Source organism: Saccharopolyspora sp. NPDC050642, assembly GCF_040654735.1.
GTDB classification, from domain to species: domain Bacteria; phylum Actinomycetota; class Actinomycetes; order Mycobacteriales; family Pseudonocardiaceae; genus Saccharopolyspora; species Saccharopolyspora elongata.
This window is the reverse complement of sequence record NZ_JBFAIN010000010.1, coordinates 210939-262752: the sequence shown is the minus strand read 5'-3', so window position 1 is coordinate 262752 and position 51814 is coordinate 210939. Positions and strand designations below refer to the sequence as shown.

Annotated in this window: 51 protein-coding genes and 1 pseudogene; 45 read left to right on the top strand and 7 right to left on the bottom strand. The window is 69.9% G+C overall.

What is annotated here, in order from left to right:
• The first annotated feature begins 172 nt into the window (after nt 1–172).
• The 5 genes from AB0H93_RS18785 to AB0H93_RS18765 all read left to right on the top strand — a co-directional run bounded on the left by AB0H93_RS18785 (nt 173) and on the right by AB0H93_RS18765 (nt 5894).
• A complete protein-coding gene (locus tag AB0H93_RS18785; protein ID WP_358573982.1) occupies nt 173–1324 on the top strand; it encodes an acetyl-CoA C-acetyltransferase in 1152 nt (383 codons plus the stop codon).
• A gap of 514 nt (nt 1325–1838) precedes the next feature.
• Nucleotides 1839–2732, top strand: coding sequence for an SDR family oxidoreductase (locus AB0H93_RS18780; RefSeq protein WP_132487892.1), 894 nt, complete (start codon nt 1839–1841; stop codon nt 2730–2732).
• Nucleotides 2733–2734: 2 nt separating this feature from the next.
• Complete coding sequence (locus AB0H93_RS18775) at nt 2735–3892, top strand: acyl-CoA dehydrogenase family protein (protein ID WP_358573979.1); 1158 nt, start codon at nt 2735–2737, stop codon at nt 3890–3892.
• Nucleotides 3893–3905: 13 nt separating this feature from the next.
• Nucleotides 3906–5006, top strand: coding sequence for an acyl-CoA dehydrogenase family protein (locus tag AB0H93_RS18770; RefSeq protein WP_358573976.1), 1101 nt, complete (start codon nt 3906–3908; stop codon nt 5004–5006).
• Between the two features lie 75 nt (nt 5007–5081).
• On the top strand, nt 5082–5894 hold the full coding sequence (locus tag AB0H93_RS18765; protein WP_358573973.1) for a fumarylacetoacetate hydrolase family protein: 813 nt from the start codon (nt 5082–5084) through the stop codon (nt 5892–5894).
• Nucleotides 5895–5962: 68 nt separating this feature from the next.
• Here the strand turns inward: AB0H93_RS18765 and AB0H93_RS18760 are convergent, their stop codons facing one another.
• The 3 genes from AB0H93_RS18760 to AB0H93_RS18750 all read right to left on the bottom strand — a co-directional run bounded on the left by AB0H93_RS18760 (nt 5963) and on the right by AB0H93_RS18750 (nt 9146).
• Nucleotides 5963–6547 (bottom strand): TetR/AcrR family transcriptional regulator, encoded by a 585-nt coding sequence (locus AB0H93_RS18760; protein ID WP_358573970.1) that lies wholly within the window; start codon nt 6545–6547, stop codon nt 5963–5965.
• A gap of 345 nt (nt 6548–6892) precedes the next feature.
• The gene (locus AB0H93_RS18755; protein WP_358573967.1) at nt 6893–7768 is read right to left on the bottom strand and encodes an IclR family transcriptional regulator; all 876 of its coding nucleotides are present in this window, start codon (nt 7766–7768) and stop codon (nt 6893–6895) included.
• Between the two features lie 145 nt (nt 7769–7913).
• Nucleotides 7914–9146 (bottom strand): DegT/DnrJ/EryC1/StrS family aminotransferase, encoded by a 1233-nt coding sequence (locus AB0H93_RS18750; RefSeq protein ID WP_358573964.1) that lies wholly within the window; start codon nt 9144–9146, stop codon nt 7914–7916.
• Between the two features lie 416 nt (nt 9147–9562).
• Between AB0H93_RS18750 and AB0H93_RS18745 the strand changes: the two genes are divergently transcribed.
• Both AB0H93_RS18745 and AB0H93_RS18740 read left to right on the top strand, forming a co-directional pair.
• Nucleotides 9563–10420: an SDR family NAD(P)-dependent oxidoreductase gene (locus tag AB0H93_RS18745; RefSeq protein ID WP_358573961.1), complete on the top strand. Its 858-nt coding sequence runs from the start codon at nt 9563–9565 to the stop codon at nt 10418–10420.
• A gap of 107 nt (nt 10421–10527) precedes the next feature.
• Complete coding sequence (locus AB0H93_RS18740) at nt 10528–12243, top strand: 3-ketosteroid-delta-1-dehydrogenase (RefSeq protein ID WP_358573958.1); 1716 nt, start codon at nt 10528–10530, stop codon at nt 12241–12243.
• A 94-nt stretch (nt 12244–12337) separates the two neighbouring features.
• On the opposite strand, the gene AB0H93_RS18735 is transcribed toward AB0H93_RS18740, so the two are convergent.
• Nucleotides 12338–13192, bottom strand: coding sequence for a glucose 1-dehydrogenase (locus AB0H93_RS18735; protein WP_358573955.1), 855 nt, complete (start codon nt 13190–13192; stop codon nt 12338–12340).
• Between the two features lie 513 nt (nt 13193–13705).
• Between AB0H93_RS18735 and AB0H93_RS18730 the strand changes: the two genes are divergently transcribed.
• The 4 genes from AB0H93_RS18730 to AB0H93_RS18715 all read left to right on the top strand — a co-directional run bounded on the left by AB0H93_RS18730 (nt 13706) and on the right by AB0H93_RS18715 (nt 18441).
• A complete protein-coding gene (locus tag AB0H93_RS18730; RefSeq protein WP_358573952.1) occupies nt 13706–15256 on the top strand; it encodes an FAD-binding protein in 1551 nt (516 codons plus the stop codon).
• 381 nt (nt 15257–15637) lie between these two features.
• Nucleotides 15638–16165: a nuclear transport factor 2 family protein gene (locus AB0H93_RS18725; protein WP_358573950.1), complete on the top strand. Its 528-nt coding sequence runs from the start codon at nt 15638–15640 to the stop codon at nt 16163–16165.
• 183 nt (nt 16166–16348) lie between these two features.
• Nucleotides 16349–17659 carry an MFS transporter gene (locus tag AB0H93_RS18720; protein WP_358573948.1) on the top strand — a complete coding sequence of 437 codons (1311 nt, stop codon included), beginning with the start codon at nt 16349–16351 and terminating at the stop codon, nt 17657–17659.
• A gap of 5 nt (nt 17660–17664) precedes the next feature.
• On the top strand, nt 17665–18441 hold the full coding sequence (locus AB0H93_RS18715) for an SDR family oxidoreductase (protein ID WP_358573946.1): 777 nt from the start codon (nt 17665–17667) through the stop codon (nt 18439–18441).
• A gap of 215 nt (nt 18442–18656) precedes the next feature.
• Here the strand turns inward: AB0H93_RS18715 and AB0H93_RS18710 are convergent, their stop codons facing one another.
• Nucleotides 18657–19457 carry a mycofactocin-coupled SDR family oxidoreductase gene (locus AB0H93_RS18710; RefSeq protein WP_358573944.1) on the bottom strand — a complete coding sequence of 267 codons (801 nt, stop codon included), beginning with the start codon at nt 19455–19457 and terminating at the stop codon, nt 18657–18659.
• A gap of 302 nt (nt 19458–19759) precedes the next feature.
• Here AB0H93_RS18710 and AB0H93_RS18705 point away from each other — a divergent pair, with 302 nt between their 5' ends.
• The 3 genes from AB0H93_RS18705 (at nt 19760) to AB0H93_RS18695 (ending at nt 21658) form a co-directional block, all read left to right on the top strand.
• Nucleotides 19760–20926, top strand: a complete 1167-nt coding sequence (locus AB0H93_RS18705) for a Rieske 2Fe-2S domain-containing protein (RefSeq protein WP_358573941.1) — start codon at nt 19760–19762, stop codon at nt 20924–20926.
• A gap of 12 nt (nt 20927–20938) precedes the next feature.
• Nucleotides 20939–21178 carry a hypothetical protein gene (locus AB0H93_RS18700; RefSeq protein WP_358573939.1) on the top strand — a complete coding sequence of 80 codons (240 nt, stop codon included), beginning with the start codon at nt 20939–20941 and terminating at the stop codon, nt 21176–21178.
• A 105-nt stretch (nt 21179–21283) separates the two neighbouring features.
• Entirely contained in the window at nt 21284–21658 is a 375-nt protein-coding gene (locus AB0H93_RS18695; RefSeq protein ID WP_358573937.1) for an SgcJ/EcaC family oxidoreductase, read from the top strand.
• A 37-nt stretch (nt 21659–21695) separates the two neighbouring features.
• On the opposite strand, the gene AB0H93_RS18690 is transcribed toward AB0H93_RS18695, so the two are convergent.
• On the bottom strand, nt 21696–22175 hold the full coding sequence (locus AB0H93_RS18690; RefSeq protein ID WP_358573934.1) for a MaoC family dehydratase: 480 nt from the start codon (nt 22173–22175) through the stop codon (nt 21696–21698).
• Between the two features lie 243 nt (nt 22176–22418).
• Here AB0H93_RS18690 and AB0H93_RS18685 point away from each other — a divergent pair, with 243 nt between their 5' ends.
• The 20 genes from AB0H93_RS18685 (at nt 22419) to hypB (ending at nt 37204) form a co-directional block, all read left to right on the top strand.
• The gene (locus tag AB0H93_RS18685) at nt 22419–23603 is read left to right on the top strand and encodes a hydroxylase (RefSeq protein WP_132487860.1); all 1185 of its coding nucleotides are present in this window, start codon (nt 22419–22421) and stop codon (nt 23601–23603) included.
• Nucleotides 23604–23655: 52 nt separating this feature from the next.
• Nucleotides 23656–24546, top strand: a complete 891-nt coding sequence (locus tag AB0H93_RS18680; RefSeq protein WP_358573930.1) for a VOC family protein — start codon at nt 23656–23658, stop codon at nt 24544–24546.
• A gap of 436 nt (nt 24547–24982) precedes the next feature.
• Nucleotides 24983–26080 (top strand): hypothetical protein, encoded by a 1098-nt coding sequence (locus tag AB0H93_RS18675; protein ID WP_358573927.1) that lies wholly within the window; start codon nt 24983–24985, stop codon nt 26078–26080.
• Nucleotides 26080–26268, top strand: a complete 189-nt coding sequence (locus AB0H93_RS18670; protein ID WP_358573924.1) for a hypothetical protein — start codon at nt 26080–26082, stop codon at nt 26266–26268. Before AB0H93_RS18675 ends, AB0H93_RS18670 begins: the two co-directional genes overlap by 1 nt.
• A 35-nt stretch (nt 26269–26303) precedes the next feature.
• Nucleotides 26304–27353 (top strand): hydrogenase expression protein HypE, encoded by a 1050-nt coding sequence (locus AB0H93_RS18665; protein ID WP_358574002.1) that lies wholly within the window; start codon nt 26304–26306, stop codon nt 27351–27353.
• 35 nt (nt 27354–27388) lie between these two features.
• A complete protein-coding gene (locus tag AB0H93_RS18660) occupies nt 27389–29191 on the top strand; it encodes a nickel-dependent hydrogenase large subunit (RefSeq protein ID WP_358573921.1) in 1803 nt (600 codons plus the stop codon).
• Nucleotides 29184–29732: a NifU family protein gene (locus AB0H93_RS18655; RefSeq protein WP_358573918.1), complete on the top strand. Its 549-nt coding sequence runs from the start codon at nt 29184–29186 to the stop codon at nt 29730–29732. The genes AB0H93_RS18660 and AB0H93_RS18655 overlap by 8 nt, the downstream gene beginning before the upstream one ends.
• 11 nt (nt 29733–29743) lie before the next feature.
• On the top strand, nt 29744–30328 hold the full coding sequence (locus AB0H93_RS18650) for a DUF5947 family protein (protein WP_358573915.1): 585 nt from the start codon (nt 29744–29746) through the stop codon (nt 30326–30328).
• Nucleotides 30321–30527, top strand: coding sequence for a hypothetical protein (locus AB0H93_RS18645; protein WP_358573912.1), 207 nt, complete (start codon nt 30321–30323; stop codon nt 30525–30527). The genes AB0H93_RS18650 and AB0H93_RS18645 overlap by 8 nt, the downstream gene beginning before the upstream one ends.
• Before the next feature lie 17 nt (nt 30528–30544).
• Nucleotides 30545–30700: a hypothetical protein gene (locus AB0H93_RS18640; protein ID WP_358573909.1), complete on the top strand. Its 156-nt coding sequence runs from the start codon at nt 30545–30547 to the stop codon at nt 30698–30700.
• A gap of 28 nt (nt 30701–30728) precedes the next feature.
• Nucleotides 30729–31277: a hydrogenase maturation protease gene (locus AB0H93_RS18635; RefSeq protein ID WP_358573906.1), complete on the top strand. Its 549-nt coding sequence runs from the start codon at nt 30729–30731 to the stop codon at nt 31275–31277.
• Nucleotides 31274–32017 (top strand): hypothetical protein, encoded by a 744-nt coding sequence (locus AB0H93_RS18630; protein WP_358573903.1) that lies wholly within the window; start codon nt 31274–31276, stop codon nt 32015–32017. The genes AB0H93_RS18635 and AB0H93_RS18630 overlap by 4 nt, the downstream gene beginning before the upstream one ends.
• Before the next feature lie 148 nt (nt 32018–32165).
• Nucleotides 32166–32786, top strand: coding sequence for an SIS domain-containing protein (locus tag AB0H93_RS18625; RefSeq protein ID WP_358573900.1), 621 nt, complete (start codon nt 32166–32168; stop codon nt 32784–32786).
• Nucleotides 32783–33004 (top strand): hydrogenase assembly protein HupF, encoded by a 222-nt coding sequence (locus AB0H93_RS18620; RefSeq protein ID WP_358573897.1) that lies wholly within the window; start codon nt 32783–32785, stop codon nt 33002–33004. Before AB0H93_RS18625 ends, AB0H93_RS18620 begins: the two co-directional genes overlap by 4 nt.
• 6 nt (nt 33005–33010) lie before the next feature.
• Nucleotides 33011–33703, top strand: a complete 693-nt coding sequence (locus tag AB0H93_RS18615; RefSeq protein WP_358573894.1) for an SIS domain-containing protein — start codon at nt 33011–33013, stop codon at nt 33701–33703.
• Complete coding sequence (gene hypC / locus AB0H93_RS18610; RefSeq protein WP_358573892.1) at nt 33681–33950, top strand: HypC/HybG/HupF family hydrogenase formation chaperone; 270 nt, start codon at nt 33681–33683, stop codon at nt 33948–33950. The genes AB0H93_RS18615 and hypC overlap by 23 nt, the downstream gene beginning before the upstream one ends.
• 12 nt (nt 33951–33962) lie before the next feature.
• The gene (gene hypD, locus AB0H93_RS18605) at nt 33963–35090 is read left to right on the top strand and encodes a hydrogenase formation protein HypD (RefSeq protein ID WP_358573890.1); all 1128 of its coding nucleotides are present in this window, start codon (nt 33963–33965) and stop codon (nt 35088–35090) included.
• Nucleotides 35087–36190, top strand: a complete 1104-nt coding sequence (gene hypE, locus AB0H93_RS18600) for a hydrogenase expression/formation protein HypE (protein WP_358573888.1) — start codon at nt 35087–35089, stop codon at nt 36188–36190. Before hypD ends, hypE begins: the two co-directional genes overlap by 4 nt.
• Nucleotides 36191–36193: 3 nt before the next feature.
• On the top strand, nt 36194–36523 hold the full coding sequence (locus AB0H93_RS18595) for a hydrogenase maturation nickel metallochaperone HypA (protein WP_358573886.1): 330 nt from the start codon (nt 36194–36196) through the stop codon (nt 36521–36523).
• Nucleotides 36524–37204: a hydrogenase nickel incorporation protein HypB gene (hypB, locus tag AB0H93_RS18590; RefSeq protein ID WP_358573884.1), complete on the top strand. Its 681-nt coding sequence runs from the start codon at nt 36524–36526 to the stop codon at nt 37202–37204.
• A gap of 227 nt (nt 37205–37431) precedes the next feature.
• On the opposite strand, the gene hypF is transcribed toward hypB, so the two are convergent.
• Entirely contained in the window at nt 37432–39699 is a 2268-nt protein-coding gene (hypF, locus tag AB0H93_RS18585) for a carbamoyltransferase HypF (RefSeq protein ID WP_358573881.1), read from the bottom strand.
• 329 nt (nt 39700–40028) lie between these two features.
• Between hypF and AB0H93_RS18580 the strand changes: the two genes are divergently transcribed.
• The 11 genes and pseudogenes from AB0H93_RS18580 to AB0H93_RS18530 form a co-directional block, all read left to right on the top strand.
• The gene (locus tag AB0H93_RS18580) at nt 40029–40958 is read left to right on the top strand and encodes a LysR substrate-binding domain-containing protein (RefSeq protein WP_358573879.1); all 930 of its coding nucleotides are present in this window, start codon (nt 40029–40031) and stop codon (nt 40956–40958) included.
• A gap of 293 nt (nt 40959–41251) precedes the next feature.
• A complete protein-coding gene (locus AB0H93_RS18575; RefSeq protein WP_358573876.1) occupies nt 41252–42097 on the top strand; it encodes a fumarylacetoacetate hydrolase family protein in 846 nt (281 codons plus the stop codon).
• 52 nt (nt 42098–42149) lie between these two features.
• Nucleotides 42150–43076, top strand: coding sequence for a VOC family protein (locus AB0H93_RS18570; RefSeq protein ID WP_358573873.1), 927 nt, complete (start codon nt 42150–42152; stop codon nt 43074–43076).
• Nucleotides 43077–43363: 287 nt separating this feature from the next.
• Entirely contained in the window at nt 43364–44671 is a 1308-nt protein-coding gene (locus AB0H93_RS18565) for an MFS transporter (protein WP_358573871.1), read from the top strand.
• 3 nt (nt 44672–44674) lie between these two features.
• The gene (locus AB0H93_RS18560) at nt 44675–46189 is read left to right on the top strand and encodes an FAD-dependent oxidoreductase (protein WP_358573868.1); all 1515 of its coding nucleotides are present in this window, start codon (nt 44675–44677) and stop codon (nt 46187–46189) included.
• Nucleotides 46186–47523: an amidohydrolase family protein gene (locus tag AB0H93_RS18555; RefSeq protein WP_358573866.1), complete on the top strand. Its 1338-nt coding sequence runs from the start codon at nt 46186–46188 to the stop codon at nt 47521–47523. The genes AB0H93_RS18560 and AB0H93_RS18555 overlap by 4 nt, the downstream gene beginning before the upstream one ends.
• A gap of 61 nt (nt 47524–47584) precedes the next feature.
• Nucleotides 47585–48454 (top strand): alpha/beta hydrolase, encoded by an 870-nt coding sequence (locus AB0H93_RS18550; protein WP_358573864.1) that lies wholly within the window; start codon nt 47585–47587, stop codon nt 48452–48454.
• Nucleotides 48451–49029: a carboxymuconolactone decarboxylase family protein gene (locus tag AB0H93_RS18545; RefSeq protein WP_358573862.1), complete on the top strand. Its 579-nt coding sequence runs from the start codon at nt 48451–48453 to the stop codon at nt 49027–49029. The genes AB0H93_RS18550 and AB0H93_RS18545 overlap by 4 nt, the downstream gene beginning before the upstream one ends.
• Nucleotides 49019–49189, top strand: coding sequence for a hypothetical protein (locus AB0H93_RS18540; RefSeq protein ID WP_358573860.1), 171 nt, complete (start codon nt 49019–49021; stop codon nt 49187–49189). Before AB0H93_RS18545 ends, AB0H93_RS18540 begins: the two co-directional genes overlap by 11 nt.
• A 413-nt stretch (nt 49190–49602) precedes the next feature.
• On the top strand, nt 49603–51498 hold the full coding sequence (locus AB0H93_RS18535) for an Hsp70 family protein (protein ID WP_358573858.1): 1896 nt from the start codon (nt 49603–49605) through the stop codon (nt 51496–51498).
• Between the two features lie 44 nt (nt 51499–51542).
• Nucleotides 51543–51814, top strand: a pseudogene (locus AB0H93_RS18530) (hypothetical protein); the annotation flags it as partial.

Here is a 51814-nt window from a genome sequence, read left to right as displayed (position 1 = left end):
GGTCGACGATCCATCTACCAGGAGCTTCACCATTTCACCCGCAACGACACACCCCACCAGCCCTGACCCGCAAAGATCAGGATGAAAAAGGCTCATTGAAATCGAACCTTCGATTTCAATGGAAATTGCGCATCCGCAGGCGCCGAGACGCACCGAAATAGAGGAGAACTCCGTGACCGAGGCCTACATCGTCGACGCCGTCCGCACTCCCGTCGGGCGGCGCGGGGGCGCGCTCGCCGGGATGCACTCGGCGGACCTCGGCGCGCACGCCATCCGCGCGCTCGTGGATCGCACCGGGGTGGATCCCGGCGCGGTCGACGACGTCATCTTCGGTTGCTGCGACACGATCGGTTCCCAAGCCGGGGACGTCGCGCGGACCGCGTGGCTGGTGGCCGGCCTGCCCGACCACGTGCCGGGCGTGACCGTCGACCGGCAGTGCGGGTCGAGTCAGCAGGCCGTCCACTTCGCGGCGCAGGGCGTGCTCTCCGGCACCGCCGACCTCATCGTGGCGGGTGGGGTGCAGAACATGTCCGCCATCCCGATCTCGGCCGCGATGATCGTCGGCCAGCAGTACGGCTTCAGCACGCCCTTCGCCGAGTCGCCCGGCTGGCTCAAGCGCTACGGCGACCAGGAGGTGTCGCAGTTCCGCTCGGCCGAGATGATCGCCGAGCACTGGAAGATCTCGCGGGCCGACATGGAGGCCTACGCCTACGAGAGCCACCAGCGGGCCATCGCCGCGATCGACGGGGGCCGGTTCGCCGCGGAGATCGCACCGGTCAACGACTTCGACACCGACGAGGGGCCCCGGCGCGACACCAGCCTGGAGAAGATGGCGGGCCTGCAGCCCGTCGCGGGCGGTGAGCGGATCACGGCGGCCGTCGCGTCGCAGATCAGCGACGCCTCGGCCGCGGTCCTGATCGCCTCGCCGCGCGCGGTCGAAGAGCACGGCCTGACCCCGCGTGCGCGCATCCACCACATCTCGGTGCGCGGCGCCGACCCGGTCTGGATGCTGACCGGCCCCATCCCGGCGACCAGGCACGCGCTGGAGCGGACCGGGATGGCGATCGACGACTTCGACCTGTTCGAGGTCAACGAGGCGTTCGCGTCCGTCGTGCTGGCGTGGGCGAAGGAGACCGGCGCGGACCTGGCCAGGACGAACGTCAACGGCGGTGGGATCGCGCTCGGCCATCCGATCGGGGCGACGGGCGCCCGGTTGATGACGACCATGCTGCACGAGCTGGAGCGCCGCGGCGGGCGGTTCGCGTTGCAGACGATGTGCGAGGGCGGCGGCCAAGCCAACGTCACGATCATCGAACGCCTGTAGAGCCTGTTAGAGGGCTCGTTCTCCGCATCGGCGCATGTCTCCGGTGGGGATCGCCTGAGCCGCGGGCCCCGCTCTCGGCGGCCCGCGGCCTTGGGCTACCCGTGCTCGCTGGTTCGGCGACCGATGGCCTGTCCTCCGCAATTTCAATGGAAATTGTGGACCATCGGTGTGTCGCACCCCTGACACGCCGAAGGATGTGGGCAACTTCGGGTTCCTGTGGACAACTTCCGCAATTTCAATGGAAATCAGAGCTCTGATTTCCATTGAAATTGCGGACCACCCCGGTGGGGGTGCCGCGGTTGGTGGTTCGAACGTGGACTCCTGGTCGAAGCGGTAGCCCGCCGTCGATGCGGCCCGGATCGATCCCGTTGGGTATCTACCCCGGTCGCGCGGCATCGTGTTGCGTGGGGCGGTGGCGGGCGGTTGCGTGGGCCGTGGCGGGCCGGGGCTGCGCCGGGAGTGTGCGATAACCAAGCGCTTGCTTGTTATCGGGATCGTGTGGTTATCTGGGCGCATGACGGAGCACGACGGGCCGACGGCCGGCATCTGCGCGGGACGGGTCGCCATCATCACCGGTGCCGGGCAGGGCCTCGGCCGGGCGCACGCCCTCGAATTCGCGCGCCACGGCGCCAAGGTCGTCCTCAACGACATGTCCCCGTCCGTCGAGGACGTCGCCGCGGAGGTGCGGGCCGCGGGAGGCGAGGCGGTCGCGGTCGTGGCCGACATCGCCGACTGGGCGGCCGCCGAGGGCGTGATCGACCTCGCCGTGAGCACGTTCGGCAGGCTCGACACCCTCGTCAACAACGCGGGCATCAACCGGGACCGGATGCTGGTCAACATGAGCGAGTCCGAGTGGGACCAGGTCATGACCGTCAACCTCAAGGGGCATTTCGCCCCGCTGCGCCACGCGGTCGCGTGGTGGCGGGACCAGGCCAAGGCGGGCAACCGGATCGCCGCCCGGGTGGTCAACACGTCGTCCGGGGCCGGGCTGATGGGCAGCGTCGGCCAGGGGAACTACGGCGCGAGCAAGGCAGGCATCGCCGCGCTGACCCAGGTCGCCGCGGTCGAGTTCGCCCGCTACGGCGTGGTCGTCAACGCCATCGCCCCGTCGGCGCGGACCCCGATGACGGAGGCGGTCTTCGCGGAGAAGATGGCCAAGCCCGCCGACGGCTTCGACGCGATGGATCCGGCGAACGTTTCCAGCCTCGTGGTGTGGTTGGGCAGCGACGAGGCCACCACGACCGGCCGCGTCTTCGAGATCGAAGGCGGCGAGGTCTCCCTCGCCGACGGGTGGCGGCACGGCCCGCCCGCGGTGAAGGACGGCCGGTGGGAGCCGCGGGAGCTGACGGCGGTCATCGCCGACCTGGTCGCGAAGGCCGAACCGCCGACACCCGTGTACGGGGCCTGACGATGACCACCGGTGATGAGGAATTCCGCGCCGAGGTGCGCGGTTGGCTGGCCGAAGAGCTGACCGGCGAGTTCGCCGACGTCGTCGGCCTCGGCGGTTCGGGCCGGGAGGACGAGGCGCTCGACCGCAGGCTGGCGTGGGAACGCCGGCTCGGTTCGGGCGGCTGGATCGGCCTCGGCTGGCCCGTCGAGCACGGCGGCCGCGGTGCCTCCCTGGCGCAGCAGGTGATCTTCCACGAGGAGTACGCGAGGGCAGGCGGGCCGGGGCGCTTGCTGCACATGAGCGAGCAGCTCGTCGGCCCGACGATCCTCGCGTTCGGCTCCGACGAGCAGAAGCGCCGCTTCCTGCCCGGAATCCTGTCGGGGGAGGCGCTCTGGTGCCAGGGCTACTCCGAGCCGGGCGCGGGATCCGACCTCGCAGGCGTCCGCACGCGCGCGGTGCGCGAGGGGGACGAGTACGTCCTGAACGGGCAGAAGGTGTGGACCTCGCTCGCGCACGTCGCCGACTGGTGCTTCGTGCTCGCGCGCACCGACCCGGGGTCGAGCCGGCACGCGGGCCTGTCCTACCTGCTGGTCCCGATGGACCAGCCCGGCGTCGAGGTCCGGCCGATCCAGCAGATCACCGGCACCAGCGAGTTCAACGAGGTGTTCTTCGACGATGCCCGGACGCCGGTGGCCAACCGGGTCGGCGACGAGGGCGACGGCTGGCGGGTCGCGATGGGCACGCTCGGCTTCGAGCGCGGTGTCGCCACGCTCGGCCAGCAGATCGGCTTCCAGCGCGAGCTCGACCACGTCGTCGAGCTCGCCAGGGCGGGCGGCGCGCTGGCCGATCCGGAGCTGCGCCAGCGCATCGTGCAGTCGTGGATCGACCTGCGGGTGATGCGCTACACCGCGGTGTCGACGTTGCGGTCGGCCGGCAGTTCGGTGTCCGGGTTCGAGGCGTCGCTGTCCAAGCTGCAGTGGGCAACGTGGCACCGGGACCTCGGGGAGCTGGCCGTCGATGTCGTCGGGTCGGCGGCGCTCACCGTCGACGAGCCCTACGACCTCTCGCCCGAGCAGACGTCATTCCTGTTCAGCCGGTCGGACACGATCTACGGCGGCTCGAACGAGATCCAGCGCAACATCATCGCCGAGCGCGTTCTCGGGCTGCCTCGCGGATGAAACGGAGTACCCGGTGAGCGAGAACGAAGACCTGCGCGACGAGATGCGGAAGGCGGTCGCCGACTTCCTCCGCGCCGAGTCGGACCGGCGGGCGGCGATGGACGGCGACGATGGCTACGACCGGGCGCTCTTCAGGCGCGGCGTAGCGGACCTGGGGCTCGGCGGGCTCCCAGTGCCGGAGCGGTTCGGCGGGCTGGGGCTCGGGTTCGCCGAGGCCGCTGTGGTGATCGAGGAATTCGGGCGCGCCGTCGTGCCCTCACCGGTGCCGGACACGCTGATCGCCGGGACACTGCTGGGCGAGTCGGCCGATGCGGGATCGCTCGGTGAGCCCGGCGTGGCCTTGCTCGAGAGACTCGCCGAGGAGCCGGTCGCGATCGCCGTGGCCGGCCTCACCGAGACCCCCGGTCGCGGGCCGGTCGTGGCGGCCGGCGGACAGCTGTCGGGCGTGGTCGGTGCGGTCCCGCACGGGGCGGCGGCGGACGTGTTGCTGGTGATCAGCGGCGAAGGGGACGACGCCGCTGTCCATCTCGTGTCCCCGGAGCAGCCGGGCGTGACTCGCACGCCGCGCCGGGCGTTGGACCACACGCGCCGGCTCGCGGACGTCGAATTCGCCGGTGCTCGCGCGGATCGCCTGTCGCCCGAGGGCGATGGCGGAGCCCTGGCACGCCGGCTGGTCGCTCTCGCCCGGATAGCGTTGGCCGCCGAGTCCGCCGCCGCGGCGCAGGCGTGCCTCGACGAGACCGTGGGCTACCTCAAGGTGCGGGAGCAGTTCGGGCGGGCGATCGGCTCGTTCCAGGCTCTCAAGCACCGGTGTGCCGATCTCGCGGTCGCGGTCCACGGCGCCGTCGCCACCGCGCAGTACGCGGTGCGGTTCGCCGCCACCGGCGAGGCGACCGACGAGCTGGGCGACGACCTGGCGACCGTCGCCGCGGTGGCGAAGGTGGTCGGCGCGGACACCCTGATGCGGGTGGCCGCGGACTGCCTGCAACTGCACGGCGGCGTCGGGTTCACCTTCGAGCACGATCTGCACCTGTACTTCAAGCGGGGCAAGGCGAATCAACTGCTCGCCGGGTCCGGCCCGGCACTGCGTCGGCAGCTGGCCGCACGTCTGTGAACGGGATCCCGGACAGCGGGACCGGCGCTGGGCCTGCGCGGCGAATCGCGCAAACGTAGCGGTGTGCTTGCATCGATGGCCAATTCCGGGAATTCCAACGATCTTTCGATCGCCGATGCGGTCGACCGCCTCAGCAGGGCCGAACGGACGGGAATCCCCGCCGAGCCGGTTCGGGACGTTCTCGGCGACACGGACATCGCTCTCGCCTACGCGGTGCAGCAGGAGCTCGCGCGGCGGCGTGAAGCCAGGGGAGCGGTGGCGGTGGGCAGGAAGATCGGGCTGACCTCGCCCGCCGTCCAGCGGCAGATGGGCGTCGAACAGCCCGACTTCGGAGTGCTCTTCGCCGACATGGACGTCTCGGGCCGGGCCGTGATCCCGTTCCACCGGCTGCTGCAGCCGAGGGTCGAGGCGGAGATCGCCTTCGTGCTGAAGGCGGACCTGGCCGACGGCGAGCTCGACGAGGCGCAGGTCCGCGCCGCGGTCGACTACGCCGTGCCAGCGCTGGAGATCGTCGACAGTCGGATCGCCGGCTGGGACATCGCGATCACCGACACGATCGCGGACAACGCCTCCAGCGGGCTGTTCGTGCTGGCCGACCACCGGCTCGCGCTCGACGAGTTCGAGCCGAGGGAGGCGGCCATGCGGCTGTACGCCGACGACGAGCTGGTCTCGGAGGGTGACGGGGCCGCGTGCCTCGGTGATCCGCTCGCCGCGCTCGCCTGGCTGGCGCGGACGGCGTTGTCCTTCGGCGATCCGCTGCGTGCCGGGCAGATCGTGCTCTCGGGAGCGCTGGGCCCGCTGGTCCCGGTCGCACCGGGCATGCGGTTCCGCGCCGTCATCGAGCCGCTCGGCGAGGTCACCACGACGTTCTCCGCGAAAGGAGCATGACGGCGCACGGGCTTCCTCGTTGCGGAAACCCGTTGCGGTTCCAGCCGCAGATGTTCCGCCGGGACCGGCTACGCCAGGTATCGCGCGAGGAGCAGCCGGGCCGCCCGCCGCATGTCGGCCTCGGCCTGCTTGATCGTCGTCTTGCGGCTGAGGCTGGAGATGAGCACTCCCCACCAGCTGAACACGAGCAGGCGGACGGTGCTCCGGTCTTCCTCGCTGGGGGAGGACTTCCCGAGGGTGCGGAGGATGGCGTGGGAGAGCGCCGAGTCGTTGTCCGGATACCCGCTCGGGTCCGTGGTGTAGCTGGCGGCGGTGCTCTGGACCATCGCCGCGCACAGCAGGGGCCGGCGGAGCAGCTCGCGGCTGAGCGCCACCAGGACCTCGCCGATGTCGGTCACGACGTCTTCGCCGCCGATCGGCCACAGCTGTTCGACGAACTTGCCGAGCTGCGCCTCGAACACCGCGGTGAACAGGTGCGTCTTGGACGGGAAGTAGCGGTAGACCGTCCCGATCGCGACACCGGCGTCCTTGGCGACCTCGTGCATCTGCACGCGGTCGAAGTCGGCCGTGGCACCGAGTTCCGCGGCGGCGTCGAGGATGCGATCGCGGCGCGCGACCTGGCCTTTCGACACCGGCGATGCGGGAGGCCGCACATCGGCGATTCTGGCCACTGTTCCCCCTGTTCTGGCCGCACGTCCGGATGCTCCGGTTTCTCAGGATAGAGGCGCGTGTTCGCGCGCCGGACGTCGGATCTGGTGGCTAGAGGCTGTTTTGAGTGTTGTGGTGTGAGGTGTGGTACCGCGGGGTTTTGTCTTTGAAGCGGCGCAGCCGCTTAGCCCACCCTCGCAGCTTGCACCGCCGCGGGTTCTCAGGTGTCTTCTCGCGAGGACAGCCCCGACGTGGTGAATTGGCATTCATGAGTCGGGGATCCCACAGCGAGAAGGCGCCTGAGAACCCGCTACCCGCACCGCCACGCAGAGCAAGTTCGGAAACAGGTTCTAGAGCCAGTCGCCGCCGTCGCCGACGGTGAGGAAGCGGGTCATCGCCTCGCTCGACCACGTCTGCTGGGGAGCCGCCAGGTCCGACCGCGGCAGGACGGGGCCTGCGAAGAACTCGTTCGACACGGCGTGCGCAGCCTGCATGAGGAGGGGCGCGACCCGTTCCATGGGCGTTTGCACGTCGCCCACCACGGAGATCGCCGCCGCGGGACCTTCCTGGCCGCGCAGCGCGATGCCGACGCAGCTGACGTGGGCGAAGCACTCGCCGCGTTCGAAGGCCAGCCCGCGCCGGCGCCGGATGCGATCCAGTTCCTGGTGCAGGATGCCCAGATCGCCGATGCTGCGCGGGGTCCGGCGGACCGCGTCGGCGTACTCGGCGTCGATCCGTTCCGGGGGCAGCCAGGCGAGCATCGCCTTGCCCAGCGCCGTGCAGTGCGCCGGGGCCCGGCCGCCGACGCGCGAGGGCACGTCGACCGCGGACCGCCCGCCCACCTTGTCGAGGTAGTACACCTCGGTGCCGGAGAGGACCGCCAAGTGCACGACCAGCTTGGTGCGGATCGCCAGGTCGTGGAGAACCGGTGCCGCCGCGCTGCGCAGGGCGTTCTGCCCGATCTCGCGGCCACCGAGCCCGAGCGCTCGTTTGCCGAGCCGGTATCCGGACGTCGTGTGGTCGAGCCAGCGCAACCGGACCAGCTGGTCGAGGATGCGGTGGGCCGTCGAGCGGGGCAGACGGGTCCGCCGGGTCACCTCCTCCAGGTTCCGACGGGTGTGCGGGTGCTCGAACAGGTCCAGGATCAGCGTCATCCGCTCCACCATGGACGGCGGTACCGGCTCCTCGACTGCCGACTCGGCATTCATCCTCAACGTTGAGGTCATGCCACACCTCCCGCGACCGGCAAAATGGAATTGATTCTAAAACAAGCTAGCAGCGACTCGGGCCGGCGAAAAGTGCCTGAACGATGACTGCGGCGGCCATCCCGCCCGAATGATCCCGTTGTCCGGGCGGGATGGCCGCCCGCTGTCAGCGCGCGGCTCGGGTCTCGGCCGGCGCGTGCCGCGATGCGAAGGCGTGGATGCTGGCGACGACGTGGTCCAGCTCCTCCTGGGTCGTGCCGTGGCTCATGCCCAGGGACATGCCCCGCTCGAAGACCTCGTCGGCGACCGGCAACCCGTCGCGCGGCTGCCGGAACTCGACTCCCCGCATCATCGGGTGCCGGGTGACGTTGCCGCTCCAGACCGTTCGGGTGTCGATGCCCGCGGCCTCCAGGGACTCCTGCAGGTCGCTGCGGGTGAACCCGGCGTCGGGCTTGACGAGGACCGGGTAGCACAGCCACGCGGTGTGGAAGTCCGCCAGCTGGCGGGGGAGGGAGAACAGGGTCGGGTAGCTGCCGAAGGCGGCGCTGAAGGCCTCGAAGATCTCGGCGCGGCGGGCGAAGTTGCGGTCCAGCTTCGCCAGCTGCTGCAGGCCGAAGGCCGCGCCCAGCTCGGAGGGCTCGAAGTTCCACGGCAGGACGTCGAAGATGAAGTCGTTGTCGTAGGCGACGCCGTCGAGGTCTTCGCGGAACACCCGCCCGCTGCCCGCCGAACCGAACAGGTGCGGCTCGGAACGACGGCCCCAGCGCCGCAGCATGAGTCCCCGGTCGCGCAGCCGTTCGTCGTCGAGCGTGACCATCCCGCCGTTGCCGGCGCAGGTGATGATGTGCGCCATCGCGAAGCTGGTGACCGTGATGTCGCTGCGCAGGCCGGTGGGCGTGCCCCGCAGCGTGGTGCCGATGGCGTCGCAGGAATCCTCGATCACCTTGAGGTCGTGCCGGTCGGCGATCTCGCGGATGGCGTCCCAGTCCGGGGCGTTGCCCGCGAGGTTCGGGATCAGCAGCGCCCTGGTCTTCTCGCTGATCATCTCCTCGATCTTGCTCACGTCGACGTTGTAGGTGTCCGGTTCGACGTCGACGAAGACCGGCACGAGGCCGGCGCGCACGAGAGGGGAGACGTCGGTGGAGAAGGTGAGCGGCGAGGTGATCACCTCCGCTCCCGCGGGCAGGCCGAGGAGCTCGACGGCGAGGTAGATCGCCGAGGAGCCCGAGTTGCACATCAGCCCGAGCCGCTTGCCGTACAGCTCGGCGACCCGGCGCTCCATCTCGGCGACGTTCTTGCCGATCTTCAGTGCGAGCGGGCCGCCGTGCAGCACCTCCAGCACGGCGTTGATCTCCGCCTCGTCGTGCACGCTCCGCGCGTAGGTAACACGTGTGACCATGGGAAACCTCCGGTTGTCGTGATGGGCGGCGGGGACGCGCGGATCGCCGGACATCGGCCGCGACCCCGTCGGCACCGCTCGGCGCCGGTGGCCGTGGCGACCGCCCGGGATCGCCGCGAACTCCTCGGTCGCGGCGGGCGGAGCGCAGGGGTCCCACCAAGCGCTTGATTGGGATGTCCCGCTCAACAGGACCACATACTGGTGTGGAACCGCCCGGTTGTCTACCGTCGCGAGGGGCCGGTGTCGAAGTTCTGCGGAGGAATCGGATGTCCTGTCGCCGACCGCGATCGCGGCCGCGGCGGCCCGCGTCCATCGTGGACGGAGTCGCGGCCGGTGCTGTTCCAGCGGCGACCGCATCCGGTGGTGCCGTGGACTTCCGGGGACGCGACCCGAACGATGCCGTAGGAGGGAATTCCGTGCCCACTCAGCAGGAGGTGTTCGGCGGGGGTCTCGCCGTGGTGACCGGTGCCGGTTCCGGGCTCGGCGCCGGATTGGCCCGGCACCTCGCCGGGAACCTCGGCATGACGGTGATCGCGGCGGACGTCGACGAGCCGGCCGTGCGCGGCATCGCCGACGAGGAGCACGGCAGTGGTGGCCGCGTGGTCGCGCACGTCGTCGACGTCCGGGATCCCGACGCGATGATGCGGCTCGCCCGCCAGGTGCGCGACGAGTTCGGCCCGGTCCGGCTGCTGATCAACAACGCCGGGGTCGAGCAGGTCGGCTACCTGTGGGACGTCCCGCCGGAGAGCTGGCGGCGGGTCGTGGACATCAACATCAGCGGGGTCTTCCACGGGATCCGGGCATTCCTGCCCGCCATGATCGAAGACGAGCGGCGCAGCCACGTGCTCACGATCGCGTCGGTCGGTGCCGTCACGACGTTGCCCCTGCAAGCCCCGTACATCATGAGCAAGCACGCCGTGCTGGGCATGGTCGAGTGCCTGCACCAGGAGATCGCCCAGGTCGGCGCCGACGTCTCCGTCGCGGCCGTGCTGCCGGGGCCGGTGGCGTCCAACATCTTCAGCGCCGCGGGCGGCGTCGAATCCGGTGACATCGCGGCCGCGGAGGAACACCGGCAGGCCATGATGGCCATGCTCGAGGAGGCCATCGGCGCCGACGAAGCGGCGGCGACGATCATGGAGCAGGCGGCGCAAGGCGAGTTCTACATCGTCACCCACCCCGAGACCGTGCACGCGGCCATGGCGGCGCGTGCCGGCCGGCTCACGCACCGTTGCGCCCCTGAGCCCCACCGGAGCCGGTTCGGCCGGCGCGATTGATCGGTGGATCGAGCGCATCCCGTTGAGCGGGAGCTGCTCTTCACCGCCGGTGCGCAGCGGTGGTGGGCTGCGGCATCGCAGTACCGCACCAGAACGAGGAGACTCCGATGCCCACGAGCACACCGCCCGCTCCCGCGCCCGCTCACGACACGATCGTTGACCTCGTCGTGGCCGGCTCCGGCACCGGGATGGCCGCGGCGCTCGCGGCGCGAGAACTGGGGCTCGACGTGCTCATCGTCGAGAAGACGGACTACGTCGGCGGGTCGACGGCCCTGTCCGGCGGTGCGTTCTGGATCCCGGCGAGCTCCCTGCTGGCGGCGGAGGGGGCGGTCGACTCGCCCGAGCGTGCCGAGCTCTACCTGCGCTCCGTCGTCGACGGCAGCTCGCCGGACCAGCGGTGGGAGAGCTTCCTGCGCCACGGCGACGAGACCGTCCGGATGCTGCAGCGGACCACGCCGATGCGCTTCATGTGGAGCAAGGGCTACTCCGACTACCACCCGGAACTGCCCGGTGGCACCGCGGCCGGCCGCAGCTGCGAGTGCAAGCCGTTCGACCTCGCGGTCCTGGGCGCCGAGCGGGCCAGGCTGCGCCCCACGGGCCTGAAGTCCCCGGTGCCCATGCCGATCACCGGTTTCGACTACAAGTGGATGAACCTCATGACCCGGGTTCCGCGACGCGCGGTTCCGCGCGTGGTGCGGCGGGTTTCCCAGGGCATCGGCGGAAAGCTGCTCGGCCGGGAGTACGTCGCGGGCGGTCAGGCGCTCGCGGCCGGCTTGTACGCAGGTGTCCTGCGAGCCGGGATTCGGGTGTGGACCCGGACCTCGGTGCAGCGGTTGACCACGGAGGGCGACCGGGTGACCGGCGTGGTGCTGGAGCAGGACGGGCGCGAAGTGACGGTGCGGGCACGGCGCGGTGTCGTGCTCGCGGCCGGCGGTTTCGACCACAACATCGCGCTGCGCCACGAGTTCCAGTCGGAGGCGCTCGAAGCCGGCTGGAGCCTGGGGAACGAGGGGAACACCGGAGACGCCATCCGGATCGGGCGGGAGGCGGGAGCCGACGTCGGCCTGATGGACCAGGCGTGGTGGTTCCCGGCCGTCGCGCCGCTGCCCGGGGCGGCGCCCCTGGTCCTGCTCGCCGAGCGGTCGCTGCCGGGGTCGCTCATCGTCGATCGGCACGGCCGCCGGTTCGTCAACGAGGCGACCGACTACATGAGCTTCGGCCAGCGGGTCCTGGAGCGGGAGCGGGCCGGCGACGCCGTCGGATCCATGTGGATGGTGTTCGACCAGCGCTACCGCAACAGCTACGTGTACGCGGCCGGGCTGTTCCCGCGGATGCCGCTGCCGGAGAGCTGGTACGCCGCCGGCATCGCGCACCGGGCGGACGACCCCGCCGATCTGGCCCGCCGGACCGGGCTGCCGGTCGAGGGCCTCGTCGCGTCCCTGCGCCGGTTCAACGAACTCGCGGCCGCCGGCGTCGACGAGGACTTCGGCCGCGGCGCCAGCGCCTACGACCGCTACTACGGCGATCCGACCGTCGCGCCGAACCCGAACCTGCGCCCCCTGCAGGGACAGCTGTACGCGGTGCGGATCGTCCTCGGCGACCTCGGCACCTGCGGAGGGCTGCGAGCGGACGGGCACGGGCGGGTGCTGCGGTCGGACCGTTCCCCGATCGACGGGCTCTACGCGATCGGCAACACCGCGGCGAACGCGTTCGGCACCACGTATCCGGGAGCCGGGGCGACCATCGGTCAGGGGCTCGTCTACGGCACCGTGGTGGCGCGCCACGCTGCAGGCAAAGAGGCCCCGGCTTCTTCTCCCAGCTGACGTCAGCCTCGGGTCCGGGGCGGCGCGGTTCTTGCCGCCCCGGACCAGGTCTCACTTCCGGACGTGCAAGGGAAGCGATCGATATCGACGAGTCCTAGGAGCGGGTTCTGCCGGGGCGGCACGTCACCTGCCGCCCGGGCGGGCGGGTCTGCGCCGTCGACCGGTGCAGCACTCCGTCCGGCGCGCCGGGCAGCGTCGGGTAGTACGTTCCGGCCGACCAGCCGCCGTCGACCGCGATCTCCGCACCGGACAGGTAGCTCGCCGCGTCGCTGGCCGCGAACAGCGTCACCTGGGCGATCTCGTCCGGCTCGCCGATGCGCTGCAACGGCACGTCGACGTAGTGCTGTTGCAGCGCATCGCCGGACTCGCCGGCGAGATTTCCCATCGCGGTGTTCATCCCGCCGGGATGGATGGTGCACACGCGGATTCCGGACGGTCCCAGCTCGTACGCCAGCGACCGGGACAACCCGCGCACCGCCCACTTGCTGGCCGAATACGCGGCCAGGCCGTTGACGCCGCGGAGCCCGTCCACCGACGAGGTGTTGACGATCACGCCCCGTCCCGCCGCCTTCATCGCCGGAACCACGGCCTTGACGCCGAGCAGGACGCCGAGCACGTTGATGTCGAGCACCTGCTGGGCGTCCACGACCGACAGTTCTTCGATCTCCGCCCAATGCAGGATTCCCGCGTTGTTGACGAGGATGTCGATGCCGCCGAACCGGTCGGCGGACGCGGCGACCAACGCGCGCCAGTCCGCCTCGTCCCGGACGTCGATCTGGTGGAACATCGCGCGCGAACCGATCTCGTCCGCGACCTGCTTCCCCGCGTCGACGAGCACGTCACCGAGCACCACGGCCGCACCTTCGGCGGCGAACAGCCGCGCGGTGGCGGCTCCCAAGCCCTGCGCGGCGCCGGTGATGATGGCCACCTTGCCATCGAGTCGTCCCATCGGATTCCCTCTCAATGAGGTTTTTCCAACCTCGTTTTGCGTGGCGGTGCGGGTGGCGGAACCTCAGCGCCCGCCTGGACTCCGGGTGCCCAACCTTATGTATGCCAATACACGGCGGCTGGGCCGTCCTCGCCAGGCGAGCGCTGAGAACCCGCGGCGGTGCAAGCTGCGTAGGTGGGTTATGCGCCTGCGGCGCATGCGACACCTCCATCGACGTGCGGCTTTGCGGCCCGCGGCTGCGGGCCGACCAGATGAAGAAAGCTCAGCGGCGGAATGGCCCGAATTGGGCGGGATCGCCGGTTCCTGCGCCACCCGAAAGCACCAGGCTTCCAGCCTTGCCCGCCGAATGCCCGCAGGCCTCCCGCTCATCGGGAATCCGCACCGCACCGGGCCCGCGGCGGGCTCCGGACGCTCCCGCCCGAGCGCTTGCTCAGCTGGCTGAGCGGGAAATGTCCGTCTTGGTCAGTGGGATCGAATCGGCACGGCGGAGCCGCCCGGGAGCATCGTCATCCCATGGCGACGGACGAGACTGCGAACCGCTGGGACGACGAGTGCGACGTGCTGGTGATCGGATCCGGTGGCGGAGCGCTGACCGGTGCCTACACCGCGGCCCGGGAAGGGCTCTCGGTGATCGTGGCCGAGGCGACCGACAAGTTCGGCGGCACCACGGCGTATTCCGGCGGCGGCCTGTGGTTCCCGGGCAACGCGGTGCTCCGGCGGGCCGGTGACCAGGACACCCTGGCGGACGCCAAGACCTACTTCCGCGCCGTGGTGGGGGATCGCACGCCCCGGGAGCTGCAGGACGCGTTCCTGGACAACGGCGGACGGCTGGTCGACTACCTGGAAGCCGACGACGACTTCGAGTTCCTGGTCTACCCGTGGCCGGACTACTTCGGGTCCGCCCCGAAGGCGAGTGCGACCGGCCGGCACATCATGCCGACGCCGCTGGAGCCCGCGCGGCTCGGCGCGTTGCGGGACTCCCTCCGGCCGCCGCTGGACGTCGACCGGGCGGGCAATCCGCCGGCCGACCTGCTCATCGGCGGGCAGGCGTTGATCGGCAGGCTGCTCCTCGCGCTGTCCAAGCAGGACGCGGTTCGGATGCGCCGCGGCGCCGTCTGCGACGAGCTGGTGCGCGAGGGGGACGCCGTGGTCGGTGCCGTGGTCGACGAGGGCGGTCGGCGGCGCCGGATCCGCGCCCGCAGGGGCGTGCTGATCGCCTCCGGCGGATTCGAGCGGAACCAGTCGATGCGGACCGAGCACCGGGTCCCGGGGGCGGCGCGCGATGCCATGGGGCCGTCGGGCAACCTGGGCAAGGCGATCCAGGCCGGCATCGACGCCGGCGCGGACACCGACCTGATGTCGGAGGCGTGGTGGTCGCCCGGCATCACCCACCCCGACGGGACGTCGACGTTCTCGCTGTGGTTCACCGGCGGGATCTTCGTCGACGACAACGCGGAGCGCTTCGTCAACGAGTCGTGGCCGTACGACCGGATCGGCCGCGTCGTCATCGACCGCATCGGCGACGGCAGCGTGACGCTGCCGTTCTGGATGATCTACGACGACCGCGAGGGTGCGCGGCCGCCGGTGCGCTCGACCAGCGTTCCGATGGGGGAGACCGAGGACTACGTCGACGCCGGCCTGTGGTTCAGCGCCGACACCCTGGGCGAGCTCGCCGAGCAGATCGGTGTCCCGGCCGAGAACCTGGTGCGGACGGTGGCGCGGTTCAACGCGTTCGCGGCCGCCGGAACCGATGACGACTTCCACCGCGGTGCCGAGCCGTACGACCGGGCGTTCGCCGGGGACGGCTCGCCGCTGGTCCCCATCGAGAAGGGACCGTTCCACGCCGCGGCGTTCGGGATCTCCGACCTCGGCACCAAGGGCGGCCTGCGCACCGACGCGCGGGCCCGGGTGCTCGACACGTCGGGAAGCGCGATCCCGGGCCTCTACGCCGCGGGCAACTCGATGGCGGCGGTCAGCGGGACCGCGTATCCGGGTGGGGGCAATCCGATCGGATCGTGCATGGTGTTCAGCCACCTCGCCGCGCTGGACATGCTCGCACGATGACCGGCGGGTCGTGCTGACTGCCGCGTTGTGCGAACGGGGCCGCCCTGGCGCATGGAGCGCCGGGGGAGCACCCCGCTCGAAGGTTGCCGAATTCGATGATCGCCGCGAGCTGCGGGCCGGTTTCCGGAGAACCGGTTCCGGCCCCTGCTCGCGGCGCCCGCCGCGACCTCGCTCGACGGAAACGCGGCCTTCTCCTTGACGCTTCCCCGGCGCGTGGTTAACCTTCCCGCCATCAAGCAAGCGCTTGGGCAATTCGCGGAAAAACGAAGCGGGCTGAACGCTGAACGCCCGCCGGGTCCGCGCGCCGCCCGGTGCATTCGGGCGGAGGTCGTCGCCACCGCGACTGCCGGTCAACGTCAAGGACGACGCAGGAGGAAAGGCATGTCGAGCGTTCCCGTGGATGCGACGCCGTCGGCGGCCGAGGAGCTGCTGGCGATCTCGGAGATCCAGGCCCTGTTCGCCAGGCGCCTTCGCGTGATGGACACCAAGCAGTGGGACCGCTACGCGGAGTGCCACACCGACGACGTGGTCAGCGAGTCCTACGCCGACGTTCCGGACGCGAACCGGCCGCAGGCGGACGGTCAGGGGAACAAGGTGGTCGGCGCCGAGGCGCTGACCAAGGCGATCTCCGGGCTCCTCGACGGCGACACGAAGGTCACCACGGTGCACCACGGGCACATGCCGGAGATCGAGCTCACCTCCCCGACCACGGCGCGCGGGATCTGGGCGATGGAGGACGAGCTCTGGTGGCAGCGCGGTGATGTCACCGAGCACATGCACGGCTACGGCCACTACCACGAGGAATACCGGAAGGTGGAGGGGCGGTGGCGGATCAGCTACCGCAAGCTCACCCGCCTCCGCGTCACCAAGACGCCCGGGTTCTTCGGGTACCTCCGCGGCCGGCTGTAGCGGGCGCTCTGCCGCACGACGCGCGGCGTTCCTCCTCGATCGCCGTGCGGTGCGACCGGTGAACGGTCCACATAGGAAATTCCCCATTGGTCGGGTATCGGCTGGAGGCCCCCGATGAACTCGCAGGAACCAACCCCGACGGGTACCGGCCCGTCTTCCGCCGGGTCAGCACAATTGCGCAAGGTGGCGCTTTCCAGCCTGCTGGGGACCGTCATCGAGTACTACGACTTCCTGCTCTACAGCACGATGGCGGCCTTGGTGTTCGGGAAGCTCTACTTCCCGGCGCTCACCCCGGGCGTCTCGACCGTCGCCGCCTTCGGGACGCTGGCGGCCGGCTACGTGGCACGTCCCCTGGGCGGGCTCCTGTTCGGGCATTTCGGCGACCGGCTCGGGCGCAAGTCGATGCTCGTGGTGACCATGATGCTGATGGGCGGCGCCAGCTTCCTCATCGGCGTCCTGCCCACCTACGACAAGATCGGCTTCGCCGCCCCGGTGTTGCTCGTCCTGCTGCGCATCGTGCAGGGCGTGGCGGTCGGCGGGGAGTACGGCGGGGCGGCGCTGATGGTCATCGAGCACGCCGACTCCCGGCGCCGAGGGGCGTGGGTCGGGATCATGCAGCTCGGCTCGCCGTTCGGCTTCCTGCTCTCCACCGCCGCGGTCACGCTGGTGACCCTCCTGCCGAGCGAGGCATTCCTCTCCTGGGGCTGGCGGGTGCCCTTCCTGCTGAGCGCGGTGCTGTTGATGATCGGGCTCTACGTCCGGCTGAGCGTCGTCGAAAGCCCGGTGTTCCGCGAGGCCGCTGCCGCCGCGGAATCCCAGGCGCAGCCCAAGGTGCCCGCGCTGCAGCTGCTGAGGCAGCCGCGCGCGCTCGTCCTGGCGTGCGCCGCCGGTATCGGGCCCTTCGCGCTCACGGCCCTGACCAGCTCGCACATCATCGCCTACGCCACGGGGCTCGGGTACCAGATGTCCGATGTCATGCGGGCGCTGCTGTTCACGGTGTCCGTCTCGATCGTCTGCATCCCCTTGTTCTCCGCCTTGTCCGACCGGTTCGGGCGGCGCCGCGTGGTCATGGTGGGCGCGGTCGGCACGGTGCTCTTCGCGTTTCCGCTCTACGCCATGGTCGACAGCGGGTCCGTGGTGGTCATGACGGCCGGGCTGATGATCGCCCAGGTGTTGCAGAACCTGATGTACTCGCCGCTGGCGCCGATGCTCTCGGAGATGTTCGGCACCCGCGTCCGGTACACGGGTGTGTCGCTCGGCTACCAGCTCGCCAGCCTGCTCGGCGCCGGCTTCACCCCGCTGATCGCCACCAGCCTCGTCGCCGCCACCGGGGGTTCGAGCCTGCCGCTGACCGCCATCGCGGCCCTGTCGGCGGCGATCACGATCGTGTCGATCTGGCTCATCGCCGAGACCAGGGGCCGCGACCTCACCGACGACGGCCCGGCCGTCGCGGGCCGATCGGATTCCGGTGCGACGTTGGAGGAAACGCGATGAGTGCCATGACATCTCCGAAGTCGCCGGTGCTGGTCACCGGCGCGGCATCCGGGATCGGCGCGGCCTGCGCCCGCACCCTGGCGGCCGCCGGTCGACCGGTGGTGCTGTGGGATCGCGACGAGCAGGGAGCGACCGCCGTCGCGAAGCAGATCGAGCACGACCACGGGACGCCGGTCGCCGTGTCCGGGATCGATGTCGCCGACGTGGCCCGGTACGACGACGCTCTCGGCGAAGCCCGACGGGCCGTCGGCAGGATCGGCGGTTTCGTTCATGCCGCGGGTGTTGTCGACTCGACGCCGGTGACGAAGTTGTCGCGCGAGGCGTGGCAACGCGTCCTCGACGTCAACCTCACGGCGTACGCCTACGCGGCCGCGGCGCTCGCCGAGGACCTCGAGGCGCAGCCGGGCTCGGCCATCGTCGCGATCTCGTCCATCAACGCGACCCTCGGGCAGGCGAACATCCCGTCGTACAGCGCTTCCAAAGCGGGAGTCCTCGGGCTGACCCGGTCGCTGGCCGCGCAGTTCGGCCCGGCCGGGGTCCGGGTCAACGCGGTCTGCCCCGGGTACATCGAAACGCCGATGCTGGAGCGCAGCCTCGCCGACACCCGGCGCACGGCCCGGATGCGCGGCGATGCGATGCTCGGCCGCGTCGGGCAACCGGAAGAGGTCGCGTCCGTCGTCCGCTTCCTGCTCAGCGACGAAGCCAGTTTCGTCACCGGCGGCACGATGTTCGTCGACGGCGGCGTCACGGCGAGCGACCGCCTCGGCTCACTCGCCGACTGACGCCGAAAGGGCTGAGTCGTGGCCGCCCGTCGTCCCTCCTGATCAGGCTGGGACAGCGGGCGGCCTGCACGCTTTTCGGGCCGTGACCGCTTCTCTTCGGCTGCGCACCCAGGCGGTCGCAGCATCGTCCGGCTCCCGGGAGCCGGTGAGGACGCCGGGATCGTGGCGATCCCGGCGTCCATCGAACGCAGTCCTCCCGATCGCGGCGTGGCCGCTCAGCGGATCGTGTTGCCCGCGTCCACCGGGAAGTTCGCGCCGGTCACGTACCGGGCTTCGTCGGAGGCCAGGTACACCAGCGCGTTGCTGATGTCGATCGACTGGACGCGCTCCACCGGAAGGGTGTTCATGAACAGCGGACCGAGATCCGGCCGCTTCTCCAGGAGCGTCGGCAGGACCGGCGAGTGCCCCTGCGGCGTGTCGACGCCGGTGGGGTGGATCGTGTTCACCCTGATGCCCCGGTCGGCGAACTCCAGCGCGAGCGATCGCGCGATGCCGACCACCGCGTGCTTCGCCGCCACGTAGGGCAGGAAGAAGGGAAGTCCCTTGAGGGACGCGGTGGACCCGGTGATCACGATGCTGCCGCCGCCCGAGGCGAGCAGGTGCGGGATGGCGGCCGCGCAGGTGTTCCACACCCCGGTGAGGTTGATGTCCAGCGTGGTCTGCCAGATCTCGGGGGTCAGGTCCTCGGACGGCTGCGTGGTGCAGATCGACGCGTTGGCCGCCACGATGTCGAGGCCGCCCAGCTCGGCAACACCCGCGTCGAGGACGGCCGCGAGTTCAGCCGCGTCCCGCACGTCCGCGACGGCTGCGTGGATGCGCCTGCCGTGCTTCTCGACCAGGCGGACGGTCTCGGCCAGCCCCTCTTCGGTGCCCATCGGGTACTTGACGATGTCGAGTTGCCGGCAGATGTCCACGGCGATGATGTCCGCGCCCTCCTCGGCCAGCCGCACGGCATGGCTGCGGCCCTGGCTCTGCGCGGCGCCGGTGATGAAAGCGACTTTCCCGGACAGCCTCATGGGTTTCCTCCTGAACGGTTCCGTCCTCGGCGGCACGCTGGCCTAGCGGCCCGGCACGCGGTGTAACGACCAAGCGCTTGCTACGTTAGCAGCGCGGTGGCCCGTCGGACGAGGACTGGCGCTGCGATGACCGGCCGAGTGCCGGGTCATCTTCGGTTGCGGTCCGGGACGACCACCGGAACCTGCGGGCGGGCCCGCGCCGGCCGAGATCGGTCTCGGTGAGCGGGAGGTCGACTGTTTTCGTCCCGCCCGGACTTCCCACCATTGATGAGCTTTGGCAAGACGGAGGCAAAGGAGTCCTCATGACGTCACTGCAGGCGGCGGGCGAGAACGAGGTGCGGGTGATCGAGGCGGCGGCTCCGCCGGTTCGCTACGCACGCGGCTGGCACTGCCTCGGCCTTGCCGACCACTACCGGGACGGAAAACCGCACGCGATCGAGGCGTTCGGCACCAAGCTGGTCGTGTTCGCCGACAGCAGCGGGAAGTTGAACGTGCTCAACTCGTACTGCCCGCACATGGGCGGCGACCTGAGCCAGGGCGAGGTGAAGGGCGACGAGGTCGCCTGCCCGTTCCACGACTGGCGCTGGTCGGGCAGCGGGCGCTGCGCGAGCATCCCGTACGCGCGGCGGGTGCCGCCGCGGGCCCGCACGAAGTCATGGACCGTGCTGGAGCGCAACGGGCAGCTGTTCGTGTGGAACGACCCGCAGGGGAAGCAGCCTCCGCCGGACGTGACGATCCCGGAGATCCCCGGCACGGATTCGGACGAGTGGACGTCGTGGACGTGGAACTCGCTGCGGATCGACGGATCGAACTGCCGGGAGATCGTCGACAACGTCGTGGACATGGCGCACTTCTTCTACATCCACTACTCGTTCCCGACGTACTTCAAGAACGTGTTCGAGGGCCACGTCGCGACCCAGACGATGAACAGCAAGGCCCGGCCGGACGTGAAGATCGGCACGAACTACTCCGACGACAGCAGCCTGCGTTCGAGCGCCTCCTACTACGGACCCTCCTACATGATCGACTACCTGTGGAGCGACGTGGGGGACCAGACGATCGAGACCGTGCTGATCAACTGCCACTACCCGGTGTCGCCCACGAGTTTCGTGCTGCAGTGGGGCGCGATGGTCAAGAAGCCGGACGGCATGTCCGACGAGGAGGCCGAGCAGATGGCCCAGGCGTTCGCCGCGGGAGTGGAGAAGGGCTTCCTGCAGGACGTCGAGATCTGGCAGAACAAGGCGAAGATCGACAACCCGCTGCTGTGCGAGGAGGACGGCCCGGTCTACCAGCTCCGGCGCTGGTACGAGCAGTTCTACGTCGATGTCGAGGACGTCCAGCCGGAGATGACCCAGCGGTTCGAGTTCGAGATCGACACCGAGCGGGCGATCCAGTTCTGGCAGGCCGAGGTCGATGACAACCTGGCCAACGGCCGGATCATCGTCGACGACAGCGCCCCCACCGCCTGATCGGCGCGATCCATGACCGACGAGGAGATTCCGCTCCAGCCCGTGTCCTGCCGCAGCTGCGGCACGTGCGTGCTGGTCAAGAAGAACAGCCTGGCCCACACTCTCGTGCAGTGGACGAGCGACACCGAGCAGTGCGTCGAGCTCGCGCAGAGTCCGACCGCCGACCGCGCAACGGTGCTGACGTGCCTGAAGTTGCGCGACAGCATCGAAACTGCGGTGCGCGAGGGGCGAATCCGCGTTTCGCAGCCGTGATCCCGGGACGGCCGACTCCTCGCAGCCGGTGCGCGGAGTCGGCCGATCCGGATCATCGCCACCAGCCCGCCTGCGCGGGCCGACCACGAGGAGAGGACATCGGACATGCCGGAGCCGTCCGTCATCCGCGACGTCGTCGCGAGCTATGTGAAGGCCATCGGGACCGGGGGAGCGGCGGAGATCGCGGCGCTGTACGCGGAGGACGCCACGCTCGAAGATCCGGTGGGAAGTGAGCCGCTGCGCGGCCGGGGCGCGATCGCCGAGTTCTACTCGGCCATCGAGAACCTGCGCCGGGAGAGCGAGCTGATCGCGGTGCGGGTGGCCGGCGACAGCGCCGCGTTCCACTTCCGCGTGCGCACCGAGACGCCGGACGGGGCGGTCGAGGTCGAGCCGATCGACGTCATGACCTTCGACGAGGCCGGGCGGATCACGAGCATGCGGGCGTTCTGGAGCCCCGAGGACGTGCAGTCCGCCTCGTGACGGCGTCCTGGTCCGTTGCGGGGCAGGGGTTTCCGGGTCAGGCCAGCCAGCGGTTAAGCGCCTCGACGACGCACGCCGGCTTGGCCTGACCCTCGACCTCCGCGGTGATCCGGATCGTCGCCTGGACCCCGCCGGGCACGTCGACGCAGGCGAGGACCTCGCCACGGCCGCGGATGCGGGATCCGGCAGGCACCGGCGCCGGGAAGCGGACGCGGTCGGCGCCGTAGTTGACCCCCATGCTGACGCCGCGCACCGACAGCAGCTGGGGCAGGAAGTAGTTGCACAGCGACAGCGTGAGGTAGCCGTGCGCGATCGTCGACCCGAACGCGGACTCGCGCGCCCGCACCGGGTCGACGTGGATCCACTGGTGATCGCCGGTGACGTCGGCGAAGCCGTCGATCCGCGCCTGGTCGATCGGGAGCCACGCGGTGGGGCCCAGCGTCGTGCCGACGGCCGCGCGGAGTTCGTCGAGCCCGTCGACGGTGAACGGGGCCGCGCCCCCGGATTCCTCGGCCACCTGTTCCTACCCTTCCGCCGTGCCTCGGCACCGGCCGGCTCCATCTCGGTACCGGGAGCATATCTGGCCAAGCGTTTGCTTGGGAAGCTGTGCGGGCGCAGCCGCGCGAGTCCGGGCGCGCAGGTCGGTCTCGGTCAGCGGGAGCAGCGGTGGGAGCGGCCCAGAAGCCGAACCTAGCGTCTAGCACGCCCTGGCACATCGGTGGCGGGTGCGGCCGTCTTGATCATTTCCGGAGGTGCCTGCATGGCGCACGATGTGGTTCGCAGAGTGGAGGAGGTCGCTGCCCGGCTCGCAGCGACCGCGGAAGAGACCGAGCGCCTCGGCAAGCTGGCGGATGAGAGCGTCAAGCTGGTGCGCGAAGCCGGGGTCATGCGGCTGCTGCAGCCGACCGACTTCGGCGGGCACGCAGCCCACCCGCGCGATTTCGCGGAAGCCGTGATGGCGGTGGCGAAGGCGTGCGGATCGACGGGATGGGTGTGCGGGGTGGGCGGCGTCCACCCGTGGGAGATGGCGCTCATGGACCGGCGGCTCCAGGAGGAGGTCTGGGGGGAGAACCAGGACACCTGGATCGCCTCCCCGTACATGCCCAGCGGGGTGGCCACCCCGACCGACGGTGGCTACGTCCTCCGGGGCCGGTGGCAGTTCTCCTCCGGAACCGACCACTGCGACTGGATCTTCCTCGGTGCACTGCTCGGCGACGCCGACGGCAAGCCGGCGCAGCCGGTGAAGACGATGCACGTGGTCCTGCCGAGGAAGGACTACACGATCGTCGAGGACTCCTGGGACGTCATCGGGTTGTGCGGCACGGGGAGCAAGGACGTCGTCGTCGACGGCGCGTTCATCCCGGCGTACCGGACGATCGACGCCGATGAGGTCGCGCAGGGCGAGCTGGCCGCCGAGCGCGCAGGCCGGACCGACACGGTGTACCGGCTGCCGTTCTGGACGATGTTCCCGCTGGGCATCACGGCGGCGGTCATCGGCATCGCGGAAGGCGCGCTCGCCTGCCACCTCGACTACCAGCGGGACCGGGTCATGGCGGCCGGGACCCGGGTCCGCGACGACCCGCACACGATGTACGCGATCTCCGAAGCCGCCGCGGAGATCGCCGGATCGCGCACGCAGCTGCTCGACGGCGTCAGCCGGCTCTACGACATGGTCGACGCGGGCCGGCCGATCAGCTTCGAGGACCGGTCGGTGGTGCGCCGGAACCAGGTGCGCTGCGCGTGGCGCGCGGTGTCCGCGGTCGACGAGATCTTCGCCCGGTCCGGTGGGAATGCGGTGCGCCGCAACAACGCGATGCAGCGCTTCTGGCGCGACGCGCACGTCGGCCTGCAGCACGCCATCCACATCCCCGGTTCGATCTACCACTCGAATGCCTTGACGTCGTTGGGCATCGAACCGGATGGGCCGCTGCGGGCGCTGATCTGAACCTGGCCGCGCCGACCACGCCCGGCGCCTACTGCACGAAGAGAGGAAGGGCATGACCGACATCAGCTCACTGGGCTACGTCCGGATCCGGGCCACGGATATGGACGCCTGGCGGAAGTTCGCCTTCGAGACCATCGGTTTCGCCGAGGGCAGCGGGCCGGAAGAGGACGCGCTGTACCTGCGCGTGGACGAGCGGATCGGCCGGATCGTCGTCCTGCCCGGCGACGTGGACCGGGTGGAGGCCGTGGGCTGGGAGGTCCGCGACCACCTGGGCCTCCAGCGGGTCCAGGCCGCGGTCGAGGCGGCCGGGCTGGCCCCGAAGCCGCTGACCCTGGAGGAGGCCGATACCCGCCGGGTGGAGGCGGGAATCGCCTTCGAAGCACCGGGCGGAACCCCGCTGGAGATCTTCCACGGCCCGGCGCTGGACCACAGCCCGGTCGCGACGCGGTTCGGCAACCGCTTCGTCACCGGGGCGTTGGGGCTGGGGCACGTCGTGGTGCCGGTGAGCGACCTGGACGAGGCGTACCGCTTCTACGCCGAGACGCTCGGTTTCCTGCCGCGAGGGGCGTTCCGGCTGCCGGCGCCCCCGGAGCACGGCCCGGTCCGCCTCCGGTTCATGGGTGTGAACGCGCGGCACCACAGCCTCGCGCTGCTGCCGTCGCCGGATCTCAAGTCCCCGGCCCTGGTGCACATCATGGTCGAGTGCGAGACCCTCGACGAGGTCGGCCGGGCGCTGGACCGGGTCATGGAGGGCGGCTACCACGTGTCGTCCACGTTGGGGCGTCACACGAACGACAAGATGGTGTCGTTCTACGTCCGGACCCCGGGTGGCTGGGACCTCGAAGTCGGTTGCGCGGGCATGCTGGTCGACGAATCCGCCTACTCGGCGGAGGAGATCACGGCCGACAGCTACTGGGGCCACAAGTGGGACTTCAGCAGCTGACCTGACCCGACAACGAAGCGCGGCGCGGAGAAACCTCCGCGCCGCGCTTCGGCGTTCTGCCCGCTGCCGCTCAACGGTGTTCCTCGGACATGAGCGCTTCTCGGGCCGACGGTCGGTGCGTCGCGCCGGCGGGCCCGGCTCGTGGATACCCGAACTCCGGTCGCGCGGAACATCTCCTGGCAGCGCTGTCGTCCGTGCGGTTGCAAGGCCTGTTCGAGTGCGGGCAGATCGACTTGTGGGCGTTGCGGCCGCCGCCGTAGCTTGGACGGATCGCGCAGCACCTCCGCGTCGTTGCGCTCCGGGCCGATCATCGGGCCTGCGAGCACGCGGGTGACAACCGGATCAATATCAGGACTGCCGTGGGGCGACCGTTGATCAGCGGGAAGCGCACGATCCTGCTTCTGCACGGCAGCAGCCAAGCTGGGGGCGGAAACTGATGAGCGTCGCACCGAAGGACAGCCGACCCGGGCCCGTTGTGCCCGGCACGGAGTTCGCGCGGGCTCAAGCGGTTGCCGACGCGGTGCTCTACGAGGGCTACCTGCTCTACCCGTATCGGCGTTCGTCGGGGAAGAACCGCGTGCGATGGCAGTTCGGCATCCTCGCGCCGCGGCGGTGGGTCGAGGCGGATGGCCCTGTGCCGCCGGTGGTGGCGGGTTCGGTGGAATCGTGGCAGCAGCAGACGGAATGCCTGTTCCAGGTTCGAGGCGAGCGCGAAGAGGCCGAGGTCGACATCCGGCTCCGCTTCCTGCGGGTCGTGGTGCGAGCCGCCGAACGTGCGGTCGACGGCGAATTCGTCCCGGTCGATTCGTTGGACGTCGACGGCACGCGGCACCTGTCGGCGGAGGAAGCCGCGCCCCAGCAGTTCGATCTGCACGCGAAGCTGCCGGCGCTCCTCGATGGTGGACTTACCCGCGAAATCGAACTTCCCGATGCCATGGAGGCCGAGCCGCTCGGCGACAGCGGGCGGATCCTGCGGCGCTCGGAGGGCATCGCCGCGTCGCTGTCCGCCGTCGCGAAGAGGGTAGGAGACGGGGCCTACCGCCTGCGCGTGCGAGTCGAGAACCGCGATCGCGATGTGGCTGCCGGCGCGTCTCGTCCGGCGGCGCTGCGGCGTTCGCTGGTGGCCACCCACTTGCTCATCGGCGGACGCGGACTGGAGTTCTGCTCCATGATGGACCCGCCCGGCGAGCTCTCGGCAGCAGTGGCCGCCAGTCGCAACATCCACGCGTTCCCAGTCCTCATCGGCGATGACGCCGACCTGGTGCTGTCCTCGCCCATTCTGCTGCCCGATCAACCCGAGGTCGCCCCGGAAAGCCCGGGTGATCTGCACGACGCGACCGAGATCGACGAGATGTTGTCCCTGCTGACACTCGCGCTGACCGATGCGGAGAAGCGCGAAGCGCGGGCCACTGATCCTCGTGCCGCCGAGATCCTCGACCGTGTGGACGGCATGCCGCCGGAGGTCCTGGCGCGGCTGCACGGCACGATGCGCTCGCTGCGCGACGCCACCGGGGCACGAGGGGAAGGGACCTGATGCAGCAGCAGGACCTGATCGCACACGACCACCGCATGGTCGAGCAGCCGTGCGGGGACCACGACTCGCTCGACAGGTCGTGCGAAGGGGACGAGCGTGCCAGCACGTTGCTGCACGAACTGCGCCAGGAGGAACTGCTCGGGTACGACCGGATACGAGATCGGTTGCAGGGGAGGCCCGCGACATGACTGCCGACGACGAGCTGGAGACGCGGAAGCAGGAGATGAGCCGCGCCGCGCGACGAAGTGGGTTCGAGGAGATCGACATCCTGTGGATCTCCGAGGGGATGAGCTGCGACGGCGACACCGTGTCGGTGACGGCGTCCGGACAACCCGCGATCGAGGACGTGGTGCTCGGCCTCATTCCGGGGCTCCCGAAGGTCAATCTGCACAACAAGGTCCTCTCGCCCACGCCCGGTGGGGAGGACTTCCTCCAGCCGTTCCGCGCCGCGGCGCGCGGGGAGCTGAAGCCGTTCGTCCTGGTGATCGAGGGCTCCATCCCGAACCAGAACGTCATCGAAGGCGACGGGTACTGGACGTCGTTCGGCAACGATCCGGAGACCGGTGAGCCGCTGCCGCTGAACTGGTGGCTCGACCGCCTCGCGCCGAAGGCGTGGGCAGTGGTCGCGGCGGGCACCTGCGCGACCTACGGCGGGATCCACGCGATGGCCGGCAATCCCACCGGGTGCATGGGGCTCGCCGACTACCTGGGCTGGGAGTTCAAGTCCCGCGGCGGCCTCCCGATCATCAACATCCCGGGGTGCCCGGTGCAACCGGAGAACTTCATGGAGACCTTGACGTGGTTGCTGTACCACGCCGCGGGAGCCGCGCCGGCGCCGCCGCTGGACGAGAAGTTGCGGCCGCAGTGGCTGTTCGGCAAGACCGTGCACGAGGGCTGCGATCGGGCGGGCTACTACGAGCAGGCCGACTTCGCCAAGGACTACAACTCGCCGAAGTGCCAGGTGAAGGTCGGCTGCTGGGGACCGGTGGTCAACTGCAACGTGCCCAAGCGCGGCTGGATTTCCGGGGTCGGCGGTTGCCCGAACGTGGGCGGCATCTGCATCGGCTGCACCATGCCGGGATTCCCGGACATGTTCATGCCGTTCATGGACGAACCGACGGGGGCGAGCCTGTCCAGCATCCTCGCCAAACCCTACGGATCGTTCATCCGGCGGATGCGCGGCATCACCAACAGGGTCGCGAACAAGGAACCGAAGTGGCATCACAAGCAGCCGGTGCTGACGAGCGGGTACAACCCCCGTTGGCGTCCGTAGGCAGTGGCTGACGACGAGAGCAGGAGAACCGGACCATGGCCGATCGCGGAACCAGCGCTGAACCGAAGCAGGGCAAGCTCGTCGAGATGAACTGGGATCCGATCACCCGGATCATCGGCAACCTCGGCGTGTACACCAAGATCGACTTCGCCAACGGCGAGGTCGCCGAATGCCACAGCACGTCATCGTTGTTCCGCGGCTACTCGGTGTTCATGAAGGGCAAGGACCCGCGTGACGCGGGGTTCATCACCAGCCGGATCTGCGGCATCTGCGGGGACAACCACACGGCGTGCTCCAACTACGCGCAGCAGATGGCCTACGGGATCAAACCGCCGCCGCTGGCGGAAACGATCGTCAACCTCGGCGAAGCGGCCGAGTACATGTTCGACCACACGATCTTCCAGGACAACATGGTCTTCGTGGACTTCTGCGAGGCGATCGTCAAGGAGACCAACCCGGCGCTGCTGCGGCGCGCGGAGTCCGCCGAGGCCAGGAACCGGGATGTGCACGGCTACCGCACGATCGCCGACATCATGCGGGGGTTCAACCCCTTCGAGGGCGAGATCTACAAGGAGGCCCTGCAGATCAGCCGGGTGACCCGGGAGATGTTCTGCCTGATGGAAGGCAGGCACGTGCACCCGTCCACGATGTACCCGGGCGGGGTGGGGACGATGCCCGAGCCGACGACCTTCACCGACTACCTGTCCCGGTTGGTGCATGTCCTGGACTTCGTGAAGAAGTCCGTCGCGCTCAACGACGACGTCTTCGACTTCTTCTACGAGGCGCTGCCGGGGTACGAGGAGGTCGGCAGGCGCCGGGTGCTGCTGGGGTGCTGGGGCGCGTGGCAGAACGCCGACGTCTGCGACTACCGCTACGAGACGATGAGCGAGTGGGGCAAGGCGATGTTCGTGACGCCCGGCGTCATCGTGGACGGCGAACTCGTCACGAACGACCTCGTCGACATCAACCTGGGCATCCGGATCCTGCTCGGGAGCTCGTTCTACGAGGACTGGGCGAACGAGGAACCGTTCGTGACCCGCGATCCCCTGGGGAACCCGGTGGACATGCGCCACCCGTGGAACCAGACGACCGTGCCCGTACCGCAGAAGCGCGACTTCGACGGGAACTACAGCTGGGTGATGAGCCCGCGGTGGTTCGACGGGCAGAACCACCTGGCGCTGGACACCGGCGGCGGGCCGCTGGCGCGGCTGTGGTCCACCGCGCTGAACGGCCTCGTCGACACCCCCTACGTCCGGGCGACCGGGTCGAGCGTGCAGATCTCCCTGCCGCGCAGCGACAAACTTCCCGAGACGACGCTCGAATGGCGCATTCCGCACGACAAGGCGGGAAAGCCGCTGTCGAACGCGATCGAGCGGGACCGGGCGCGGGTGTACTTCGTCGCCTACGCCGCGGCCATGGCGCTGCACTTCACCGAGCAGGCCTTGGAGCAGGTGCGAGCCGGCGACAGCCGGATCTTCACGGATTTCGAGGTGCCCGACGAGGCCATCGGATGCGGGTTCCACGAGGCGGTCCGCGGAGTGCTCTCGCACCACCTGGTGATCAAGGACAAGAAGATCGCGAACTACCACCCGTACCCGCCGACCCCGTGGAACGCCAGTCCGCGGGACAGCTTCGGCGTGCCCGGCCCGTACGAGGACGCGGTGGGCGGAACGCCGATCTTCGAGGAGAACGGCGCCGACGACTTCAAGGGCATCGACATCATGCGCACGGTGCGCAGCTTCGACCCGTGTTTGCCGTGCGGCGTGCACATGTACCTGGGAGGCGGCCGAGAGCTCCGGAAAGTGCATTCGCCCACCTTCGGAGGAGCGCATGCCTGACGGGAGCAGGCTCGACGACGCGGCGGTCCAGGAGCGGCTCGCCCGAGTCGACGACCTGCTCGCGACAGTCGAGCAGGCGCCGGGGCCGACCGCCGACGCGGCGATGGAATCGGTGCAGATCCTGATCGAGGTCTACGGCGAGGCGTTGGGCAGGGTCGTGGACCTCGGCGGGCCGCTCGCCCGAACGCTCGCCCAGGACGAGTTGCTGAAGCACCTGATGGTCCTGCACGAGATCCATCCGGATCCGGTGGCCGAGCGCGTGCGGCAGGCCATCGACGATGTCCGCCCGCACGTCGAGTCGCGCGGCGGACAGGTGGAGCTGACCGAGGTGGCGGGGAACGTCGCGCGGGTGCGGCTGACCGGAGTGCACGGGAGTTGTTCGTCGACGTCCGCCGACGTGGCACGAGCGATCACCGAAACGGTGTTGGCCCTGGTACCCGAGGTAGCGGAGGTCGACGTGGCGCAGCCGGCCACGCCATCGATGATCCCGGTGGATGCCGTGCTGAGCCGGGCCCGGGGCAGCGCGCGGAGGCAGACGTGAGGTCCGCGGCATTGGAGCGTCTGGCTCGGCAAGCCCGCCGGCGTGCGGAAGGGCAGCCCTGCGACGTCTGCGGCGCTCCGGTTCCCGACGAGCACCGCCACGTGCTGGATCTGGGGCGGGGTGAGCTCCTGTGCGCCTGCCGGGCATGTTCGGTGCTGTTCGACCGGGATGCCGCCGGCGGCGATCACTTCCGGCTCGTGCCGCAGCGGCGGCAGCGGTTGGATCCCGTGCCCACGGGAGGCCTGGGCGTCCCGGTCGGGTTGGTCTTCGTCACGGTGAAGTCGGACGGCACCGTGGTCGCCCACTACCCCAGCCCCGTGGGAGCCACGGAGTGGGAGGTCGATCCGTGCGTTTGGGGGGAGGTCGTGGACCGGCACGCACCGCTCGGGACGATGGCCCGGGAGGTCGAGGCGCTGCTGGTGAACACCGCACGCGGGCAGCGGGAGCACTGGATCGTTCCCATCGAGGACTGCTTCCGGCTGGTCGCCGTGGTGCGCCAGGAGTGGAGCGGGCTGTCCGGCGGTTCAACCGTGTGGCCGGCGATCGAGCGGTTCTTCGCGGCGCTGGCCGAAGACCGGAGGAGTTGCGATGGGTGAGATCAGGGTCGGCAAGCAGGACGTGAAGGTCGATACGCCCAGTCACGTCCCGGGCCTGCACCAAGGGAACCAGGGCCCGTCCCGGCGGCAGACGGGGCACCACGCCGACGGCACGGCCGACGCCCGCCGTTCGACCGGGATCCAGTCGAAGCACCACAACGCGATTCTCGAGATCATGCCGAACATCTCGCCGGGTTGATCGGGAGGGAGGCTCGAATGGCGAGGAAAGTCCTTATATTGCAGGCAGCCTTGATCGGCGCGGGATTGGCGGCGCTGTTGCTGAGAGAACTGCCCGGGTTGGTGCGAGAAATCAGGATGTGGCGGATGGCCGTCAACTTCCGCGGCGGCGCGCGCCGGAAAGGCACGCCCTAGCGGCGATCGATCTGCGGAAGGCGATGGTATGGGGAAAGCACGTGTGGTGTCGGATGCCGTGCTGCGCGAAGGACGTTCTCCCGGACGGGCGAGCAGGACGGGAGCGCGGATCCTGGTCGCAGGCGTGGGAAATGTCTTCCTGGGCGACGACGGGTTCGGCGTCGCGGTCGCCGCCCGGTTGGCGGAAGACCCGCCGGCGAGCGCTACGGTCGCGGACTTCGGCATCCGGGGCATGCACCTGGCTTACGAGCTGATGAACGGTTACGACGTGCTCGTCCTGGTCGACGCGGTGGCGCGCGGCGAGGTGCCGGGTACCGTCTCGGTCCTCGAACCCGACCTCGCTGCGATCGAACCCGCGTCCGGCGTGGACGGCCACGGCATGAACCCGGACTCGGTGCTCGGCTGCTGCGCGGGTTTCGGCGTGCCGCTGCGCAGGGCTCTGGTCGTCGGCTGCGAGCCCGCGGACTGCTCCTACCGGTGGGGACTCACCGAGCCGGTGGCGGAGTCGGTCGATGCGGCCGCGGCCGTCGTTCGGGAGCTCGTCGCCGATCTGGACACCGTGCGGGGGACGTCGTGACCGCCGGCGCCGAGCCACTCCCGGTTGTCGGGATGCGGGTCCGGCTGCGGCCTTCCCGGCGCGCCGACATCGTGGACATCGCGCTGGCGGGGAGGCTCGCCGAAGTGGACGGTGTCGAGCGCGGGGCGGACGGCCGGGTTTACGTGCTCGTGTCGCTGGTCGGCGACACTGCGGCGGACCTCGGTCGCATGAGCCAACTGGGCCACCGGTTCTTCTTCGACCCGGAGGAGCTCGAACGGGTTTCCGATGCGGGTGAGCACCGGGTCCTCGTCGCAGGCCTTGGCGGCGACGCCGTCAAGCCGGGCGAGTGCGAGGTGCGCAGGGTCGTCGAGCACCTGCGTGGGTGCGACCTCCCGCCCGGGGTGCGCGTCGCTGATTTCGGTGTTCGCGGGCAGGACCTCGCGCGGGCGCTCGAGGAGTTCGACGCCACAGTCGTGCTGCGCGCCGGGCCGATGGGGGAAGTCCTCTCCACCGGGCTCGCGGATCTGCCGTTGACCCCGGCTCACCGGTGCGGCCAGGTCATCGTGGTCGGCTGCGGCGACGCGGAACGCGGTGAACCGGACGGTGGAACGCGCATTGCCGGTGTGGTCCTGTCCGTTGTGGACGATGTGCTCGCCGGTCGCCCGATCCGGGAGTCAGGCGCGGGAGAAGGACGGGAGCCGCATGTCACGCGGTCCGGCGATGCCCGCCGCGGGAGTGGGGCTCGTGGTTCGGCCGTGGGCGGCCCGCACGACATGTGAAAGCGACTCGAATGTCGTTGAGGGCAAAGCAGATCGAGTTGTCCCGGCGGAGCACCGCCCTTAGCGTCTCAGGCGCGGCGCAGGAGTTGAACTCGCTCCGCCGCGCAAGTCGCTACGGGGGCATGATCGCGAGTGAGGATGTGACCTGATGCCGTGGTCCGAGGAGGCCGCCGGGCGTGCCGTCGACGAGATCTTCGAACGACGGGTGGCACCGCTGCAGGCGTTGGTGGGGGACGCCGAGCAGGTCGCACGCGCGTGCCATGCGATGGCCACCCGGTTCCACGCGGGCGGCAAGCTCATCGTGTTCGGGAACGGCGGGCCGAGCACGGACGCCCAGCACGTGGCCGTCGAGTTCGTGCATCCCGTGATCGTGGGCAAGCGGGCACTGCCGGCGATCTCGTTGACCGCGGACGTGGCAACGGTGACCGGCGTCGCCACCGGAGCGGGCCTGGATGAGATCTTCGCCCACCAGATCCGCCACCTCGCCGACCCCGGCGACATCGCGCTGGGCATCTCGACCGACGGCGGCTGCGGCAACGTGCTGCGCGGCCTGGCCGAAGCGCGCCGGCAGGGACTGCTGACCGTCGGCCTGCTGGGTGGCGACGGCGGACGCATCGCCCGCGCGGGGCTCGACCACGTGCTGATCGCCGCCGCGCAGGACCCGCGAGTGGTCAAGGAAGTGCACGTGACGACGTACCACATCCTCTGGGAACTGGTTCACGTGTTCTTCGAACACCCGGGCGCGTTGCGGCGGGAGGCGATCGCATGACGGCCGGGGAACCCGCGGACAACTGCCGCGGGGATTCGTGCGTGACCTGCTCGGACGAGGTCGTCGCGGTCGAGGTCCTGCGGTTGCTGGACGACGGGCTCGCGGCCGTGGCCACCGAAGCGGGTGAGGAAGTCGTCAGCGTCGCGCTGGTGTCGGCTCGTCCCGGGGACAGGGTGCTGGTCCACGCCGGTGAGTCGATCGGGATCGTGAAGGAGTGACCGCTCGTGGATACCGGTACTGATGCCGTGGACTCGCTGTACCCGTTCTTGTCGAGGGCGGAGGGCGATGTCGATGCGGTGCTCGACGAAGTCCGCGTGTCCACGCAGGACAAGGCGCGGGAGATCGTGCATCTTCGCGGCGCGGTCCTGGACCGGTACCGCGGTGAGATCATCGCGTGCGCAACGGCGATGGCGGAACGCTTCGCCCGCGGCGGCCGGTTGCTCACCTTCGGCAACGGTGGCAGCTCCACCGACGCCCAAGACCTCGCCAGCCTGTTCCTGAGCCCGGGCCGGGCGGGGCGCGCCCTCCCGGCGATCGGCTTGACAAGCGACATCGCTGTGGTCACGGCGCTGTCCAACGACATCGGGTTCGACGTGGTGTTCGCCCGTCAGATCGGTGCCTTCGGCCGCCGCCAGGACATCGCGGTAGGCCTGTCCACCAGCGGGAACTCCGCGAACCTGCTGCGGGCTTTCGAGGAAGCCGCGCAGCGCGGGCTGCTCACCGTGGGCATCGCCGGCGACAAGGGCGGCCGGATGGCCGAATCCGAGCACATCGACCACCTCTTCGTGGTGCCGTCCGCCTCGGTGCACCGCATCCAGGAGGCGCAGACCACGCTCTACCACGCGCTTTGGGAGATGACCTTGCTGGCGTTGGACGAAACGGGAGGAGCCGCCGATGTGCCTCGCGATCCCCGGTGAGGTCCTGGCGATCCTCCCGGACCGGCCGGACCTCGCCAAGGTCGAGGTGAGCGGAGTCCGCCGCAACATCAACATCGGGCTCCTCGGGGAACCACCGGAACCGGGGCAGTGGATCCTGATCCACGTCGGCTTCGCATTGTCCACAATAGACGAAGCGGAGGCCCGCGCGGTGCTGGAGTTCTTGGAGGGCCTGGGGCAGACCTACACCGACGAGATCGACGCGCTGCAGGATTCGCGCATCGAGTGAGTGGGGGGACCGATGCGATTCGTCGACGAGTACCGGGACGCGGACAAGGCGAGAGCGCTGGCCGCCGAGATCGCCGCGCTGTGCGAGCCGGGACGGCAGTACAAGTTCATGGAGGTCTGCGGCGGGCACACCCACACCATCTACAAGCACGGCATCGAGGACTACCTGCCGGAGAACGTGCAGCTGGTGCACGGACCCGGGTGTCCGGTGTGCGTGATCCCGATGGGCCGGGTCGACGACGCCATCCACATCGCGCGCCGGCCCGGGGTGCTCATGACCTCCTTCGGCGACATGATGCGCGTGCCCGGCAGCAACGGGAACTTCTTCGACTCCAACGCCGAGGACACCAACATCCGGATGGTGTACTCGCCGCTGGACTCGTTGAAGCTCGCCCGGCAGGACCCCGACCGGCAAGTGGTGTTCATGGCCATCGGGTTCGAGACCACCGCCCCGTCGACGGCGATGACCCTGCTGCGGGCCGAGCAGGAAGGGCTGGAGAACTTCTCCGTCTTCGGCAACCACGTGACGATCATCCCGGCGATCAAGGCGATCCTGGACTCCCCGGACCTGCGGCTGGACGGGTTCCTCGGCCCGGGGCACGTGTCGACGGTGATCGGCTGCCGGCCGTACGAGTTCATCGCCCGGGACTACGGCAAGCCGGTGGTGGTCTCCGGCTTCGAGCCGCTGGACATCATGCAGTCGATCTACCTGCTGCTCAAGCAACTGGCCGAGGGCCGTTGCGAGGTGGAGAACCAGTACAAGCGCGTGGTGCCGTGGGACGGCAACACGACCGCCTTGGAAGCGATCGCCAAGACGATGGAGCTGCGCCCGTACTTCGAGTGGCGCGGCCTCGGCTTCATCTCGCACTCGGCGCTGCGGCTCCGCGACGCCTATGCGCGGTTCGACGCCGAGCGGCGCTTCGAGCTGCCGGGCGTGCGGGTGGCCGATCCCAAGGCATGCCAGTGCGGCGAGGTGCTCAAGGGCGTCCTCAAGCCGTGGGAGTGCAAGGTGTTCGGCACCGCTTGCACGCCGGAAACACCGATCGGCACCTGCATGGTCTCGCCGGAGGGCGCGTGCGCCGCGTACTACAACTTCGGGCGGTTCAGCCGGGACCGGGTCAAGGAGGCGAGCCGGACGTGAGCACCGAGCGCCGCGGCGATCTGGCCGAACTCGACGCCGAGCAGCAAGTGCTCGACCGGATCGAGAAGGCCCGCCGCCGCAAGCCGAAGGTGAAGGACGAGCGGATCACGCTCGCGCACGGATCCGGCGGGAAGGCGACGCAGACGCTCGTCGAGGCCGTGTTCCTGGAGGCGTTCCGCAACGAAGTGCTGGAGCAGCTGGAAGACGGCGCGGAACTCGCGGTCGACGGGGAGCGGCTGGCGTTCACCACCGACTCGTTCGTGGTGTCACCGCTGTTCTTCCCCGGTGGGAACATCGGCGACCTGGCGGTCAACGGCACGGTCAACGACCTCGCGGTCTCCGGTGCGACGCCGCGGTACCTCTCGGCGGGCTTCCTGATCGAAGAGGGGTTTCCGGTCGCCGACCTGCTCCGCATCGTCGAGTCGATGGCGACCGCGGCGCGGGCGGCCGGCGTCGAGGTGGTCACCGGCGACACCAAGGTCGTGGAGAAGGGCAAGGCCGACGGCTGCTACATCAACACCTCGGGCGTCGGCGTTCTGCACACCGAACACCGGCTCGGTGTCCGCACGGCGCGTCCGGGCGATGCCGTGCTGGTCTCGGGACCGATCGGTGATCACGGTGTCACGGTGATGCTCGCCCGGGGCGAGCTGGACATCGACTCCGACGTGGTCTCCGACACCGCGCCGGTGCACGGGCTCGTCGCGGACCTGCTCACCGCGGTGCCGGAGGTCCGAGCGATGCGTGACGCCACGCGCGGCGGTGTCGCGACGATCCTCAACGAGATCGCCCAGGCCGCTCAGGTGGCCGTCGTCGTCGACGAAGCGGCGGTACCGGTGCGCACCGAGGTCCGGGGCGCCTCGGAACTGCTGGGCATCGACCCGCTCTACGTGGCCTGCGAGGGACGCATCGTCGCGGTCGTCCCGGGCGGGCAGGCCGAGACGGCGCTGGAGGCGATGCGCGCGCATCCGCTGGGGGAGCAGGCCGCCTTGATCGGGCGCATCGGTGACGATCCACCTGGGCTGGTGCTGTTGAACACGACCTTCGGCGGCACCCGGATCGTCGATCTGCTGGTCGGCGATCCACTGCCGCGGATCTGCTGAGTCTTGCACGAGCTCGGCATCACCCAGAGCATCGTGGACGCCGTCCTGGAGGCGGTGGACGAGCCGGTCATCGAGCGCGTGCACCTGGAGATCGGGCGGCTTTCCGGCGTGGTGCCGGATGCGATCCGGTTCTGCTTCGAGCTCGTCGCGGACGGCACCCGGCTGTCGACGGCCGAACTGGACATCGCAGAACCGGCCGGGCGCGGCGAATGCCGCTCGTGCGGACAGGAGATCGCGATGGACGAGCTGCTCGCGCGCTGCCCGTGCGGCGGCGTCGACATCGCGATCCTCGCCGGACAGGAACTTCGGATCAAGGCCGTGGAGGTGGGGTAGATGTGCGGCACGTGCGGCTGTGACGAGGAATCATCGCGGACGGTGGTCCTGGAGCAGCAGGTGTTGGCCAAGAACGACGGGCTCGCCGCCGAGAACCGGGACCACGCGCAGTCCAGGGGGATCGCCTTGATCAACCTGATGAGCTCGCCCGGTTCCGGCAAGACCAGCCTGCTGGCCCGCACCGTGCGGGAATTCGACGGCGCCCCGCTATCGGTCGTCGAAGGCGATCAGGAAACGGGCCTCGACGCGGCACGATTGCGGGAGAGCGGATGCCCGGTGGTGCAGATCAACACCGGAACGGGATGCCACCTGGACGCGGCCATGCTGTCCGACGCCCTGCGCGCCCTGCAACCGCCGGACCGTTCGGTGGTGTTCGTCGAGAACGTCGGGAACCTGGTGTGCCCGGCGCTGTTCGACCTCGGTGAGCGCGTCAGGGTGGTCCTCGCGTCGGTGACCGAGGGGGAGGACAAACCCCTGAAGTACCCGCACATGTTCCGCTCGGCGGACCTGGTGCTGCTCAACAAGATCGACCTGCTGCCCCACGTCGATTTCGACGTGGCCCGCTTCACCGACGCCGCGTCCACCGCCAATCCCGGCGCCCGGGTGCAGCCCCTGTCGGTCTCGACGGGGGAAGGCCTCGACGCTTGGTACGCCTGGCTGGACAAGCAGGTGCTTGCCTGAGAGGACATTTCAGATTGGGTTTGCGTGGCGGTGCGGGTAGCGGCCCCCCTGCGAGATTTGCCGTCGCCGCCTGGACTGTGGGAGCCCCGACTTACGCATGACCAATACGCGGCATCGGGGACTGGCCTCGCCCAGTAGCCCAGAAGGGCGGGCACAGCCTGAGAACCCGCGGCGGTGCGAGCTGAGTCCCAACCGCATGCGGCTGACGCCGCATCCCGAAACAACCCCTAGCGTCGTGCGCGGCACAGCGCCCCGGCGACGGCGGCCTGCCCCAGGCTGATCCCGCCGTCGTTGGCCGGAACCTGCGAATGCAGCAACGTGCGGAACCCGTTGCGGTCCAACAACATCGTGACGCGCTGCAACAGCAGGACGTTCTGGAAGACACCGCCGGAGAGGGCCACGGTGCCGATCCCGGTGGAATCCCTCATCCTGCCGCAAACGTCCACGACCGCCGCCGCCAGTCCGTTGTGGAACCGCGCGGCGATCACCGGCAGCGGCGTCGCGGCACGGAGATCGGCGACGACCGACCGAACCAGGTCCGCGCCGCGAACGCGCAACACCGGCCCGCCACTGATCGACACCGGGTATTCGCCCGCCTCGGTGGTGTCGGCGAGTTGTTCGAGCTCGATGGCGGCCTGGCCTTCGTAGTTGATCAGGTCCCGCACGCCGAGGATCGCCGCCACGGCGTCGAAGAGCCGCCCGGCGCTGGAAGCCGGCGGCGCGTGGCGATCCCATCGCGACAGCGCGGCGACTTCGGCCCAGTTCGCGTTGCGCTGCAGCACATCGAGATCCGGGGTCAGGTTCCCGCACTCGGCGAGGTAGGCGACCGCGCTCCGCCACGGCTGCTTGATGGCGGTCGTTCCCCCGGGCAGCGGAACCGGTTCCAGATGGCCCTGCCGCCGGAAGCCGGTCAGATCGGCGACCAGGAACTCCCCGCCCCAGATCGAGCCGTCGCCGCCGTACCCGGTCCCGTCGAACGCCACTCCGAGCACGGGGCCGGATTCGCCGTTGTCGGCCAGGCAGGATGCGATGTGCGCGTGGTGGTGCTGCACCCCGACCAGCTCGGCACCGTCCAGTTCCGCCGCGTACTTCGTCGACAGGTACTCGGGGTGCAGGTCGTGGGCGACGACCCGCGGTTCGACGTCGAAGAGCCGGCGGAAGTGCTCGATCCCGGCGGTGAAGGACCGCAGCGTCTCGTAGTTCTCCAGGTCGCCGATGTGGTGGGAGACGAAGACGTGCTCGCCCTTGGCGATGCCGAAGGTGTTCTTCAGCTCGGCACCGCAGGCCAGCACCGGCTGCGGGAACGGCCACGGCAGCGTCACCGGTTCCGGCACGTAGCCGCGGGACCGCCGGACCGGCATCGCGCGGCCGCCGACCACGCGGACGACGGAGTCATCGGTGCGGATGTGGATGGGCCGGTCGTGGACCAGGAACGCATCGGCGATGTCTCCCAGCCGCGCGAGCGCGTCGTCATCGCGGTAGGCGATCGGCTCGTCGGAGACGTTGCCGCTGGTGAGCACGATCGGCCGGGCAAAGCGGCGCAGGAGCAGGTGATGCAGCGGGGTGTAGGGAAGCATGAGGCCCAGCTGGTGGTTCCCGGGCGCGACGCTCGACGCGACCGGGGCGTCGGGAAGCCGGTTCAGCAGCACGATGGGGCGCCGTCGGGAAGTGAGCGAGGCTTGCTCCGCATCGTCGATCGCGCACAGCGACCGGGCCTGCTCCACCGACGCCACCATGACCGCGAAGGGCTTGTCCTCCCGGTGCTTGCGCTTGCGCAGGGTGGCCGTCGCATCGCTGTTGGTCGCGTCCACGGCCAAGTGGTATCCGCCCAATCCCTTCACGGCCAGCACTTCGCCGCGTGCCAAGACCGCCACCGCTTCGGTGAGGGGGTCGCCCTGAAGGGCTACGCCGCCGCGGTCGGTCAGCCGCAGCCGCGGCCCGCAGTCCGGGCAGCACACCGGCTGGGCGTGGAACCGGCGGTTCGCCGGATCGCGGTACTCCGCCTCGCACCGGGCGCACAGGGCGAATCCCGCCATCGTCGTATTCGGGCGGTCGTACGGAACGTCCCGAACGATGGTGAACCGCGGCCCGCAGTTGGTGCAGTTGGTGAACGGGTAAGCGGACCGCCGGTCGTCCGGATCGGTGATTTCGCCCAGGCAGTCGGCGCAGGTGGCGCTATCGCTGGAGACGAGGGCCGCCCGCGATCCGGTCGAGTCGCTGTCGACGACCCGGAACCCGGTTTCGGCCACGGCCGCGACATCGGCGACGGAGATCCGGGCCACCACCGCCAACGGCGGAGCCTGCTCCCGGAGCATGCCGAGGAACCGCTGGATGCCCGACGCCGGCCCTTCCACCTCGACGAACACGCCGTGCACGTCGTTGCCGACGTGCCCGGCCAGCCCCAGGCCGGTCGCCAGCGAGTAGACGAAGGGCCGAAAACCCACGCCCTGCACGATTCCCTCGACCCGAACACGCTTCCGGACCAATTCGCCCATCGACCCAGTCTCGAACGAAGGACCACGCAACGCATCCGCGGCCAACGCCATGCCGATCGCCATCGGCGCGCTCCAGTGGTACGAACCAACGACAAGCCCAAGAGCATTGGCGGCGAGCCCGCCTCCGCTCGCCCCACCGGTCATCGTCCGTTGCGCGCGCGACGCCCTGCACCGGCCAGGGCGGACAGCGCTGTGCCGATCGGGGCGCAGCCGTGGGCTGGCCGGCGGCTGCGCCCCGGCCTCGCCGGTTACTCTCGGGTCGAACAGTGTTGATGTGATCGATGCTGTCCCGATCTGTGATCAGTCGTTGTCGGTCGGAGGGGACGGTCATGCGGTTGAGCGGCGTCGATCTCAACCTCCTCGTGGCGCTCGATGCGTTGCTGACCGAACGAAACGTCACGAGGGCGGGCGAGCGCCTGTCGGTGGGGCAGCCCGCGATGAGCGCATCGTTGGCGCGTCTGCGCAAGCACTTCGACGATCCCTTGCTGGTGCGCGAAGGCCGCTCGTCGACGCTCACCCCGCTGGCGGAATCCTTGGTGGAACCCGTTCGTTCGGCCATCGGCGCTGTCGAGGCCGTACTCGGCCGCCCGGCCGACTTCGAACCGGCACGGGAGGCCCGGACCTTCACGATCGTCGCCAGCGATTACGTCCTGCTGGTGCTGCTGCGCCGACTGATCGCGGTGCTCGCCGTGGAAGCTCCTCGGATCCAGGTCTGCGTGAAGCCCATCACGGCCGGCTACGTCGACCAGCTTCGCCGCCGGCAGGCCGATTTCCTGATCATGCCGACGGAGATCACGGGGAAGCGCTTCGGGTTCCCGAGCGAACCGTTGTTCACCGACCGGTACGTGCTTGCGGTCGACCGGCACAACCAGGCGGTCGGCGACACGATCACCGTCGAGGAGTTCGTGGCCTTGCCCTACGCGGCTTACGCCGGCGGCACCGGGGTGCCCGTGATCGAGGCGCAGCTCGAGGAGTTGGGGATCACCCGGCGCAACGTGATCAGCACCCAGTCCTTCGTCACCGCGCCTCTGCTGCTTCGCGACACGCCTGTCGTGGGTTTGGTGCACGAACGGCTGGCGCGGCTGGTCGCCGAGCCCGCCAGGCTGCGCATCCTCGAACCCCCTGTTCCGCTGCCGCCGTTCCACGAGGCGCTCTACTGGAACCCGCAACACGCCCGGGACCCGGCACACGAGTGGCTGCGGAAGAGGCTCGTCGAGCTCGCCCGGGAACTCGACTTCCCGGGGGATGGCCCCGCCTGACCCGCGGTCGCCGTGAACGCCGCGAGCACGATGGCTCCGGCTCGGCGCGCTGATCGTCGTCGGCGTCTGGAAAGCCGTGGCCGCCGAGTTGCCGCACGGCCGGCAGTATCGACGTCAGTGATGCATCCCATCGGCACGAATCATTAACGTTGCTGGTGGTCGGCGTTCTAGTCTCGAGGCACACCGAAGCCCGGACACCGATTCCCCACGGCCGTGCCCGATTCTCCGGGTGCTGTGGAACGACTCCGCGCGCCTGAACATCACTTCCGCGATCCCCTCCACAGGAGCTTGCCTTGCGCATCGCCAATCTCTCCGGTCGCCTCGTCCTGATCGCCGACGGTCGCGCGATCGATGTCGAGCAGGCCACCGGCGGTCGTTTCTCCGCCGATCCGCAGGCCGTTTACGACCGCTGGGAGGAGTTCCGAGCCTGGGTGGCGGAGGCGGCGGATCTCCCTGCTGGGGTGGCCTTCGAGCCGGCCGCCCTCGGCTCACCCGTCCCCGCTCCTCGCCAGGTCCTGGCCATCGGCCTGAACTACCGGGACCACGCCTCCGAATCGGGCTTCGCGTCCCCATCGGGCCTGCCGCCGGTGTTCACCAAGTACGTCACCAGCATCACCGGACCGGTCTCGGAGGTCGCACTTCCGCCGGGCGGGCACACCGACTGGGAAGTGGAGCTGGTCGCGGTGATCGGCGCCCGTGCCGAAGGGGTGTCCGAGGACGCTGCCTGGGAGCACGTGGCAGGTCTCGCGGTGGGGCAGGACATTTCCGAGCGGATCACCCAGCTCGCCGGGCCTGCGCCGCAGTTCAGCCTCGGCAAGTCCTACCCGGGCTTCGCCCCGGTCGGGCCGTGGCTGGTCACCCCCGACGAGTTCGAGAACCCGGACGACCTCGAACTGCGCTGCACGATCAACGGCGAAGAGGTCCAGAAGTGCCGTACCCGCGACCTGATCTTCTCCGTGCCCGCTCTGATCGCCGGGCTGTCCGCGGTCCTGCCGCTGCTGCCCGGTGACGCCATCTTCACCGGAACCCCCGCCGGCGTCGGCCTCGGCCGTGACCCGCAGCGCTGGCTGGCATCCGGCGACGTGCTCGTCAGCACCGTCGCGGGCATCGGCGAACTGCGCCAGACCTTCACCGCCTGACCCGGCTGCCCACTCGACCTGCCCTCTGACGAACAAGACAGGAGTCTCCGCCATGGCGCTGCACCGCCTGGTCTCGATCACCATGGGGGTCCCCAACGTCGCCGAGACGGCGGCGTATTACGCCGATTTCGGCCTCTCCCCGGACGGCGACGGCTGGTTCAGCACGCGTGACGCCGGCCGTCAGCTCCACATCGTCCACACGCCCGCCCGTCGGCTGGTCGAAGTACGCGTTGGCGCCGACACGCCTGACGACCTCCACGCCGCGGCGGCACGGCTGAAGCGTCTGGGCATCGAGAGCCGGCCCACGGGCTCCACCCTGACCGCCTACGACAGGGCCACTGCGGTACGAGCCGTGCTGGAAGTCGCCCCGCGCCTCGCCCAGCCCACCGTCCCCGCCACGGTCTACAACGGACCCGGCCGGATCGAGCGCGCCGGCTCCCGAGCCCCCGGAATCCTGCGCACCACCCCTGTGCAGCCCCGCAAGCTCGGCCACGCCGTCGTCGGCACCACCGACTTAGACGCGACCACCGCCTTCTTCCGCGAGGGCCTGGGCTTCAAGGCCAGCGACTACATCAAGGACCACGGCGTGTTCCTGCGCTGTTCCACGGACCACCACAACCTCCTGGTCCTCGCGGCCCCCGTCGCGTTCCTGCACCACACCTCCTGGCAGGTCGACGACATCGACGAGGTCGGTCGCGGCGCCACGGCGATGCTGGAGGACCACCCGGAACGGCACGTGTGGGGCCTGGGCCGGCACCACGCCGGGTCCAACTTCTTCTGGTACCTCAAGGATCCCGCAGGCAACTTCTCCGAGTACTACTCCGACATGGACTGCGTCGTGGACGACCAGCTGTGGACGCCCGAAGTCCTCGAAGGCGCCAAAGGACTTTTCAACTGGGGCCCGCCGCCGCCCCCGTCGTTCCTGCACCCCGAGGACCTGGCCGCCCTCATGACCGGCACGCACAGCGCAGCCGGATGAACCCGTGGCCACGACGTCTCCACCACTCCTGACGGGCCGTCGTCGGTCGGACCGGTCGGCGAACCGGAGTGCGAGCCGACCGGAAGGGAAAGACGGACGCGCGTGGAGGAGAGCCCGGCCGGCCCCTAGGCGGCGCCGTGATGCACGCCCGTTCGGGCAACCCGAACCAGGCGGCCGCCGATGGCTTCGTCTTGCAACCGCGGAGCCAGCACGCCTGACCACACGATTCACCCCGATGCGAGGAGATCACCATGGAGAGGTCGCATGATCTGAGGCGCGCATGGCTCATGACCGTCCTGTTGATGGCCGCCATGGCACTCTCGTTCTGGGACAAGGCCGTTCTCGGGCTCGCGGCCGTCCCGATCATGGATGAGCTGAAGCTCAGCAACGTCACCTACGGCGCCGCGAGCAGCAGTTTCTACCTGCTTTTCAGCGTCGCAGCAGTCCTCGTCGGGCTGATGGTGAACAAGGTCCGCAGCAAGTGGGTGTTCGTCGTGCTGGCGCTCCTGTGGGCCGTCGCGCAGGGCTCGGTGCTGGTGACCTCCACCGTGGCGGCGCTGTTCGCCAGCCGGATCCTCATCGGCGCTGCCGAGGGGCCGGCCAATCCGCTGGCCGTCCACACCGTGCACGGCTGGTTCCCAGCGGAGCGCCGCAGCCTGCCGACGGCCCTCACCCAGATCGCCCACGGCATCGGCGCGCTGACCGCGGCGCCCATCCTGACGTGGGTGATCGTCGAACACGGTTGGCGGTGGGGCTTTTTCACCACTGCCGCGCTCAGCGTTGTGTGGGCGCTGGTCTGGGCTGCCTTCGGCAAAGACCGGCCTGCCGAAACCCCTTCCGCCCCTGCGGCCGAAGGCTCGGATGCCACCGGAGGAACCGCCGGCCTGGACGGCGAGCGCATCCCCTACCGGCGCATCCTCCTCAGCCGCACGTTCGTCGGCGCGGTCGCGATGACCTTCGCGGCCGCCTGGAGCCTTGCCGTCGTCATCGCGTGGCTGGTCCCGTTCTTCATCAAAGTCGCCGGCTTCAGCGCCTCCGCGGCGGGCAACATGGTCATCCCGCCGAACATCGTCAGCATCGTCGCCATCATCGTTCTCGGTGCCCTGTCCGGTCGGCTCATGGCCCGCGGCGTCTCCGAACGCTTCCCGCTCGGCGTCCTCACCGGCGTGACCGTGACGGTCGGCGGTGCCTGCGCCGTGCTGGTGCCCCACCTGGGCAACGCCTTCCTGCTGATCTGCGGCGTCACCCTCGCCGCAGGGCTGCCGATGGTCGCCATGACCTCGGCCTTCAACGCCGTCGGCCGGCTCTGCCCGCCCGGCCAGCGGGGAGCCGTCATGGGCACCCTCAACGGCCTCTACTCGCTGGGCAGCATCGCCGGGCCGTTCGCGATGGGCCTGATCCTGGACGCCTCCTCCGATGCCGCGAGCGGTTTCGGCTTGGGCTTCACCATCACCGGGCTGATCGTCATCGCAGGCGGCGTGTGCGCCGCGTTCTTCGTCAACCCGAGTGGCGACCGCAGTCGCCTGGCCGCCCACGCCACCGCACTCCAACGAGCCGGGATCGACGCCCGGCCCCTGAAGCAGACGGGAGTCTGAAGCATGACAGACACGGACGTCGTGGTCGTCGGAGGCGGCCCCTCCGGGCTCACCGTCGCGAGTGAGCTGGCCTTGGCGGGTGTGCGGGTGACGGTGCTCGAGCGCCGTACGAAGCCGGTCGAGTCCCGCGCCGGCACGGTGCTGCCGCGTGTCCTGGAACTCTTCGACGCCCGCGGGATCGCCGACCGCTTCTTCGAGCGCGCCAGGTCGATCAGGGACAACCCGTTGATCCCGGTGCACATCTGGGCCGGTATGCAACCAGTGCACTGGCATCACCTGAACTCGCGATTCGGCTTCCGGCTGATCATGCCGCAGAACATGACCGAGGAGCTGCTCCTCGAACGCGCCCGCGAGCTGGATGTGGACGTGCGGCACGGCGCACTGGTCGAGAAGATCACCCAGGACGCCGAGGGAGTTCTGGTCACCGCAGCGCACGGGGCGGGCCGCCTCGAGCTGACGGCGCGCTACGCGGTGGGAGCCGATGGCGGTCGCAGCCTGGTGCGCGGGCAGGCCGGAATCGGCTTCGAAGGACGTGGTGCGACCTTCACGGGCATGGTCGCCGATCTGCGGACTGGCGGGTTGGGGCCGGACGGGCGGTTGATGACCGACAACGAACACGGTTGGGTCACATCCTTCCCCTTCGGCCACGACGATGACGGCACTGCGGTGACGCGTTTCAACATCGTGCACGCGCAACGGCGCCATGCCCCGCAATCCGAGGCGGTGACCGAGGAGGAGGTCCGCGCCTGTCTGCGCGACGTCCTGGAAAGGGAGGTGGAGTTCGACGGGTTGCGGTGGGCGTCCCGCTTCACCGACGCCCTGCGCATCGCCACGACGTTCCGCAACGGCCGCATCCTGCTGGTGGGGGAGTCGACCCGGATCCACTACCCGGCCAGCGGCGTCGGGATGAACTTCTGCATCCAGGACGCGTTCAACCTCGGCTGGAAGCTCGCCGCCGTCCTCAACGGCCACGCCGACGACGCCCTGCTGGACACCTACGAACAGGAGCGCCGGCCGGTCGCCGAGGAACTGCTGCGCAGTGTGGAGGCGCAGTGCGCCGTGCAGTTCAACTTCACCGCGGAGGGCGTGGTGTTCAAACGGATGTTCCAGGAACACCTGCTCCCGCTGCCGGAGGTCAACCGGCGCATCGCACTCGAACTCAACGGCCTGACCGCGCCCTACCCGAGCCTGCCGGGCAGCCACCTCCTCACCGGTCATCGCGCCCCCGACCTCGAACTGGTCACTGCCGACGGCATCGAGCGGGTCGGAGAACTGCTGCGCGACCAACGGTTCCTGCTGATCGACTGCACCGGTGACGACAGCTACGCCGGACTCGACGCGTCCGGGCTGCCATTGCGCGTGGTCAGCGGGGTGCCCGTCGTGACCACCCCCGAACTGCGGGCCGTCCGCAGCCTGCTGATCCGCCCCGATGCCTACATCGCCTGGGCCGACGAGCACGCCCCCGACCCGCAGGCGGCGGCCGACCAGATCAAGCACTGGATCGGAGCCCGGCGATGACCACGACCCTCATCACCAACGGCCACGTCCTGAGCATGGACGGCGCGGTCGGCGAGCTGCCGGTGGGTGACGTCCTGATCGAGGACGGCGTCATCCGCGAGGTGGCTCCGAGCATCGACGCCCTCGGCGCCGAGGTCGTCGACGCCACGTCGATGATCGTCATGCCGGGGTTCATCGACACCCACCGGCACACCTGGCAGACCGCCGTGCGGCACCACTACGCCGATACCGATCCGCTGCAGTACTTCGCCGAGATGCTCGGCCCGGTCGGCGCCGGATACCGCCCGGACGACGTGTACGCGGGCAACCTCCTGGGCGCGCTTTCGGCGCTGGACTCCGGTGTGACCACGCTGGTGGACTGGTCCCACGTCCAGAACACCCCTGAGCACTCCGACGCCGCCATCCAGGCCCTGACCGAGTCGGGCATCCGCGGCGTCTTCGCGCACGGGTGGCCGTTGGCGCCCGAGTGGACTCGCGACAGCGCCCTCGGACACCCGCAGGACATCCGCCGCCTTCGCGAGCGGTACTTCGCCTCCGATGACCAGCTGCTGACCCTGGCGATGGCGGCCCGCGGACCGGAGATGGCCCGGCGCGACGTATGGCTCGACGACCTGCGACTGGCCCGGGAGCTGGGCGTTCGCACGACCGTCCACGTCGGCGCGTACGCGCACAACGCCCACCACCGGGCAGTCGCGCAGCTGCGGGACGCCGGCGTGCTCGGTCCGGACATCACCTTCGTCCACTGCTGCCGCTGCGGCGACGACGAGTTCGCGATGATCGCGGACGCGGGCGCATCGGTGTCGCTGGGGGTGCATTGCGAGCTCAATTCCCCCGGCATGGGCGACGTTCCCCTCGACCGCTTGCTCGCCGCGGGCATCCGGCCGAGCCTCAGCGGCGACACCGAGACCAAGTGCTCCGGCGACATGTTCACCCAGATGCGGACCCTGCTGGCGTACTTCCGCACGTGGATGGGCGGCGGCCACTCCCGCGCACCGAGGGCACCCGAGTCCCTCCAGGTCCGCGACGTCCTGGAGTTCGCCACCCTGGCCGGCGCCAAGGCGGCCGGACTCGACCGCAGGACCGGCTCGCTCACCCCCGGCAAGCAGGCCGACGTGATCTTGGTCCGGGCCGGCGACCTGAACCTGGCCCCGGTGTCGGATCCGGCCGGAGCGCTGGTGCTCGCAGCCCACCCCGGCAACGTCGACACCGTGCTGGTTGGCGGCCGGATCGTCAAGCGCGGCGGAAAGCTCCTGACCGCCGACCCGCACCGGGCGCTGGAGCTGGCCCGGCGCTCCCAGCAGCGGGTGCTCGCGGCCATCGCCGCGATGCGCTGATGCAGGCCGCTGCGGCGCACCGGCTCGCGCAAGACCGACTGGACACGAGGAGGATCATGCGATGGCCCGACACCATGTCGTCCGCACGCGGAAGGGGCTGCGCTACGCCTCGCCGGACCTGCTGCTCGACCTCTACATCCCGGACATCCCGGCCCCGGCAGGCGTGCCCGTCGTCCTGTACCTGCACGGCGGTGCCTGGCTGATCGGCAGCCGCGAGGATCACCTCGACCGACTGGTCCGCCTCGCTGAGCACGGCATCGCCGTCGCCAGCGCCGATTACCGGTTCGCGAACGCTGCCGCCTTCCCCGCTCAGCTCCACGACGCCCAAGCCGCCGTCCGCTGGCTGCGACGTGAAGGTCAGGCACACGGCCTGGCCACGGAACGGATCGGGGTCTGGGGCGCCTCCGCCGGCGCGCACATCGCCGCCCATCTCGCCCTCGCCGTCGATGGGCCGGAAAGCTCGGTCCAGGCGATGGTGGGCTACTTCGGCAGCTACGACCTCACGGCCCGCGCCGCCGACGCCCGTCCGGACCCCGCTCTGCCGGTGCCCCACGAAGTGCGCACGGCGGTCTGGCCGACCGGCCTGCCGCACCCGCCCAGCGCCCGCCTGCGCCATGCGCTGCTTGCGGGCGTGCCCGAGGCCGAACTCACCGAAGACCACTTCCGCGCGCTGAGCCCGGTCACGCACGTCCACTCCGAAAGCCCGCCGATGATGCTGTTGCACGGGACCGGCGATGCCATCACTTCAGCGCAGCAGAGCCGGTGGCTCGCGGAGGCGGTGAGGGCGGCCGGCGGCCAGGCCCGGACCCTGCTCCTGGACGGCGCCAACCACGAGGACCCCGTGTTCGACGAACACGAGACCATCGCCGCCGTCGCGGAATTCTTCACCGGACATCTCCGAGGCTCCGAGATGAACAGGACATCGACGTGACCCCCACCGACCCCGCTCGACTTCCCAAGCTGACCAAGGCCGAGCTGAACGAGGAACAGCTGGCCCTCTACCAGGGCATCACCTCCGGTCCGCGCGCCGCAGGGCCCCAGCTCTTCGCGCTCCAGGACGACGACGGCGCGCTGAACGGCCCCTTCGGCGTGATGCTGCACGCACCCGGCGTCGGCGGCCCGCTCCAAGAACTGGGAGCGGCAGTGCGCTACCGCACGCGGATGAGCGCCCGCACCCGCGAGATCGCGATCCTCACCGTCGCCGCGGCCACCGACAGCGGCTTCGAGCGATACGCCCACGAGCGGATCGGGCGCGCGGCAGGGCTCACCGAAGCGGAGCTGTCCACCCTGGCCTCCGGCACTTTCACCTCCGAGGACCCCATCGAGACTGCGGCCTACGCCCTGTGCCGGCGCCTGCAGGACGACTTCCGTCCCCTGGACGACGACGAATTCGACGCCGCGGTCACCCGGCTCGGGCGCGAGGGGGTCGTGGAGCTGGTCGTCCTCGTCGGGTACTACCGCACCCTCGCGCAGCTGATGGACGTGTTCGCGATCGGTGCGCCGTGAGCCGGTTCAGCACGTGATGGGCTTGCCGATCCACCGGGTATCCGTGTTCAGGCTTGAGATTCCTTGTGCGATCGTGGTCGGTGAGCATGAGATTGCCTTCAGTGATAACAAGTTCGCCCGCATGCTGCCGCTTTTCGAGCGTTGCGATGTGCAGGTGTGAATCCCGGCGGTCGGCCCGTCCACATCGCGTCCCGAACGCCAATTCTGAAACTGTCCACATCAGACCTGCTTGCGGCAGAGGGTGATTCTTCCTGCTCGCCGAGTCATTCGGGGCACCTGGCGGACGTTCGGCGCCTCGCCGCTGGCAGATGCCGCGGGCAGGGTGCAGATTCTCTTCTGATGCGGGACTTTCGGCGCTATTGCCGGGAAACTCGGCGTGTTCGCATGGCTACAGGGCGACCGGGACACGTGTGGACGCACATGGTGCGTGGCCACGACGAAGCGGTCGTTACGCGGGGTACACCGCTCCGGCCCGCAGTCGGCCGGAACGTGGTGGCGGGCCGCGGGTGCGCCAGGCGTACCGCAGATCACCACCGGGACGGGAACCAGGGCTGGCACAGGAGACAGACCTCTATGGGATACCAGCTCGGGGTTGACCTCGGCACCACCTTCACCGCGGCGGCAGTCGCCGTGGAGGACCGAGTCGAGGTCGCCACGCTAGGTGAGCACGCGCCGAAGGTGCCGTCGGTGCTGTTCCTGACCGACGCCGACGACTTCCTCGTCGGCGAGGCCGCGCACCGCCGGGCGGCCACCGACCCCGGTCGCGTGGTCCGGGAGTTCAAGCGCCGGTTCGGCGACCCGGCCCCGATCATCCTGGGCGGCAAACCGTTCTCCGCCGACGCGCTGATGGCCCGGCTGCTGCGCTGGACCGTCGACACCGTCGCCCGCGAGCGGGGCGAGCCGCCCGCGCACGTGACGGTCTGCCACCCGGCGAACTGGGGGCCGTACAAGCAAGACCTGCTCGCCCAGTGCTTCCAGCTGGCCGACCTGACCGGCGCCACCACGGTGACCGAACCGGAGGCCGCGGCCATCTCCTACGCCTCGGCGGAACGGGTCGACGCCGGTGACACCGTCGCCGTCTACGATCTCGGCGGCGGCACGTTCGACGCGGCGGTGCTGGCCAAGCGCGAGCGCGGATTCGACCTGGTCGGAGCATCGCAGGGCATCGAACACCTCGGCGGCATGGACTTCGACGAGGCCGTGCTGACCCACGTCGTGCGCAGCACCGGGAAATCCTTGCACGGACTTGACCCGCGCGACGTGCACACCCGGCAGATCATCCTGCGCCTGCGCGCCGAATGCACGGCCGCCAAAGAGGCGTTGTCGGAGGACACCCAGACGGTCGTGCCGGTGCTGCTGCCTCAGGTCCAGACGCAGGTGCGGCTGACCCGGCAGGAGTTCGAGCAGATGATCCGGCCGAGCGTCGCCGAAACCATCCGGGACCTGCTGCGCGCACTTCGTTCGGCCGAGATCGAGCCGGGGGACCTGCAGAAGGTGCTGCTGGTCGGCGGATCCTCGCGGATCCCGCTGATCTCCCAGATGATCTCCGCGGAGCTGCGCAGGCCGGTGGCGGTCGACGCCTCCCCGAAGTACGCGATCGCGTCCGGCGCGGCCATCACCGCGCGCGAACGAGCCGCCAGCCGGCTCACCCCGGCTCCGCCGTCCGTAGCCGCGAGCGCCGGGATGAGCGAGCCCGCTGCCGCGGTGAGCCCACCGGTAGCTGCCCCGCAGGAGGCGCCGAGCGAGCCGGCACCGGTGCAGCCGGAGGCGGCACCAACGGAGCCGGTGCCGCAGCAGCGCGCAGCGGCGGAGCCGCCGGCACCTGCCGAGGAGCCGGAGCCCGCTCCGGTCGCGGCCGCACCCGGGGAAACGGCCGGTTACGTGCCCGAGGCCGCACCGGTCGCACCGCCGAGTTCGCCGCTCAAGATGCCTTCGAAGCCCTCGATGCCGTCGCTGAAGGTGCCCGCAGCGCTGAAGGAGCCGCGGGCGCGAGTGATCACACTCGTAATCCTTGTGGCCTTGTTGCTCGGGGGCGCGGGTTGGGGCGGCTGGACGTTGCTGTCGGGGCTGTCCGGTTCGCCTCCGCCACCCGCGGTGGCGCCTCCGGCCCCGGTGCCGACGCCGAATTACGTCCCGAACCAGCAGGGCGGTACCGACTCCGGAGGCAGCGGCGGTACGGACGGCGGTACGGGTGGCGGTTCCGGCGGGGGCACCGATGGCGGTTCCGGAGGTTCTGGTGGTGGCACCGACAACGGCTCCGGCGGTGGCTCTGGCGGCGGTTCCGGCGGCGGCACGGACAACGGATCCGGCGGGGGTTCCGGTGGTTCCGGCGGCTCAGGTGGTGGCTCTGGGGGTGGTGGTTCCGGCGGCGGCACCGAGACCGATCACCCGAAGCCCACCGGCGAGAACCCTCCGAAGACCGGCGATGGAGGAACTGACGGCACCAACAAGGGCACCCACAACCAGTGATGGCGTCCGGGCGGACGACCACCCACGACACGAGGCGGGAAGACATGGACGAGGAGATGGTCCCTGACACGGGTGCCGGCGACGAGACCACGGACTTCTCTGCCGAGGAAACGACGGATTACACGGCAGCGGAAACGACGGACTACTCCGCCGAAACCGATTCCTCGACCGAGACGGACTACTCGGCAGATACCGATTACTCAGCCGAGACGGACTACTCAGCCGAGACGGACTACACCGCCGAGACGTCCGACTACGACACCGCCGAGGACTCCACCGACATCGCCTACACCGATCCATCCGACTACGGCACCGC

Excerpts from the sequence above, each read along its gene's own strand:
- AB0H93_RS18780 (WP_132487892.1), top strand. The coding sequence starts at position 1,839 with ATGACGGAGCACGACGGGCCGACGGCCGGCATCTGCGCGGGACGGGTC.
- AB0H93_RS18775 (WP_358573979.1), top strand. The coding sequence starts at position 2,735 with ATGACCACCGGTGATGAGGAATTCCGCGCCGAGGTGCGCGGTTGGCTG.
- AB0H93_RS18765 (WP_358573973.1), top strand. The coding sequence starts at position 5,082 with ATGGCCAATTCCGGGAATTCCAACGATCTTTCGATCGCCGATGCGGTC.
- AB0H93_RS18755 (WP_358573967.1), bottom strand. The coding sequence starts at position 7,768 with ATGACCTCAACGTTGAGGATGAATGCCGAGTCGGCAGTCGAGGAGCCG.
- AB0H93_RS18750 (WP_358573964.1), bottom strand. The coding sequence starts at position 9,146 with ATGGTCACACGTGTTACCTACGCGCGGAGCGTGCACGACGAGGCGGAG.
- AB0H93_RS18740 (WP_358573958.1), top strand. The coding sequence starts at position 10,528 with ATGCCCACGAGCACACCGCCCGCTCCCGCGCCCGCTCACGACACGATC.
- AB0H93_RS18735 (WP_358573955.1), bottom strand. The coding sequence starts at position 13,192 with ATGGGACGACTCGATGGCAAGGTGGCCATCATCACCGGCGCCGCGCAG.
- AB0H93_RS18730 (WP_358573952.1), top strand. The coding sequence starts at position 13,706 with ATGGCGACGGACGAGACTGCGAACCGCTGGGACGACGAGTGCGACGTG.
- AB0H93_RS18725 (WP_358573950.1), top strand. The coding sequence starts at position 15,638 with ATGTCGAGCGTTCCCGTGGATGCGACGCCGTCGGCGGCCGAGGAGCTG.
- AB0H93_RS18715 (WP_358573946.1), top strand. The coding sequence starts at position 17,665 with ATGACATCTCCGAAGTCGCCGGTGCTGGTCACCGGCGCGGCATCCGGG.
- AB0H93_RS18710 (WP_358573944.1), bottom strand. The coding sequence starts at position 19,457 with ATGAGGCTGTCCGGGAAAGTCGCTTTCATCACCGGCGCCGCGCAGAGC.
- AB0H93_RS18705 (WP_358573941.1), top strand. The coding sequence starts at position 19,760 with ATGACGTCACTGCAGGCGGCGGGCGAGAACGAGGTGCGGGTGATCGAG.
- AB0H93_RS18700 (WP_358573939.1), top strand. The coding sequence starts at position 20,939 with ATGACCGACGAGGAGATTCCGCTCCAGCCCGTGTCCTGCCGCAGCTGC.
- AB0H93_RS18695 (WP_358573937.1), top strand. The coding sequence starts at position 21,284 with ATGCCGGAGCCGTCCGTCATCCGCGACGTCGTCGCGAGCTATGTGAAG.
- AB0H93_RS18685 (WP_132487860.1), top strand. The coding sequence starts at position 22,419 with ATGGCGCACGATGTGGTTCGCAGAGTGGAGGAGGTCGCTGCCCGGCTC.
- AB0H93_RS18680 (WP_358573930.1), top strand. The coding sequence starts at position 23,656 with ATGACCGACATCAGCTCACTGGGCTACGTCCGGATCCGGGCCACGGAT.
- AB0H93_RS18675 (WP_358573927.1), top strand. The coding sequence starts at position 24,983 with ATGAGCGTCGCACCGAAGGACAGCCGACCCGGGCCCGTTGTGCCCGGC.
- AB0H93_RS18670 (WP_358573924.1), top strand. The coding sequence starts at position 26,080 with ATGCAGCAGCAGGACCTGATCGCACACGACCACCGCATGGTCGAGCAG.
- AB0H93_RS18665 (WP_358574002.1), top strand. The coding sequence starts at position 26,304 with ATGAGCCGCGCCGCGCGACGAAGTGGGTTCGAGGAGATCGACATCCTG.
- AB0H93_RS18660 (WP_358573921.1), top strand. The coding sequence starts at position 27,389 with ATGGCCGATCGCGGAACCAGCGCTGAACCGAAGCAGGGCAAGCTCGTC.
- AB0H93_RS18655 (WP_358573918.1), top strand. The coding sequence starts at position 29,184 with ATGCCTGACGGGAGCAGGCTCGACGACGCGGCGGTCCAGGAGCGGCTC.
- AB0H93_RS18645 (WP_358573912.1), top strand. The coding sequence starts at position 30,321 with ATGGGTGAGATCAGGGTCGGCAAGCAGGACGTGAAGGTCGATACGCCC.
- AB0H93_RS18640 (WP_358573909.1), top strand. The coding sequence starts at position 30,545 with ATGGCGAGGAAAGTCCTTATATTGCAGGCAGCCTTGATCGGCGCGGGA.
- AB0H93_RS18635 (WP_358573906.1), top strand. The coding sequence starts at position 30,729 with ATGGGGAAAGCACGTGTGGTGTCGGATGCCGTGCTGCGCGAAGGACGT.
- AB0H93_RS18625 (WP_358573900.1), top strand. The coding sequence starts at position 32,166 with ATGCCGTGGTCCGAGGAGGCCGCCGGGCGTGCCGTCGACGAGATCTTC.
- AB0H93_RS18620 (WP_358573897.1), top strand. The coding sequence starts at position 32,783 with ATGACGGCCGGGGAACCCGCGGACAACTGCCGCGGGGATTCGTGCGTG.
- hypC (WP_358573892.1), top strand. The coding sequence starts at position 33,681 with ATGTGCCTCGCGATCCCCGGTGAGGTCCTGGCGATCCTCCCGGACCGG.
- hypD (WP_358573890.1), top strand. The coding sequence starts at position 33,963 with ATGCGATTCGTCGACGAGTACCGGGACGCGGACAAGGCGAGAGCGCTG.
- hypB (WP_358573884.1), top strand. The coding sequence starts at position 36,524 with ATGTGCGGCACGTGCGGCTGTGACGAGGAATCATCGCGGACGGTGGTC.
- hypF (WP_358573881.1), bottom strand. The coding sequence starts at position 39,699 with ATGGGCGAATTGGTCCGGAAGCGTGTTCGGGTCGAGGGAATCGTGCAG.
- AB0H93_RS18580 (WP_358573879.1), top strand. The coding sequence starts at position 40,029 with ATGCGGTTGAGCGGCGTCGATCTCAACCTCCTCGTGGCGCTCGATGCG.
- AB0H93_RS18570 (WP_358573873.1), top strand. The coding sequence starts at position 42,150 with ATGGCGCTGCACCGCCTGGTCTCGATCACCATGGGGGTCCCCAACGTC.
- AB0H93_RS18565 (WP_358573871.1), top strand. The coding sequence starts at position 43,364 with ATGACCGTCCTGTTGATGGCCGCCATGGCACTCTCGTTCTGGGACAAG.
- AB0H93_RS18560 (WP_358573868.1), top strand. The coding sequence starts at position 44,675 with ATGACAGACACGGACGTCGTGGTCGTCGGAGGCGGCCCCTCCGGGCTC.
- AB0H93_RS18555 (WP_358573866.1), top strand. The coding sequence starts at position 46,186 with ATGACCACGACCCTCATCACCAACGGCCACGTCCTGAGCATGGACGGC.
- AB0H93_RS18550 (WP_358573864.1), top strand. The coding sequence starts at position 47,585 with ATGGCCCGACACCATGTCGTCCGCACGCGGAAGGGGCTGCGCTACGCC.
- AB0H93_RS18535 (WP_358573858.1), top strand. The coding sequence starts at position 49,603 with ATGGGATACCAGCTCGGGGTTGACCTCGGCACCACCTTCACCGCGGCG.